Here is a 56,786-nt window from a genome sequence, read left to right as displayed (position 1 = left end):
CCGAAGATGGCGCGCGGGCGCAGGATCACGCACAGCATCTGGCGGTGCTTGTCGGCCGCTTCCTGCACCAGTTTTTCGGCCATCGCCTTGGTGCGGGCGTAGGCGTTGACATAGCGATCGGGGCGGAAGGTTTCCGGCACCTCGTGGCGGTGGCGGTAGTCGAAATACAGGGCCGGCGTGGAAATGTGCACGAAGCGCGCGACATGCGAGGCGGCCGCCGCGCGCAGCAGCTGGCCGGTGGCCGTGACGTTTGCGGCGATAAAGTCGCGTTCCAGTCCCCAGGGCGAAGACAGCGCCGCGCAGTGCCAGACGGCGTCCATGCCGCGCACCAGCTGGTCAGCCTGCTGGGGCGTGGCTTGCGCCAGGTCCAGCGGCACGAACTGGGCGCCCATGCGCTCGAGTTCGCGGCCCACGGCCAGGTTGCGGCCGCTGGCGCGCACGTCCACGCCCTGCGCCAGCAGGAAGTGCACGGCATTGCGCCCCAGGCCGCCTGTCGCCCCCGTGACCAGTATCCGCTTCATCGCACCATCCTCATCAATCGACAATCATAAATCGAGAATCATGCCGCCGATGGTCAGCCCGGCGGCCGTGCCCATCATCAGCAGGCGCTGGCCGGGAACGGCCCGGCCCGTGATCACCGCTTCGTGCAGCGCACTGGGCAGCGATGCCGCCACCTGGTTGCCATGGGTCTCGAAGATCTTGATGATTTTAGCATCGGGCACGTCGAGGATGCGCGCGGCATGCGCGAGCCCCAGCGGGCTGGCCTGGTGCGGCACCACCACGTCGATCCGATCAAGGCCGGCGCCGGATTCGGCCATCAGCTGGTCCAGAAAAGCCGGCATGACCTTGACGGCCAGCCGGAACACGGCCTTGCCGTCCATATGGAACAGGTAATCGCCGGGTTCGCTGCCATTGCGCGGATTGCGCTCGGTGCCGCCGCCACGGATTTCGCAGTAGCGCCGCCCTTCCGGATACGTGGCCATCTTGCAGGCGACAATGCCGGCCTTGCCGTCGCCACGCTCGACGATGACGGCGGCGGCGCCGTCGCCGAAGATCATCGACGACTCCGGCTCGCTCCAGTCGACGCCGCGCGAGGCGAGATCGGCCGAGACGATGGCGATGCGCCGGTAGCCGCCATCAGCCAGCATGGAGGCGGCCACGCGCAGCGCCGCCATAAAGCTCAGGCAACTGGCGTTGATGTCGAAGGCGGGCGTGCCGGGCGGCAGGCCCGCGTGCAGGGCGATAAAACAGGCCGTGTTCGGCAAGGCCTGCTCGGGCACGCCGCAGGCGCCGATCAAGAGATCGACGTCGGACGGCTGCAGGCCGGCGTTCTTCAGCGCGTCAAGCAGGGCGGCCGCGCCCAGCTGGCTTTGCGACTCGCCCGGCGCGGCGACAAAGCGCGACACGACGCCGCTTTTGCGCAGGGTATAGCCGGGCGGATGGCCCAGCTGACGGTCCAGGCTGTCGGACGTCACGCTTTGCGAGGGCACGGCCTTGCCGGTCGCGATCAGGCGTACTGGAATCATAGATGCCTTTGTTGTTATGTTGGTGAGGCGTCGTGCTTCATGGTAGCGGCAGGGAGTCGCCGCAGTGCTTGCAGAAATTGGCGTCGTCATCGATGTCGCGCTCGCCGCAGCCGGGGCAGCGGCGGCCCACCTGCTGGCGGCCACCGCGCTGCACCGTCATTTCCGCGCTGATGATGCCGGTCGGCACGGCCAGGATGCCCCAGCCCAGCAGCATCATCATCGAAGCGATGGTGCGCCCGATATCGGTCTTCGGCGTGATATCGCCAAAGCCCACCGTGGTCATGGTGCTGATGGCCCAGTAGATCGAGGTGGGGATGCTGGTAAAACCGTTTTGCGACCCTTCCACCACATACATCACGGTGCCCAGCAAAAACACGATCATCATCACGACCGACAAAAAAATCAGGATCTTGCGCCGGCTGGCCAGCAGCGCCCGGCCCAGCATCGTGTATTCGTGCACATACGACGTCAGCTTGAGGATGCGGAACATGCGCAGCAGGCGCAAAATACGCACATCGATCAGCACATGGGCGCCCGGCAGCAGCAGGCCGATATAGGTCGGCACGATGGCCAGCAAGTCGATAATGCCGAAAAAACTGCGCGCGTAGCGCACGGGATGCTGCAGGCACGACAGGCGCGCCAGGTATTCGACCGTGAACAGGAAGGTAAAAAACCATTCCAGCGCCACCAGCCATTGGCCATAACGGGCCGCCACCGAAGCGACGCTGCTGAGCACCACCACCGTCACGCTGATCAGGATGGCGGCGATCAGCACCAGGTCGAAGGCGCGCCCGGCCCGCGTTTCGGCTTCAAAAATGACGCCATACATGCGCGCGCGCCAGCCCGCCTCGGGCTTGCCGTATCGCTTCTGCGCCTCCTGGGCGGAGCGCTGCTGTGGTGTCAAAGGTGCGGTTTTCATGCTGGTCGTATGTTCATATGCCAAATATTGTATAGATAATTTAGCCAGTATGGCGACACCTCAGGGATGCTGCTGCGCCAGCAGCACGGCGTTGCGGCGGTCCCGTTCGGCCTGCACGATATCGAAGGCGCGCGCTTCGCTCACGCCGGCCGTCTGCAGCACGGTGGCCGTCAGCTGCAGCGCCGCTTCCAGCGCCTCGGGCACGACCAGGGTGGCGCCGGCCTGCACCAGCGCCAGCGCGTGCGCTTCGTCGCGGGCGCGCGCATATACGGGCAGCTGCGGATAGGCGCGCCGGATCGAGCGCACCGCATGCAGCACCGAGGCCGGATGGTCCATCGTCAGCACCACGGCGCTGGCGCGGTCGGCATGGACTTTCTGCAGCAGCTCGGCGCGCGAGGCGTCGCCGAAATACACGGCAAAGCCGCGCGGGTGCAAGGTCGTGACCAGGCGCGCGTCGTTTTCGATCGCCACATAGCTGATGTCCTGCTGCGTCAGTACCTTGGCCAGCAGCTGGCCCACGCGGCCGAAGCCGGCGATGATGACGCCGCCCGCCGGCGGCGCGGCGCCGGCATCGAGATCGGCCAGCTGATGCCGGTGGCGGCGGTCCCACCAGGCACCCAGGCCGCGCGCCGCTTTCGCCAGCGCCGGCGTGGCGAACAGGCTCAGGCCCACCACCAGCATCACGAATTGCGCCACCTCGGGTGCGATCAGGCGCGTGCCCAGCGCGTAGGCGACCACGATAAAGGCAAACTCGCCGCCCTGCCCCAGCAGCACGCCCGAGGCCACCGAGCGGCCCCAGGGAAAGCCGCCGAGGCGAAAAATTGACGCGGTCACCAGAGTCTTGATCGCAAACAGGCTCAGGACGGCCAGCGTGATCCAGACCGGCGACTTGACGATTTCACGCACATCGATCTGCATGCCGACCGACATGAAGAACAGCCCCATCAGCAGGCCCTTGAACGGCTCGATGATCACTTCGACTTCATGGCGAAATTCCGTCTCCGCCAGCAGCAGCCCGGCCAGCAAGGCGCCCAGCGCCATCGACAGGCCGGCCAGGTAGGTCAGCCCGGCGATGCCCAGCGTGCTGAGCAGGGTCAAGGCCATGAACACATCGGGCTGGCGCTTGCCGACAAAAAACTGGAACAGCGGACGGATCACGCGCCGCCCCAGCACATAAATGAGCAAGATGGCGCCAGCCGACTTGAGGGCGGCAAAACCGAGCAGATAGGCCAGGTCGTCGCTGCGCCCGCTGGCAAACACGTCGATCAGGATAAACAGCGGCACCACCATCAGGTCCTGGAACATCAGGATGGAAAAGCCGGCCTGGCCGCTCGGCGTCTGCAGCGCGCGCTGCTCGGCCAGCAGCTGCATCACCACTGCGGTCGACGACAGCGACAGCACCAGTCCCAGCACGATGGACGCTTCCAGCGACAGGCCAACATAATACGCCACCGCGCCGACCAGGCAGGCGCTCACAATCACCTGCCCCACGCCGGCGCCGAAGACCCAGCGCCGCAGCGCCCACAGCCGCTCGGTCGACAGTTCCAAACCGATCATGAACATCAAAAACATCACGCCCAGCTCGGCCAGGCCGCTGACCTGCTCGGCGCGCACGAACGAAAAATACCTGAGCCAGGTGAACTCAGCGGCCCACAGGCCGAAGCCGAAAGGCCCGAACAGCGCGCCGACGGCCAGAAAGCCGAGCACCTGGTTCACTTTCAGGCGCTGCAGCAGGGGAATGAATATGCCGGCCAGCGCAAGAAACAGCAGCGTTTCGCGCAAATACGGCAGGGCGTGCTGCTCTTCCACGATGGTTCCTAAGGTTGTGTATGCACTGGCAGTCCCAGCATGTCGGCGCGCGGCCGCTCCCAGCCCGGCACATAGCGTGGACAAGGCTTGCCGCTGAATTGTTCCAGCTGCACCGTGGTGAAGTTGTCCTGCATGTCCGGGTTGAAGCGCACATCGGTCAAGTTGCTCCCGCTCAGTTTGGGCATGCGGCCAAAGCGCAGCCAGGCGTCCGCATGGCAATTATTCGATTGCAGCGCGCGCAAGGCGGCCAGGCTGCCGGTCGCCTGCGCCGAGACGGCGATGCCGGGCGCCAGCTGGCCACCGCCATCGCCAGGCTCGGCCAGGCCGGCCGGACAGGCGGCCGGCGCCAGGCTGGCCGGCAGCAAGCTCATGGTGCCGCGCCGCAGGGTGTAGGCATCGGTCTTGCTGTCGAGCGAGACATAGGTCCAGCACAGCGGATGGCTGGGAAAGGCGGTCATGGCCACGTCCCATACGCGGGTGCCGGGATCGATGCGCTGCAAGGCCGCCTCGACCCTGGCGCGGCCCAGCGTGGACGCCGTGCCCTGCACACCGATAAAAGTGGCCGACAGTGCAAAGCCCAGCAGCAAGGCGCCGCGTCCGCGCAGGCCGGCGCGCGCTTGCACGGCCGTCATCAGCGCGCCCAGCGCCAGCAGCACGGCCAGCGCCACCGGCGACAGATAATTTTTATAGGCAAAGAAACACAGGGCCGCCGCCAGGGCGGCCAACAGCAGGCCTTTGAGCAGACCGGAGCGCAACGCGACGATCACCGGCACGCCCAGCAGCACCCAGAACATCGGTTCGACGATAAACACCATGTCGCCGAACAGCCAGCGGTTGTCGAACGGGTAAAACGGATGCAGGCCATAGGAGTTCAGGAAATCCATGCCCATATGCAGGCCCAAGCCCAACAGCAGGCACAGCGCCAGGCCAAGGCGGGCCGGCTGGCTGGTTTTCAGCAGCTTGCGCGCGCCGGGCCAAAGCAGCCACAGCAGGGCCAGCACCAGCAAGGCTTGCGGTAGCGCCAGCAATAAAGTGTGGGTATGGCCGCGGTGCTGCAGCATATAGCCGAAGGGGCGCGGCATCAGCCGGGTCAGGAACAGATCCAGGTCCGGCGCATTGCTGGCAAACCAGGCCGAAAACAGAAACAGGGCGCGCCGCGTGCGCTGGGGAGCTTCCTGCGGCTCGGGCGGCAGGCTGCGGTGCAGCAGCTCGCCCACGCCCAGGCCGATCACCGAATGTGTAATATTATCCATCGGGCAATTTTACAGTACGGCAGAGCCTTGACGTGCGCCTTTTGCTACAGCGGCACCAGGTTTTCGTCGCGCATGCCGACCAGCAAAGCGCGCCCGTCGGGCATCACGCGGAACTCGCCGAAGCGCGCTTTTTCCCAGCGCTGCGCTTCGCCTTCCTTGAAGAACCAGGCGTCCGTGACCAGCACCCAGCGGCCATCCTTGGGCGTCAGTTCCATGCGCAGGGCGCCGGGCGCCAGCGGCTTGCCATCGTCGCGGCCTTGCACCGTGGCCACCCCGCGCGCGTCGCGCAGCAGCAGCACATGGGGCCGCGCCGTGCGGCGGTCCATGCTGTCGAGATCCTCGAAGGCCCCAAAGCCGAGGAAGTTCAGGCGCATGAAGTCGCCCTGCATCAGCGAACGCGGGTCGGCCGGCGCCAGCGCAATAAAGACCGGCTCGCCCTTGGCGATCAATTGCTCCTTCTGCCAGATGCCGCCATTGGCCACCAGCAGCACCAGCAGCAATCCCGCCAGCAGGCCGGCCCTGGCCGCGCGCGGATGGCTGGCCTGTGCGCTGGCGGGCTTGTCCGCCAGGTTCAGCAAGGCGCCGCGCGTGGCCAGCCACGACAGCACACCCAGGACCACGCCGGCTGTAGCCAGCACCAGCGCCTTGGTGGCCAGTGGCCAGGCCAGCAGATAATAAAAACTGCCGATCACCCAGGCCGCAGCCACGCCGGCCGCCACCGCCACGCGCAGGCGTGCGCTGGTCACGCAGAACGCCAGCACCAGCAGTACCGGCCCCAGCGCGGGCAAATACCACGCCAGCACCGCCAGCACCAGCGCCACGCCGGCGGCGGGCAGCTGGCGCAAGGACGGCCAGCGGCGCTGCATCCAGAAAGCGCCGGCGACCACCATGGCCACCGACAGCACCGGCAGCCATTGCGCATACCAGCTGCCGCCATAGCGGGTAGTGAGGTCATTGGCCAGGTCGGTCATCAGGCCGTCACCGACGGTGGCGCTCATCATGAAGGTCTTGCCGGACCAGCTGACCAGGCCCAGCAGGATGGCCAGCACCCAGCCGGTCGAGACCGATTCGATATACGCCGCCACCGGTGCGCCACGGCCGTCGTCATAGCTGTTTTTTTGCAGCCAGTGCGCACCAAGCCAGATGCCCAGCGCCAGCATCCACGCCAGGTACAGGGTGGCCGAATCGTTGCCGTACGACCAGCTGTAGTGCGAGCCGATGCTGCCCAGCGCCAGCAGGCCGCAGGCCACCACGCCCAGCAGCACGCGCAGCCAGTCGCGCTGCAGGATGGCGGCGTATGCCAGGCTGACCAGGCTCAGCACCAGCGCCGCAATCTGGTCATCGAGGTCGCGAAACAGCGCATAGCCGAGCAGGCCGCCGCCCACCAGCACGCAGGGCACGCCTAGCTGCTCGACAAACAGCGACACGCCGCGCGGACGGATCAGCATCACGGCCACGCCCAGCGCCAGGATCGCCACGATATAGGTGCCGCCGCCTTTTTCCAGGAAACTGCCCAGCATGAAACCGAGCGCCAGCACCAGCGGCAGCGCCGCCAGCCAGGCGCCCAGCGCCGTCATCAGCACGACCGGCCAGGGCCGCACGTCCTGCACCGGCAGGGTGACGTTGGCCGGCAGCACGCCGGCACGGGTGGCGTCCTGTATCAGTTCGCCGAGTGGATGCACTTTCACGGTACTCATGGCGCCTCCCGGCGCGTGCGCCACAAAATGCCCTGCACGGTCAGCGCCAGCAGCACGGCGGCGGCCAGGCCCAGCATCAGCATGCCGGCGATTTCATCGTGGCCGCGGTCGAACAGGCGCGACGCCAGTCCGCACACCAGCAAGGTGTTGATGCCGAGCGCGACGGCGGAAAGGCCAAACACGTCAAACAACTGGCGCGTCAGCAGCAGGCCGGCGGCCATCGCCAGCACGCCCAGGGCAGCCCAGTACGGCGACGCCATATCGCTGCTGAACAGCGCGCTCAGGCCGGAACCGGTGATCATGATGACAGCGAGCATCAGCCCCAGGCGCAAGGGCCACGGCCCGGTGCCGGTCCAGCGCGCCAGCAGCGGCGACACCAGCGCACAGGCGAGCAGCAGCGCCGCCCAGCCTGTCAGCAGAATATCGATATCCTCGGCGCGTATCAGCCAGCTATGACGGGAATGGGCCTGCATCCACAAGGTGATGCCGGTGGCCAGCACCAGCATCCACGGCGTCCACAGCACATCGCTGCGCGCCACCAGGCACAGCGGCAGCGCCAGCACGGCCCAGACGGCAAACAGCTGCCACGGATCGGCGCCGGTCTGGTAGGTCTGGCCAAAATACGCGAACAGGCCGCCGATGGCCAGCATGGCGATCAGCAGCAGCGGCGCGCGCGCGGCGGAAAACACAAAAGCGCCCAGGCAGGCGACGACGAACACCGCCTGGATCAGCGCGAAACGGCCGCTGCGGCCCAGGTCCTCCCAGTTGGCGGCGACCCAGAAAATCAGGCCCATGCCCAGCAGCGCCGCAGCCAGCACGGCCACGCCACGCGGCAGCCACCAGGACAGGCCTTTGGGCTCGCGCCCGAAGCCGGCCAGTTCCTGCAATTGCCGGGTTTGCGCGGCGTCAAGCTGATTGCTGGCGGCGAGTTGATACACGGCGAGGCGTAGATCCATCGTCTGCTTTCAAAAGTAAAAAGAGGAACTGCCGGTCAGCGCTCGACCACCACGCCGCGCCAGAAGGCGACATGGCCGGCAATCTGCCGCGCTTCCGCCTTGGGTTCGGGGTAATACCAGGCGGCGTTCTCGTTGACCTTGCCATCGACGACCAGGTCGTAATAGCTGGCGCTGCCCTTCCACGGGCAGCTCGTCTGGTGGCCGCTGGGGCGCAGGTGATCCTGGCTGACGGCGGAGAGCGGGAAATACACATTGTTTTCAACGATCTGTACCTGATCGCTGTGCGCTTGCGCAATGACGGCGCCATTCCAGCTTGCTGTAGGCATTCGGCTATCCTCCGGTGAAAGGCAAGTGTAGCCTGAATATCAAGAAACGGCGCGCGCCATTGGTGCGCTGGTGCAACTTACTCTTGCGTAATGATCTGGCGCAAAGCCTGTTCGAACACTTCCGGCGGCTGGCCGCCGGAGATCAAATGGCGTTCGTTGATGATGATGGCCGGCACCGAGCTGATGCCGTTTTGCTGGTAGAACTGTTCACGCGCGCGCACTTCGTCGGCATATTTGCCCGACGTCAGTATGTCCAGCGCCGTCTCCGGATCGAGCCCCGCATCGTCGGCGGCCTTGACCAGCACCTCGTGCGAGGACGGGTCCTGGCCCTGCGTGAAATAGGCCTCGAACAGGGCCATCTTCAGTTCGCGCTGGCGCCCGGCCAGTTCGGCCCAGTGCAGCAGGCGGTGCGCATCAAAGGTGTTGTAGATGCGGCCGCGCTTGTCCATCGAGAACGTAAAACCGAGCGACTCGCCACGCGCGCGTATCGCTTCGCGCGACTGCGCCATCTGTTCCGGGGTCGAGCCATATTTCTCGGCGATATGTTCGCCGATATCCTGGCCTTCCGGTGGCATGTTGACGTTCAGCTCGAATGGCTGGAAATGGATCTCGGCGGCCACCGTGTCTTGCAGGGTGGACAAGGCCTGCTCCAGGGATTTCAGGCCGATCACGCACCAGGGGCAGGAAACGTCGGAGACGAAATCGATACGGACGGGGGTGCGAGTGGTAGCGGGAGTGGTCATGAGGCAGCCTTTGCGCGAGTCGGTGGCGGCCGCACCGCGCGGCGCCGCAAGCCATCCATATGCGTGCGGGCCGGCCAATATCAAGCAGTTACTTTTTCTTCGCGCCGATCTTGCTCTCTTTACCAGCGAGCAGGTTGGCAATATTCTGGCTATGGCGGTAGGCCAGCAGCACGCTCATGACCACCACCGACAGCAGGATCGCGTCGACGCCGAACAGCAGGCCGTAGTAGAAAGGGGCGAACAGGGCCGCCACCAGCGCCGCCAGCGAGGAATAGCGAAACGCGTAGGCGATGATCAGCCAGGTGGCCAAGGTCGCCAGGCCCAGCCATGGGTTAATGCCCAGCAGCACGCCCAGCGCCGTGGCAACCCCCTTGCCGCCGACAAAGCGGAAGAATACGGGCCACAGGTGGCCCAGGAACACGGCGATGGCGACCAGCGCCACGGCCGTCTCGTCCACACCCAGATCAAAAGCGAAGCGGTCGGCCAGGAATACGGCCAGCCAGCCCTTGGCGCCGTCGCCCAGCAGGGTCATGATGGCGGCGCCCTTGTTGCCGCTGCGCAGCACATTGGTCGCGCCCGGATTCTTCGAGCCATAGGTGCGCGGATCGGCGATGCCGTACACCTTGCTCATCACCACGGCGAACGAGATCGAGCCGAGCAAGTAAGCGGCCACTGTCATCGCCAAGGTTGTGATTACTGGATTCATTTCTTCCCTTTGTTATGTGATTGCTACCGGCGTCGAGGCTGGCGCAGCAGAATATACACCAGCGCCCGGCCCAAAGACAGGGCGCCAGTCGATTTCCTTAATCCTGCAGGGCGCAATGCACGGCCTTGGCCTTGAGCACATCGAGCAGCACCTGCGGCGCCAGCGCGACGAGAAAGCCGCGCCGTCCGCCATTGATATAGATGCGCGGCAAGGCCAAAATGCTTTCTTCCACGTAGACCGGCATCGCCTTTTTGGTGCCGAACGGCGAGGTGCCGCCTATCATGTAGCCGGAATGGCGCTGCGCCACTTCGGGCTTGCAAGGCTCGACCGACTTGCAGCCGATGGCGCGCGCCAGGTTTTTGGTCGACACCTTGCAGTCGCCGTGCATCAGCACGATCAAGGGCTTGGCCGCCTCGTCCTGCATCACCAGGGTCTTGATCACCTCGTGTTCGGGCACGCCAAGTTCGCGCGCCGAGACGCTGGTGCCGCCGTGTTCCTCGTAGGGATACGGACATTCGTCAAAGGCGACCTGATGCTTGCGCAGCAGCTGCGTCGCCTGCGTTTCTGAAATATGCTCTTTTTTAGCCATGCGTGATACGCTGATCGTTCAGTGAGGAGTGCTAATTATGCAGCAAGAAATACGCTTTGCCACCTTCAATGTCTGCAATCTTGCCCCGCCGGGCGCCAAGCTGTATGACAACCTGGCGCCCTTGAGCCAGGAACAGTACGACGCCAAGGCGGAATGGACGGCGCACCAGATCGATTTGCTCGACGCCGACGTGATCGGTTTTCAGGAAGTCTTCTCGCAGGCCGCCCTGCGCGACGTGCTGTCGCGCACGCGCCATTACCGCGACGCGGTGCAGGCCGGCTACGACGCGCCCGACGGCCCGGAGCGCCTGCTGCCGACCGTGGCGCTGGTGTCGCGCCTGCCACTGGCCGGCCCCAGCGTGGCCTACGCCGAGTTTCCCGCCGGCGTGGCGATGCCGGCCGACGGCCATCCGGAAGACGCCACCCTGTCGCGCTTCGCCCGCCCGCCGCTGCATGCGCAGGTAATCCTGCCCGGCGGCCAGATCACCGACGTGCTGGTGGTGCATCTGAAATCGCGCCGGCCCGACTACCGCCATGGCGACGGCGCCGATGCGCGCAGCTATGCGCTGGCCAACCTGCGATCGTTGCAGCGGCGTGGCGCCGAAGCGGTGGCGCTGCGCGTGCTGGTGAGCGACCTGGGTCGTAGTGGCCGGCCCTGCATCGTGCTGGGCGACTTCAACGACATCGCCAGCGCCGTCACCACCTCGATCGTGATGGGCGCCGGCGCGCCGTGCGAGCCCGGCAGCGACCTGCCGGAAATGCGCGAACGCCTGTACGACTGCAACGCCATCCAGCTGCGCCAGGACTATCTGCGCCATGTGGGCTATACCAATGTGCACGACAGCACCTACATGACGATCGACCATATCCTCGTCTCCGAGCACTTCCACCCCGCCTCGCCGCGCGCCATCGGTGCGGTGCAGGACGTGCTGTATGTGAATGACCACCTGCTGCAGGCGCTGCCGCAGGCGTCGGACCATGGGCAGGTGGTGGCGCGCATCAGGCTATTCAATCTCAGCTGACCAGCAGCCTTCCCAGCGCGCTCCCCTCCACCTGCGCGCTCGCATGCCGGCCCTGGTACTGGTCGCAGCCCTGCTCGCGCAGGCAGGCCAGCTGCTGCGCCGTTTCCACGCCTTCGGCGATCACCGTCAAGTGCAGCTGGCGCGCCATGGCGATGATGGTGGCGGCCACCGTCAGGTCGTCGCCTTGCAGGAACGAGGGGTCGATTTTCAGCTTGTCGACCGGGTACTGGCGCAGCGTGCCCAGGCGTGAATAGCCGGTGCCGAAGTCGTCGATGCTGATGCTCACGCCCAGCGCGCGCAGCTGCGCCAGCATCTCCATCAGGCGCGTGCCGCCTTTCATGAGGATGCTTTCAGTCACCTCCAGTTCCAGATACGCGGGCGGCAGGCCGGCGCCGTGCAGCGCTTCTTCCACGTCATGCGGCAGCTGGTTCTGCATGCACTGCGCGGCCGACAGGTTGACGCTGACGGCCAGCAGGTGGCCGGCGTCATGCCAGGCGCGGGCCTGTACGCAGGCCTGGCGCAGGACCCAGCCGCCGATCGGCACCATCAGGCCGCATTCTTCGGCCACGCCCATAAAGCGCTCGGGCAGCAGCAGGCCCAGCTGCGGGTGGCGCCAGCGCAGCAGCGCTTCGCAGGCGACCACCATGCCGCTGGCGATGGCGATCACGGGCTGGCAGTCGAGCACGAATTCGCCCTTGCCAAGCGCCGCGCGCAAATCGTGTTCCAGGCTGGCGCGCTCGACGATATGGGCGTTCATGTCGGCGTTGAAGAACTGGACATTGTCGCGGCCGCGGCTCTTGGCGTGGTACATGGCGACGTCGGCGTTATGCATCAGCGCGTCGATGTCGTCGCCGTCGCCGGGAAACACGGAGACGCCGATCGAGACCGACACATGCAGCTCGTACTGGCCCAGCTGATAGACCTGGGTCACGGCCTGCAGCACGCTGGCCGCCACGTGGGCCGCCTGGTCGGCGCCGCCCACTTCGGCCAGCAGGATGACGAATTCGTCGCCGCCGTGGCGGCTGACCGTATCGACGCCGCGCACGCAGCGCACCAGGCGCCGCGCCACCTCCTTGAGCAGCAGGTCGCCCACATGGTGGCCCATGCTGTCGTTGATCTGCTTGAAGTGGTCGAGATCCAGGTACAGCACGGCCAGCATGTGCAGCTTGCGCCGCGCGGCGGCCAGCGCCAGCGACAGCCGGTCGCGCAGCAGCACGCGGTTCGGCAGATCGGTCAGAAAGTCATGCTCGGCCAGGTGGCGGGTCTGCTCTTCGTCTTTCTTGCGCTCGCTGATATCGAGCAGGATGGCCATGTAGTTGCTGGGCTGGCCCGCATGGTCGACGATGGCGGTGAGCGACAGCCAGGCAGGATACGGCGCGCCCGCCTTGCGCGGCGCCAGCAACTCGCCCTGCCAGTGGCCGTCGCGCCGCACCGCGTCCCACGCCTGCGCCAGCACCGCCTGCTGTTCGGCGCTGGCCACATCAATGAAGCGCCGGCCCAGCAGGTCTTGCAGGCGATAGCCGCTGGTCTCGCTGTAGGCCGGGTTGATGCTCACCACCTGCTGCTGTTCATCCATCACCACGATGGCCTCGCGCGCATGCTCGACCACCTGCGCGGCCAGGTGCAGCGAACGCTCGGCCAGCTTGCGCGCGGAGATGTCGCGCACCACGGCGTAGAACAGGTAGCTGTGGTCGACCGTGACGGAGGTGAGCAGCACTTCGCCCCAGAACAGCTCGCCCAGGCAGGTCAGGTAGCGCCACTCGTAGCGGCGGTTGCCGTGCGCATGCGCCTGGGCCGCCATCTGCGCGCCCAGCACGGCCGACACTTCGCCACCGGGCTGGCGCAGCGGCGAAAAATCGCTGAGGCGCCGCCCCAGCAGGCGCTGCCGGTCCTCGCACTGGAACAGCGCCACCGCGGCCGGATTGGCTTCGGCGATATGCTCGTCGCGCAGCAGCACGATGGCGTCCGATGATTTGTCGTACAGCTGGCGGAAATGGTCGGCCATCAGCAGCAGCGCGCCGGCCGGCATGCCGTCGTGGCTGCCGGCCGTGATGTCGACGTCGATGCACACCACGTGGCGTACCCTGCCCTCGTGCAGCAGCGGGAACAGGGTGGAACAGAAGCAGCGCGGGCCGGCGCCGTCCAGCCCCGTCTGCCACAGTCGCGCCGGCCTGGCCTTGCCGCCGGCCAGCACCAGCGCCAGTTCCGGCCCGAAACCGTCGGCCAGTTCGCCGGCCAGTTCGGGCACGGCGGCGTGCGCCACCCAGGTCCAGGGCTGGCCGACGGCCTGCTCGGTGCGCACGCCATACAGGCGCGCGGCGCCCGGACTCCAGTAGCGCACGATGCCGTCGCGGTCGATGCCGCGCACGGCCATGCCCGGCGCCTGCTCGACGGCGGCGGCGATAATGGCCAGGAAGTCGAGCGCCTGGGCGGCCAGCCCCGCGTCCGCGGGCGCGCAGGCCAGCAAACGGCCCGGCGAGGCGGCGGGCCTGGCAATCGGGTCAACCATGCGCTTCCCCTTCGTTCGCTTGACAGCCCGCCCGGTGGCGCAACCATCGCTCCCATTCTTGCCTGCCAGCGTATCGGCTTATTGAGACTGCACAAGCATCGCGTCCCGTTCCCATCGCCCCAGCGTGCATTCCAGCCCCGTTTTTGTGCAATCTGTCGCATGGGGCTGGCAAATAATCGGCAATCTTCATAAAGTGGCAACATGCGCATCGCCGTGAGCCGGTGCCGTGGCAGGCGTGCCATGGCGGCCCGCCACGGCGCTGCGCTACCCGAATGCCCCTACTCTAAAAGTATCCTATGAAAAACGAGACCACGTCCCCGCTGCCGCCGCTCCCTTTCGCCGCGACCCGCCGCCCGCGCCGCTGGCGCGCGCCCGTGCTGATCCTGCTGGTGCTGGGCCTGGCCGGCGGCGGCTGGACGGTGCTGCAGTCAAAACAACAAGCCGCCAAGGCGGCCCAAGCGCAGGCGGCCAAGAAAAAGGAACAGGAAAAAGCGCCCGTGCATGAACTGGCGCAGGGCGACGTGGCCGCCATCACTGCACGCGCACTGAGTGTCAGCCTGCCCCTGTCCGGATCGCTGGCGCCCTTGAACCAGGCCACCATCAAGGCCAAGGTGTCTGGCGAAATCCGCGAAACGACGGTGCAGGAAGGCCAGCAGGTGTCGGGCGGCCAGGTGCTGCTGCGCCTGGATGCGGCCGACCAGCGCGCGCGCCTGACGCAGCAGCAGGCCATGCTCGACGAAGCGCAGGCGCGCCTGTCGATGGCCAGCAAGAACGAAGCGAACAGCCAGGCGCTGCTCAAGCAGAAATACATCTCGCAGACCGCCTACGACACGACGCTAAACTCGGTCGACCTGGCGCGCGCCAGCGTCAAGTCCGCCGCCGCCATGGTGGAGATTGCCCGCATCGCGCTGGCCGACACCGTGATCCGCGCGCCGATGGCCGGCATCGTCAGCAAGCGCCATGTGCAGGCCGGCGAAAAGGTCGCGCCCGACATGCCGGTCTACACCATCGTCAACCTGGCGCAACTGACCCTGGAAGCGCCCGTGCCGAGTGCGGAAATCCCGCGCATCAGAATCGGCCAGGACGTGCGCTTCAAGGTCGACGGCTTTGGCGCGCGCGACTTTGGCGGCAAGGTGGCGCGCATCAACCCCACCACCGAAAGCGGCTCGCGCGCCATGCTGGTGTATATCGCCGTCGACAATGGCGATGGCGCCCTGCGCGGCGGCATGTTCGCCAAGGGCAGCATCGTCACCGAACGCTCGATCGTCGCGCCGATGGTGCCCTTGACGGCCGTGCGCACGGAAAAGCAGGGCACGGTGGTGTACGCCGTGGTCGACAACAAGGTGGTCGCGCAGGCGATCACCCTGGGCCTGCGCAATGAAGACGAAGGCTATGCGGAGGTCAAGGAAGGCCTGGCGCCCGGCGCCAGAGTGATCGTCGCCAAACTCGATGGCGTCAAACCCGGCCATGGCGTGACCTTTGGCGCAACGCCCGCCGCTGCCACGGCAGTGGCGACACCACCGGCCGCGCCGGCACCGAAAGGCTGAACCATGTGGATGACCAAAGTCAGTATCCAGAATCCCGTGTTCGCCACCATGGTGATGGTGGCGCTGGTGGTGCTGGGCGTGTTTTCATACCGGGGCCTGGGCGTGGAAAGCATGCCCAGCGTGCAGTTTCCGTTTGCCGCGATTGAAGTCAATTACCCGGGCGCCTCGCCCGAAGCGGTGGAAAACGACATCACGCGCCCGATCGAAGACGCCGTCAACACCGTCAGCGGCATCAAGACCATCCGCGCCAACTCGTGGGAAGGACGCGCCGGCGTCTACCTGGAATTCGAGCTGTCGACCAATATGGACAAGGCCATGCAGGACCTGCGCGACAAGGTGGCCCTGGTGCGCCCGCGCTTTCCCAAGGAAGCCAAGGACCCGTTCATCGCGCGCGCCGAAGGCGACAACGAGCGCCCGATCGCCACCATCGTGCTGACCTCGACCGGGCATGGCCTGCGCGAGCTGTCGACCATGACGGAGCAGGTGATCAGCAAGCGCTTCCAGAGCGTGGCCGGGGTCGGCCAGGTCAAGCTGCGCGGCCTGCGTGCGCGCCAGATCCTGATCAGCATGAAGCCGGTCGAACTCAATGCCCAGGGCATCGGCGTCGACGAAGTGATCCGCGCCATCCAGGCCACCAATACCAACCTGCCGGCCGGCTCGATCAGCCACGGCGCGGCCGAACAACTGGTGCGCGTGGAAGGCAAGATCAAGGATGCGCGCGAATTCGGCAAGATCATCGTCGCGCGCCGCGCCGTCGGCCCGGTCTACCTGGACCAGGTGGCCACCGTCGTCGATGGCGAGCAGGAAGAGCTGTCGATCTCGCGCATGAACGGCCAGCAGGCCGTGACCATGGAGATCACCAAGGTGCAGGACGCCAATGTGGTCGAAGTGGGCACCGGCATACTGAAAGTGGCGGCCGACCTGCAAAAGACGCTGCCGGCCGATATCAGCCTGCGCGTGCTCGACGACGAATCGGAGCGCGTGCAAAGCCAGCTCAATAACGTCAAGCGCACCATCATCGAAGGCGCGATATTGACCATGGTGATCGTGTTCCTGTTCCTGCACTCGTGGCGCAGCACCATCATCACCGGCTTGACCTTGCCGATTTCGGTGCTGGCCAGCTTTATCGCCATGAAGGCCTTCGGCTTTACGCTCAATTTCCTGACCCTGATGGCGCTCTCCTTGTGCATCGGTCTGCTGATCGACGACGCCATCGTGGTGCGCGAAAACATCGTGCGCCACCTGGGCATGGGCAAGAACCACTACAAGGCGGCCAACGACGGCACCAATGAAATCGGCCTGGCCGTGATGGCCACCACCTTTGCCATCGTCGCCGTGTTCGTGCCGGTCGCCTTCATGGACGGCATTATCGGCCGCTTCTTTCTGCAGTTCGGCATTACCGTGGCGGTGGCGGTGCTGGTGTCGCTGTTCGTCAGCTTCACGCTCGACCCGATGCTGTCGTCGGTGTGGCGCGACCCGGTCAAGGACCGCTTCAAGTACGCGCCGTGGCTGGGCCGCTTCATGGCCTGGCTGGAAACCGGCATCGACCGCCTGCACGTCTGGTACGGCAAGGTGCTGGCGGTGGCCCTGCGCTGGCGCAAGACCACCCTGGCCACCGCCGTCGCCCTGTTCGCCGGCAGCCTGATGCTAGTGCCCATGATCGGCGGCGAGATGTTCCCGGAAACCGACCAGGGCTGGGTCAACCTGCGCTTCAAGACGCCGGTCGGCTCCAGCCTGGAATACACCGACAGCAAAGTGCGCCAGATCGAGCAGGCCTTGAAACAGTTCCCCGAAATCGACAGCCTGGTGGCCAACGTCGGCACCCCCGATGGCCGCAACGCCGCCGAAGTGAACCTGAAACTGACGGACGTGAAAACCCACCAGCGCCGCTCGCAGCAGGAACTGGAAAAACTGATCCGCGAGCGCCTGGCGCCGATCGCCGGCATCACCCTGTCGGTGGGCCAGCGGCCGATCTTTATCGCCATTCTCGGCACCGATGAAGGCAAGCTCGATGCGGTGGCCCACACCTTGATGGACAAGATGCGCGCCATCAAGGGCCTGGCCGACATGGAATACAGCCAGGAAGGCGCCAACCCGTCGACCACCATCAAGATCAACAACGAACTGGCCAGCGACCTGGGCCTGTCGGTGCAGCAGATCGGCAATGCGCTGCGCCCGTTTGTGGCCGGCGACACGGTCAGCCACTGGCTGGCGTCCGACGGCCAGAACTACGACGTCAACGTGCAGCTGCCCAAGTCGGGCCGCCAGAAGGTGGCCGACCTGGCCGACCTGTCGCTGGCGTCCAGCAAACTCGACGCCAGCGGCAAGCCGATCATGATCCCGCTGCGCCAGGTGGTCGACTTCGTGCCCTCGTCCAGTCCGCAGGTATTGAAACGCCAGGCACTGCAGCGCCGGGTCGCCATCTATGCCGGCGTGCAGGGGCGCCCGGCCGGCGACGTCGACGCCGATGTGCAAAAGGCCATCAAGTCGATCGCGCTGCCACCGGGCGTGCGCTTCGACGTGGCCGGCAATGCGCAGCAGATGGCCGAAACCATGGGCGGCGCGATGATGGCGCTGGGGATCGCCGTGATCTTCATCTACCTGGTGCTCGCCTCGCAGTTCGGCAGCTTTTTGCAGCCAATCGCCATCATGGTGTCGCTGCCGCTCTCCCTGATCGGCGTGCTGCTGGCCCTGTTAATCACCGGCAGCACCCTGAATATCTTCTCGGTGATCGGCTTTATCATGCTGATGGGGCTGGTGACGAAAAACGCCATCCTGCTGGTCGACTTTACCAACCAGCGCCAGCGCGAAGGCCTGGGGCAGTTCGCAGCGCTGATGGAAGCGGGCCAGGTGCGCCTGCGGCCGATTTTGATGACCACCCTGGCGATGGTGTTCGGCATGCTGCCGATGGCGATTGGCATGGGCGACGGCGGCGAATCGCAGGCGCCGATGGGGCGCGCCGTGATCGGCGGCGTGCTCACCTCGACCCTGCTGACCCTGGTGGTGGTGCCGGTGGCCTACACCTACCTCGACAGCCTGGGCAAGCGCGCGGCGCGCTTCTTTGGCGGCGGCGAGCACGAGCCCGAAGACGACGGCAAGCTCGCGGTCGTCGGCAAGGCACATTAAGCACACTAAGCAGTCCAAGATCGCCTTCACCGTCCCCGCACTGGCGGGGACGACGCGGCGGCTGCCCGAGAGGGCTTCAGCCTGAAGCGGGCAGGCGCATGGTAAACAGCGCACCGCCGCCAGGCCGGTTGCTCGCTTCGATGCGCCCGCCGTAGGCATGCACGATGGCCTGCGACAGCGCCAGGCCCAGGCCGAAGCCGGGCGCTTCGCCCGCGCGCGCCTGGGCGCCGCGGTAAAAGCGTTCGAACAGGTGCGGCAGGTCTTCCACGCCGATGCCGGCGCCGGCGTCGGCCACGCCGACCAGCGCATCGGCACCGTCGCGCGTCACGTGCACGGTGATCAGGCTGTCGGGTGGCGAAAACTTCACGGCGTTGTCGAGCAGGTTGGCCAGCACCAGGTCGGCGGGGCCGGCCGCCACGCGCGCATGCACGGGCGCGCCTTCATCGAACACGATGCGGATGCCGCGCTGCGCCGCCACGTTGTCCAGGCGACGTGCGGCGGCGCGCGCCAGCGGCGCCAGATCCACGGTTTCGAGCGCATTGCGCTCCTGGCCCGCATCGAGCCGCGTGAGCATCAGCAGCTCTTCGACCAGGGTGGTCAGGCGCTGCACCTCGTCGAGGCAGGACGCCAGCGCAGCGACATAGTCGGGCGTGTCGCGCGGGCGGCGCAGGGTGATTTCGATTTCCGTGCGCAGGCGCGACAGCGGCGAGCGCAATTCGTGCGAGGCGTCGGCCGTGAAGCGGCGCTGCGCCTCATAGCCGTTTTCCAGCCGGTCGAGCATGGCGTTCAGGGTGTCGACCAGGCGGCCGATTTCATCCTGGGTGCCGGCATGGGCCAGGCGCTGGTCCAGGCTGGCCTCGCCGATCGAGCGCGCCTGGCGCACCACGTCGTCGATGGCGCCCAGCACGCGGCGCGCCAGCATTTCGCCGGCCAGGCCAACCGCCGCCAGCAGCGCCAGCGCCAGCGCGCCGAACAGCAAGGTGGCCGCTCCCAGCACGCGGTTGACGTCGTCGAGCGATCCGGCCACCTGCACCGCCAGACGCTCGTTGGAACCGCGCACGGGAATCGACACCATGCGCACCGGCTCCTCGCCGAAGCGGGGCAGGGTCTCGAACACGGTCTGGCCGGCGGCCAGGCGCGCCAGCAGGGCGGCGTCGGCCGGCAGCTGCGCCGCTTCCAGGTTGCGGCTGCGCGCCAGCACGCGGCCCTGGCCGTCGATGATCTGCACCAGGCGGTCGAGCCGTACCAGCGACGGCGGCGACGCGCCAGACAACACCTCGTGCACCTTGACCGGCTGGCGCGGCGCGGCCGGCAGCATCGCCATCTCCGTCTCGCCCAGCGCCAGCAGGGCCGCATCGAGCTGGCCATGCACGGCGCGCGACAGGCCCCAGTAGCCGGCCAGCGCGGTGCAGGCGACGATCGCCGAAATCACCGCCAGGTGCACCAGCAGCAAGCGCTTGCGAAAGCTAACCACCGCTGTTTTCCGCCAGGCGGAAGCCGCGCCCGCGCACCGTATGAATCAGCTGCGCCATGCCCGGCGCATCGACCTTGCCGCGCAAATTGCGCACATGGACGTCGATCAGGTTGTCGATGCCGATCAGGTCCGCCTGCCAGATCTGCTCGGCCAGGCGGGCGCGGCTGACCACCTCGCCCGCCTGGCGCAGCAATATCAGCAGAATCGCGTATTCCTTGGGCGTGAGCACCAGCGGCGCGCCGGCGCGCGTGACCTGGTGGCTGACCGGATCGAGCGTCAGGTCGGCCAGCGCCAGCACCAGCGGGCGGCTGATGTCGGAGCGGCGCAGCAGCGCGCGGATGCGCGCCAGCAGTTCCTCGAATTCGAAAGGCTTGGTCAGGTAGTCGTCGGCGCCCGTGTTCAGGCCCGCGACGCGGTCGGCGGTGGCGTCGCGCGCGGTCAGCATCAGCACCGGCGTCTGGATCGCACGCGCACGCAGGTCGCGGCAAAAGTCGATGCCCTGCTTGCCCGGCAACATCCAGTCGAGCACGATCAGGTCGTAGTCGACGGCGTAGCTTTCGTCCTCGCCCTCTTCGGCGCTGTGCGCCACATCGACCACAAACCCTTCTTCCTGCAAGCCGCGCGCCAGCAGCCGCGCCGCCTTGCGGTCGTCTTCCACCAAGAGGATTCTCATGCCTGCCTTTCGTGTTGCGCCGCCGTTGTACCGACGGCCATTTTACCGCGCCGCATCCTGTGCCAACCAAACCTGAAGAAGGATTCAGGCTTTCTTGGGAGCATCTTCAGGACCACCTTGCTATGCTTTCCGGGCGCTGTTTTGACCACCGCATTCTACTGCCCGCCTGGGCACGGCATCCCCGCATGCCCCCATCACGACCAACAACAAGGAAACACGGGATGAACACGACCACCCCCAACGCCATGGCCATGGGCGCATGCGCCCTGGCCGCCGCACTCGCCTGCACCGGCCTGGCCGGCTGCGGCAAGGCCACCGAGGCGGCCCAGCCGCAGGCGCAACTGCGCCATCTGGACGATGGCAGCATCGAAGTGAACAAGATGGCGCCGCTGCGCCAGCGCCTGCAGGTCGAACCGGTGCTCGAACGCGAGATCGCCACCGAGACCGAGGCGCCGGGCAGCATTGAGGCGATGCCGGAAAAACTGGTGCGCATCACGCCGCCCGTGGCCGGGCGCATCACGCATCTGCAGCGCAGCCTCGGCGACAGCGTCAAGGCTGGCGACGCGCTGTTTACGCTCGACTCGGCCGAACTGAGCGCGGCCTACGCGGAGCACGGCAAGGCCGGTTCGGCGCTGCTGCAGGCGCGCCAGGAACTGCAGCGCCAGAAGACCCTGTTCGAGGCGGAAATCGCCGCGCGCAAGGACTATGAAGCGGCGCAGGCAAGCTACGACCAGGCCAGTAGCGACGCCCAGGCCAGCGCCGACAAGCTGGCCCAATATGGCGCCGGCGCCGGCGCACGCGGTTCGCGCCGCGACTACGTGCTGCGCTCGCCGATTGCCGGCACCGTGATCGCCATGGACGGCGCCCAGGGCGGCTACTGGAACGATATCAACGCCCCCGTGATGACGGTGGCCGACCTGTCGACGGTCTGGCTGTCGGCCAATGTGGCCGAAAAAGACCTGGCGCAGGTGGCCGTCGGCCAGGCCGCGCGCATCAAGGTCGATGCCTGGCCCGGCAAGTCGTTCGACGGCAAGGTCGCCTATGTGGGCGCGGTGCTCGACGCCGAGACGCGCACGGTCAAGGTGCGCGTTGCCATCGACAACCGCGCTGGCGCCTTCAAGCCGGGCATGTTCGCGCGCGCCGCTTTTACCGGCGCGAGCCGGCGCGCCATCGTGGTGCCGGCGTCGGCCCTGCTGCAAGGCGGGCTGGACACGCGCGTGATGGTCGAACGCACGGCGCTGCATTTTGTGCCAAAGGTGGTGCAGGTGGGCGCCAGCCACGACGGCCAGGTGGAGATCGTCTCGGGCCTGCGGCCGGGCGAGCGCATCGTGGTCAAGGAAGGAGTGCTGCTCAATGATTGATCGCCTGATCGCCACCTGCTGCCAGCGGCGCGGCATCGTCTGGCTGGTGCTGCTGTTTGTCGCCATCTACGGCGTCTACAGCTGGCGGCAGCTGCCCATCGAAGCCTATCCCGATATCGCCGACGTCACCTCGCAGATCGTCACGCAAGTGCCGGGCCTGGGCGCCGAGGAAATCGAACAGCAGATCACGATTCCGCTCGAACGCGCGCTGCTGGGCACGCCCGGCATGCATGTGCTGCGCACGCGCAGCCTGTTCGCGCTGTCGCTGGTGACCGTGGTGTTCGAGGACGGCAGCGACGGCTACTTCACGCGCCAGCGGCTGCAGGAGCGCATGGCCACCGTCAACCTGCCCTATGGCGCCAAGCCGGCGCTCGACCCGTACACCTCGCCCACCGGCGAGATCTACCGCTATACGCTGGAATCGAAAACGCGCAGCCTGCGCGAATTGTCCGAACTGCAGTTCTGGACCGTGATCCCGCGCCTGCAGCAGGTGCGCGGCGTGGCCGACGTCAGCAATTTTGGCGGCCTGACAACGCAATTCATGCTGGAGCTCGACCCGGCAAAATTGTCGAGCTACGGCCTGTCGCTGGCCCAGGTCAAGGATGCCATCAACGCCAACAATCTCAGCGGCGGCGGCAGCGTGATCGACCGTGGCCAGCAGTCCTATGTGGTGCGCGGCGTGGGCCTGCTGCATACACTCGACGACATGGGCAATGTGGTGGTGAGCTCGAAAAATGGCGTGCCGGTGCTGTTGAAAGACCTGGGCAAGCTCGCCTACGGCAACGTCGAGCGGCGCGGCATCCTCGGCAAGGACAGCAATCCCGACACCATCGAGGGCATCACCCTGCTGCTGAAGGACTTCAATCCGTCCGAGGCGCTGGCCGGCATCCATGCGGCCGTTGACGAGCTCAATATGCGGGTGCTGCCGAAAGACGTCAAAATCGTGCCGTACCTGGACCGCAGCTCGCTGATCGACGCCACCTTGCACACGGTCGGCGCGACCCTGGGCGAAGGCATGCTGCTGGTCGCCCTGGTGCTGCTGCTGTTCCTGGGCAGCCCGCGCGCGGCCGCCATCGTCGCGCTGACGATACCGCTGGCGCTGCTGATCGCCTTTATCTTCATGCATCACTTCAAAATTCCCGCCAACCTGCTGTCACTGGGGGCGATCGACTTCGGCATCCTGGTCGACGGCTCGGTGGTGGTGCTGGAAAACCTGCTGCGCCGCCGCGAGCGCGAGCAGCAGCGGGCCTTGACCATCAACGATGCGATCGAGGCGACCTTGCAGGTGGCGCGCCCGATCATGTTCGGCATGGCCGTCATCATCGCCGCGTATTTGCCGCTGTTCGCCTTCCAGCGCATCGAATACAAGCTGTTTTCGCCGATGGCCTATGCGGTCGGCGCGGCGCTGGTCGGCGCGCTGGTGGTGGCGCTGGTGCTGATCCCGGGACTGGCCTGGATCGCGCTGCGCAAGCCGCGCCCCATGTTCCATAACCGCGCGCTGGAAAAACTGGGCACGCTGTACGGCCGCTTTCTCGACCGTGCGGTGGGCGGCAAACGCTGGGTGGTGATGGTGTGCGCCGCCTCGCTGGCGGGCCTGGCGCTGCTGGGCGCGACCATCGGCCGCGACTTCCTGCCCTATCTCGACGAAGGCTCCCTGTGGCTGCAGGTGCAGATGCCGCCCGGGATCACGCTGGAGAAAGCGGCCCTCATGGCCAGCGAACTGCGGCGCGCCGCGCTGGAGTTTCCGCAGGTGTCGACCATCGTCACCCAGACCGGGCGCAACGACGACGGCACCGATTACTGGACGCCGTCGCATATCGAAGCGAGCGTCGGCCTGCAGCCGTATAAAAGCTGGCCATCGGGCATGAGCAAGCAGGATCTGATCGCCAAAATGAACGAGCGCTTTGCGCGCATGCCCGGCTACACGGTGGCCTTCATGCAGCCGATGATCGACGGCGTGCAGGACAAGCTGTCGGGCGCGCACAGCGACCTGACGGTCAAGATCTTCGGCAATGACTTGGGTGAAGTACGCACCCTGGCCGGCCAGGTGGCCAAGGTGCTGCGCACCGTACCGGGCGCCTCCGACGTGGCGGTCGACGTCGAGCCGCCGCTGCCCAACCTGAAGGTAGAACTCGACCGCGCCGCCGCCGCCCGCTACGGCATCAACGCGGCCGACGTGGCCGACCTGATCTCGACCGGCATCGGCGGCGCGCCCATCGGCCAGCTGTACGTGGGCGAGAAAAGCTACGACATCGCCGTGCGCTTCCCGCCAGCCATGCGCTCGAGCCCCGACGCCATCGCCGCCCTGATGCTGACGGCCGCCAATGGCGCGCGCATCCCGCTGGCGCAGGTGGCCAAAATCAGCACCACCTCGGGCGAGAGCGTGATCGTGCGCGAAATGGGCCGGCGCCACATCATCGTGCGCCTGAACGCGCGTGGCCGCGACCTGGCCAGCTTCCTGGCCGAGGCGCGCCCGCTGCTGGAACAGGCCGTGCCCTACGACCATCAGCGCATCAGCATGGCATGGGGCGGCCAGTTCGAGAATCTGCAGCGCGCGCAAAGCCGCCTGGCCATCATCCTGCCGATGACCCTGGGCGCCATGTTCCTGCTGCTGTTCTGCCAGTTCCACAACCTGCGCCAGCCGGCGCTGGTGCTGCTGGCCGTGCCGCTGGCCATGCTGGGCGGCCTGGCCGCGCTGCACCTGCGCGGCATGACCCTGAACGTATCGAGCGCGGTCGGCTTTATCGCCCTGTTCGGCGTGGCCGTATTGAACGCCGTGCTGATGCTGGCCCAGCTCAACCGGCTGCGCAGCCAGGAACACAAGAGCCTGCGCGAGGCCGTGCTCGAAGGCGCGCGCGACCGCATGCGCCCGGTGCTGATGACGGCCACCGTGGCCGCCCTGGGGCTGACGCCGGCCATGCTGGCCACGGGCTTGGGCAGCGACGTGCAGCGCCCGCTGGCCACGGTGGTGGTGGGCGGCCTGGTGACGGCCACCGCACTGACGCTGCTGCTGTTGCCGGCCTTGTATTACCTGATCGAGGCCCATGTCGCCCAAAAAACCGCGCGCCAGACCCATACCGAAGGAGTTACGCATGACACGCTTTAACTGGCTACTGGCGGCCTGGCTGGCCGCCCCCGGCGCCATGGCCGCGCCACTGAGTTTTGATACCTATCTGTCGGCCGTCGAGCACAACAGCCTGGAACTGCAGGCGCAGCAGCAAAGCATCACCTCGGCCAAGGCCGGCATCGGCATCGCCGGCCTGCGCCCCGACCCGCAATTTTCGCTGGGCGCGGGGCGCGAGGCGGTGCGCTCGCTGCCGCGCCACCCCCTTACCTGGACGCCGGCGCTGTCGATGACGATCGAGACGGGCGGCAAGCGCGACGCGCGCATCAAGGCCGCGCACAGCAATGTGGCGCTGGCCGAGGAAACCGTGGCCGGCTTCAAAAGCGCGCTGTATGCGAGCAGCGCGGCGGCCTTTACGGAGGCCTGCCGCACGCGCGACGTGGCCGCGCGCAAGGAGCAAACCTTGGCGGCGCTGTCGAAAGTGGTGGCCGCCAACGAGGTGCGGCGCAAGGCGGGCGACGTGGGCGGCATCGAACTGCTGCAGTCGCGCGTCGAACGCGACCAGTTCCGGGCCGAGCTGCTGCAGGCGCGCAGCGATGCGCAAGGCGCGCAGCTGGCCTTGTCGCCGCTGCTGGGCAAGCCACTGGAGGAGGTATTCCCGCAGGCGCAACTGGCCTGCGAGGTGGCCAGCTTTGACGGCGGCGCCACCAGCGCCCTGCTGGCGCAGGCACTCGAGGCGCGCAGCGACGTGCGCATCGCGCGCGCCGCGCTGGACAATCAACGCGACGGCGCGGCCCTGGTGCGCGCCAACCGCTCGGTCGACCCGACCGTCACCCTGGGCCTGTCGGCCGTGCGCGGCTACCATGATGGCGTCGATGGCAATGGCGCGCCGGTCGATGGCGCGGCCCGTTCGCGCGCCGTGACGCTGACGCTGGCGGTGCCGATTGCGCTGTCGCGGCGCGACCATGGCGACGTGGTGCAGGCCGAAGCGGGCGTGACGCAGGCGATGCTGGCGCTGCGCCAGGCCGAACTGCAGGCGCAGATCCAGGTGCGCGCGGCACAGCTGCAACTGCACGCGGCGCAGGACAAGCTGGCGCGCTACCGCGACGGCGTGCTGGCCGACGCGCAAAAGGTGGTCGATGGCCTGCGCCTGTCCTACTTCAGCGGCAACGCCTCGCTGCTGGAGTGGCTGGCGGCGCAGCGCTCGGCCGACGATGCCTGGCAAGGCTATCTGCAGGCGCGCGCCGATGCCGCCTATGCCAGCGCGCAGCTGCAACTGGCCATCGGCCGTCGGCCGGTGCTGTAAGGGAAGAACGACAGCCGGCGCGCTGATGGCGCGCCGGAGAGGAACGGAAAAGTTACTGCGGCTGGGCCGGTGCGTCGTCGCCGGTGGCCTCTTCGGCATCGGCATCGTCAGCGTCTTCGCCGTCTTCGCCTTCGGCGCCATCGGCCGGCTTCGGATTGTTTTTCGCTTCCAGCTTGCGCCTGGCTTTTTCCTCGGCTTTCTTTTTCTTTTCCAGCTCTTTTTGCCGTTTTTCGTATTGGAAATTTGTCTTGGCCATTTACTACCTCTTTAATGTTTTGTTGTGACAGATATGCGCACTAACCACATTATGACGCAGTTGGGCCAAATGCAAAATTTTCAGCCCCGCGGATGATGCGCGGCATGCAGCAGTTTCAGGCGTTCGCGCGCCACGTGCGTATAGATCTGGGTGGTGGAAATATCGGAATGGCCCAATAACAATTGCACCACGCGCAAGTCCGCACCGTGGTTCAGCAAATGGGTGGCAAATGCGTGGCGCAAGGTGTGCGGCGACAAGGGCGCCGTGATGCCGGCGTTCATCGCGTGTTTCTTGATAATCACCCAGAACATCTGCCGCGTCATGGCGCCGCCACGGCGCGTGACGAACAAGGCGTCATCCATCTGGCCGTCGAGGATGATGGCGCGCGCGTCCTTCAGGTAGCGCTCGATCCAGCGCCGCGCCTGCTCGCCGAACGGCACCAGCCGCGTCTTGTCGCCCTTGCCGGTAATGCGCAACACACCGTCGTTCAGGCTCAGTTCCACCGCTTTCAGGTCCACCAGTTCGGACACCCGCAGGCCGCTCGCATACATCAGTTCGAGCATGGTGCGCTCGCGCAGGCCCAGCGGCGTGGACACGTCCGGCGCGGCCAGCAGCGCTTCGACCTGCGCTTCACTCAAGGTATGGACAAAGCGCGTCGGCTGCCGGGCCGACACCAGCTTGAGGCAAGGGTCGGCCTCGATCCGCTTCTGGCGCAGCGCCAGCTGGTAAAAGCGCTTGAGCACCGACAGGCGGCGGTTCGACGAGGTCGCCTTGCTGTCGTCGTGGCGGGCGGCGAAATAGGCTTCGATGTCGCCGGTGGCCACATCGAACAGGCTGTCGCGCCCGGGACGGTTCACCTCCAGCCAGCGCGCGAACAGGCGCATGTCGCGCCGGTAGGCGTCGAGCGAGTTTTTCGACAGGCCGTCTTCCAGCCACAGGCTGTCGCAAAATTCGTCGATCAGGGTGGCGTTGTCGGGCGCAAGCAGGCTGTTCATCATTGGCGCGGTCGCGATCAAAACATTAAATGTGGCAAATATACAACTTGGACTGGCTTGATATGCACCAGAAAGTGGCGCACACACGATTATGCATGCACCAGGGCCGGGCCGGTGGCGGTTTGCGGCGGACGAAAAAAAAGCGCACCAGCTGGTGCGCTTCAAGTATTGCTTCACGTTCCCGGTCGTTTGGGTCCGCCGGTGCAAGCTTGTGGCCGCAGACAGCTATGACTCAACAACTTCTGTGAAACGTGTGTCTCCTCAATATATCCCCGGCATCAATACCGTTTTTATAGCCACTCCCCCACCAACTTTGTGACCAATTCTGTACTGTTTCCTTGCGACCGGCCCGTATAAGCTTATACGTGTTTCCCCGTAAGGCTGCCCATCATAACGTATTTAATCTTCAGGATCGACTTTTTTTGCACCATCAAAGGGAGCCGTGTCCGCCATGCAAAAGGCACTGGCGGGACAGCCACAAACTGTGGTATGTCACGAATTTGTCACAATTGCCGATGGCTTATTTTGCGCTTTCGCGGTTGATGGCCGAAATCCACTCCTTGCCGATCCGCTGTTCCATGGTTTTCTGCACCGGCGCCAGCGCGCGGCGCCATTCGGCCTGTTCCTGCACGCTCAGGGTATAGATCTGTGTCTTGCCGCTCTTGCGTATCAATTCCAGCGCCTTGTCGTTGTCACTCTGGGCGATCGCCTTTTCAAACGTGGTCGCCTCCTTCATCGCCTTTTCCAGCTGGCTGCGAATATCCGACGGCAGGCCGTCCCAGAACTTCTTGTTGACGATGACGGCGTAGCCCAGGTAGCCGTGGTTCGACACCGTCATGTGTTTCTGCACCTCGTGCATCTTTTGCGTATACATATTGGACGGCGGGTTTTCGGTGCCGTCGACCACGCCCGTCTGCAGCGCGCGATACGCTTCCGAAAACGCCAGCGCCTGCGGATTGGCGCCCAGCGCGCGCATCTGCGCGTCGAGCACGTTCGAGGACTGGATGCGCATCTTCAGCCCCTTGAAGTCGGCCGGATGGTGCAGCGGGCGGTTGGCCGACATCACCTTGAAGCCATTGTCCCAGTAGGCCAGGCCGGTGATGCCCTTCGGTTCGAGTTTTTTCAGCAGGCCCTTGCCGATATCGCCTTCGGTGACGTTGTACAGCGCCGTCTTGGTGGGGAAGATATACGGCAGGTCGAACACTTCGAATTCCTTCACGCCCAGCGGGCCGAACTTGGCCAGCGAGGGCGCCAGCATCTGCACCGCCCCCAGCTGCAGCGCTTCGAGTTCTTCCTTGTCTTTATACAGTTGGCTGTTCGGATACAGGTCGACGCGGACCTTGCCGCGCGTGGCTTTTTCGGCCAGCAGCTTGAAGCGTTCGGCGGCCTGGCCCTTGGGCGTATCAGGCGCCACCACGTGGCTGAATTTGATGACGATGGGCGCTTGCGCGCCGGCATGGCTGCCCGCGCCGGTACCGATCGCCAGCCATGACAGGGCCAGCATGGATTTGATGTGCATTGCAGTCTCCGTGGCGAAAACAGATGCCTTATTATGGATCTGCGCCGATAATGTGCGAAATAATGGAATTAAGCCAGTGTGGTTAACCACACTGGCACCACCCCGAGAACGCGCTACCCTGCGAGCCATGAAAAATCCGCCCACCTTCGCGCGCCGTCTGCAGTTTACCAGCCCCGTGCGTTGGCTGCTGCCGGTACTGCTGCTGCTGCTGTTCCTGTCCGTGCTGTTCTGGCTGCCATGGCAGGCGCGCCAGATGGAAAGCAACGAGCGCCAGGAGCAGCTGATCGCCGATACCTTATGGGTCGAGCAGACCATCCGCTTCCAGCTGGCGCGCAACGAGGAAAGCCTGTTCAACCTGGGCACCGATATCGCCAAGGGCACGGTGCCGCCGGCCGGCGTGCACGAGCGGCTGCAGCAGATGCTGCGCAACGGGCGCGAACTGCAGCGCGTGATCTGGCTCGACACGAGCGGCCAGGTGCGCGCCTCGAGCGACCATACCCTGAGCCAGGAAACCCACTTTTCGGCGCTGTCGCTGACGGCCGGCGACAATGCGCGCCGCCTGCACCGGGGCCAGTACGCCCAGCCGGCGCAGCAGAGCGGCTTTCCCGACGCGCCGCCCGGCGCCATGCTGATGGACTACCACCAGCCGCTGTTCGGCGGCCAGCAGTATATCGGCAGCCTGGTGGCGACCTACCAGGTCAGCAGCCTGCTCGATGAAATGGTACCCTGGTGGTTCGCCCAGGACAACCAGATCTCGCTGATCGACCGCGACGACAAGGTGCTGGCGCGGCGCGCCGCCGCCGGCCCCGGCCACGGCGTGTACACCCACAAACGCGCGCTCGACGTGCCGGGCGCGAACATCACCCTGTTTACCGACAGCGTGAAAAGCCAGCCCAAGCTGCTGCCCAATCTGCTGGTCGGCTCGGTGATCGCGCTGTCGCTCGGTTTGCTGTGGAGCTTGCTGGCCCTGTGGCGCCATATCTCGCGCCGCCTGACGGCCGAAGGCGCGCTGCGCCAGCAGATGCTGTTTCGCACGGCGATGGAAAATTCGCTGGTCACCGGCATGCGCGCGCGCGACCTGGAAGGACGCGTGACGTATGTGAATCCGGCGTTCTGCCAGATGGTCGGCTACAGCTCGGAAGAAATCCTCGGCCGCCTGCCGCCGATGCCCTACTGGGCGCCCGAGGCGATGGACGAATACCAGCAGCGCTTTGCCAAGGCGCTGGCCGGCAATGTCACGCCGCAATTTGAAACCCATTTCCAGCGCCCCGACGGCACCCGCGTGCCGGTGCTGATCTTCGAAGCGCCGCTGGTCGACAAGAACGGCAAGCAGACCGGCTGGATGGGTTCCGTGCTCGATATCTCGGACCGCAAGCGGGTGGAAGAACTCAATCGCCAGCAGCAGGAAAAGCTGCAGACCAGCGCGCGCCTGGCCACCATGGGCGAGCTGGCGTCGATGCTGGCGCATGAGCTGAACCAGCCGCTGGCGGCCATTTCCAGCTATACCACCGGCGCGCTGAACCTGATCAACCGGGCCAGCGACAGCGGCCAGCCGGTGCAAACCACTATCCTGAAACCGGCGCTGGAACAGGCCAGCGCGCAGGCGCAGCGGGCCGGCCAGATCATCCGCAGCGTGCACGATTTCGTGCGCAAGAGCGAACCGCAGCGCCAGGACATCGCCATCCGCAGCCTGGTCGACGGCATCCGCGCGCTGATCGACCTGCAGGCGCGCAAATTCTATGTCACCGTCGTCGAAGAGATCGCGCCCGAGCTGCCGCTGCTGCATGCCGATCCGGTGATGATCGAACAGGTGCTGCTGAATCTGACGCGCAACGCCATCGAAGCGATGCAGGACGCGGCGCCCGGACGGCGTATCATGCGCCTGCGCGCCAGTTACGACGCGCAGCAGGAAATGGTGACGGTGGACGTGATCGACCAGGGCCATGGCATACCGAAGGATGTGGCCGAACGGCTGTTTTCGCCGTTTTTCTCGACCAAGGCCGAAGGCATGGGCATGGGCCTCAATATCTGCCGCACCGCCATCGAGTTCCATGGCGGCGCCCTGACCTTTGCGCCCAATCCTGCCGGCGGCACGATTTTCACCTTCAGCGTGCCGGCCGTGCCGCGCACCGTAACGTATCACGCGACCAACGCATAACGACAGCGAGCGCTGTCACCGGAGAGACCATGCTGCATATTATCGACGACGAAGAAGTAGTGCGCGATTCCCTGTCCTGGCTGGCCGCCTCGCGCAGCATCGAGGCACGCAGCTACGCCAGCGCACAGCAGTTCCTCGACAGCCTCGACGGCAGCTTTGACGAACAGGGCGACTGCGTGCTGCTCGATGTGCGCATGCCCGACATGAACGGCATCGCCCTGTTCGACCTGCTGGTCAAGCGCGACCTGGCGGCGCGCCTGCCGGTGATTTTCCTGACCGGCCATGGCGACGTGCCGATGGCGGTCGACAGCCTGAAACGCGGCGCCCTCGATTTCTTTGAAAAGCCGTTCAACGACAACGACCTGATGGACCGGGTGCAGCAGGGCCTGGCCAGCTCGCGCCAGGCCGGCGAACTGGCCGCCGTGCACGCCCGCCTGGCCACCCTGTCGACGCGCGAGCGCGAAGTGCTGGACCTGATTTTGGCCGGCAAGATGAACAAGGTGGTGGCCGACAAACTCGGCATCAGCATGCGCACGGTGGAAGTGCACCGCGCGCATATCTTCGACAAGATGCAGGTCAAGACGGCGGTGGAGCTGGCGGGGTTGTTGAAGTAGAACCTTGGCCGTCAAGTTAGCGTCCCTGCGCCTTGAGTACACCCGCAAAGCGAATTACAACCTTGGTCGCCAGCACGGGCACACCGGGCCAAGCGGGCCTGAAAAATGTCGAGGGCAAGGCGCAGCGACGAAGACAGTACGCATGTACGGCGAGGAGCTGCAACGCCGCCATCGGCATTTTCTCGGGCCCGCGTCTCCGGCCCGCTGTTGATCCTGGCCTTGATTACTCGTCGTGACGTTCATGATGCTCGGCCGCCCCATGCTTCCAGTAACTGGCCACATGCAAATGCTGCCTGGGCACGCCGGCGTCGATGAAATGAGCGCGCAAACCCTTTACCTGCGCATGCTCGCACGCCACCCACACAAAACCGTCGCCGTCCTGCGGCAAGGCGATCCGCTGCAGCGCTTCCAGCAATAGCGCACCCTGGCGGCCATTGCGCCCGACCCAGTGGAAATCGGCCTGCGCCCGAGATTCGAGCGCCAGCTGCTCGCCATCGTCGACGGTTTCAATCACTGCAATCGCGCGCGCGCCGGCCGGCAGCTGCTCCAGGCGGCGGGCGATCGCCGGCAGCGCCGTCTGGTCGCCGACCAGCACATACCAGTCGAAGTCGAGCGGCACCACCATCGAGCCGCGTGGACCACCGACGCCCAGGGTCTGGCCTGGCGCCGCCTGCGCGGCCCAGGTCGACGCCGGCCCGTCGCCATGCAGCACGAAGTCGATCTCGAGTTCGCCCTTGACGGGGTCGTGGCGGCGCGGCGTGTAGTTGCGCGCGACCGGACGCGCGCCTTCGGCGTACTCGATCGGATTGGCGCCCTGGCCCAGCGCCGGCAACACCGGCTGCGTGTCGCCGGGCGCCGGGAAAAACAATTTGACGTGGTCGTCGTGCGAGGGCGACACAAAGCCGTCCAGGTCGGCGCCGGCCAGGATGATGCGGCGCATGTGCGCCGTCAGTTCTTCGGTGCGCACCACCGTCAGTACGCGCAGTTTCAATGCATGGCGCAGGCGTTCGATGGTGTGCGTGCGCTGGGGAGTGCTGGATGCGTCTGTCATGTCCTGTCCTTGGTCGGTGGGGTTCAGTGGCTGTCGACGATGTCGTTGGCGGCTTTTTCCAGGATGGCGGCGACCCGTTCCGTCTGCTCCTCGCTCCAGCTGGTTTTATTGAGCAGCAGCGCGTGCTTGAGCGTGTGCATGGCCTGGTGCAGGCGTTCGGGCAGCGCGCGGCGCGCCTGCATGCGGGCCACCATGTCGAGGCGGGCGAAAATGCCGTCGACCTGCGCGCGGTTGGCATCGAGGTGAGCGCGGCCCGGTTCGGTGATGGTGTAGAGCTTCTTGCCGCTGCCGCTGTCGGACGACGTCACCTGGTCCTGTTCTTCGAGCAAGGTCAAGGTCGGGTAGACGGCGCCCGGGCTCGGGGCATAGGCGCCGGCGCAACGCTCTTCGATGGCCTTGATGATTTCATAGCCATGGCGCGGGCTGATTTCGATCAGCGCCAGCACGATCAAAGGCAGGTCGCCGCGGCCAAACACGCGTTCGGCGCGTTCGCCGCGCCCGCCAGGACCGCCACGGCCCATGCCGTCGCCGCGTTCGCCGCCGTCAAAGCCGCCGCCGCGCGGGCCGCGGCCGTGCAGTTCCATGCGCTCGTGTTGATGATGGTGGTGGTGGTGATGGCGATGCTGGCCGTGTTCTGTGTGCTGTGAGTTTCTCATGTTTTCTCTTCTTTAAAGATATATCGTTAGTAGGTATCGTCATTTTATAACGATATATCGATAAGTCAAGAAAAAGAAATGTAACCGTTTCACTCCACGCCGTGCAGGGCCAGCGCCCACGCCACATGTTCACGCACGATTGCCGACGGATGGTCGCGCCGCGACAGCAGCGCCGCCACGATATCGGGCTGGCCTTTGGCCTTGGCCGCCGCATTGCCCATGCCGACGGCCAGGTTGCGCAGCCAGCGTTCGTGGCCGATGCGGCGGATCGCGCTGCCTTCCATGCGGCGGTTGAATTCCTCTTCGGTCCAGGCGAACAAGTCGACCATGCCGGCGCTGCCCAGGCTATGGCGCTCGTCGAAGTCGGGCACCACGGCGCGCTGGGCGAACTTGTTCCACGGGCAGACGGTCTGGCAATCGTCGCAGCCATACACCTTGTTGCCGATCAGCGGGCGCATCTCGACCGGAATTGCACCCTTCAATTCGATGGTGAGGTAAGAGATGCAGCGGCGCGCATCGAGCCGGTGCGGCCCCAGAATCGCCTGCGTCGGGCAAACGGTAATGCAGGCCGAACACTGGCCGCAGCGCGGCGTTTCGGGCGCATCGACCGGCAGCGGCACGTCGACCAGGATCTCGCCGAGAAAAAAGAAGGAGCCGCCCTGGCGGTTGATCAGCAAGGTGTGCTTGCCGCGCCAGCCCAGCCCCGCCTTGGCCGCCAGTTCGACCTCCATCACGGGCGCCGAATCGCTGAACACGCGGTAGCCGAAGTCGCCGATCTCGCCCCTGATGCGCTCGGCCAGCTGCTGCAGGCGCGAACGCATCACCTTGTGATAATCGCGGCCACGCGCATACACCGAGATCACGGCCGCCGACGGGTCGGCGTCGCGCGCCGCTTCGTGTGCGCGCCAGTCGGGACCCAGCGCCGGCGGCAGGTAGTTCATGCGCGCGCTGATGGCGCGCACCGTGCCCGGCACCAGTTCGGCCGGACGCGCACGCTTCATGCCATGGCCGGCCATGTATTCCATCTCGCCGTGATACCCTGCGTCCAGCCAGGCCTGCAAGGGCGCCTCCATGTGCGCCAGGTCGACATCGGCGATGCGCACCTCGGCAAAACCGAGCTCGCGCCCCCATAGCTTGATGGCGTGCGCTAAAGCGGCGAGATCGGTGACGGTGGCGGACATAGGAAACTTTACGAAGTGCGGCAGGGGCGCTGGCGGTTACAATGACAGATGCGCGCGGGCGCAGGCTGCCTCCATTTTATGCGATACCGAAGACTATGACCGAACACTTCAAAGCCCATCTCCACGACGAAGCCGGCACGGCCGCGCTGGGCGCCGCCCTGGCGCGTGCGCTGGCGCCGGGACTGGCGATCTATCTGCACGGCGACCTGGGCGCCGGCAAGACGGCCCTGACGCGCGCGCTGCTGCACGCGGCCGGCCATGCGGGCCATGTAAAAAGTCCCACGTATACTTTGTCCGAACCGTATTCGGTACAGCTGGGCGGCCAGGCCGTGCAGGTGATCCACTTCGACCTGTACCGCATGGGCAGCGCCGAAGAATTCCTCGACGCCGGTTTTCGCGAGGACTTCGACGGCCATAACATCTGCATCATCGAGTGGCCTGAAAAAGCGTATCCGGTGCTGCCCGCCGCCGACCTCGATATTTACCTGAGCGTGGCGGGACAGGGCCGTGATGTAGAATTGCAAGCGTCTTCTGAATTGGGTCTGTCATGCCTCCACCGTCTCACCTTCGCCCCGAACCTTTGATATCGTCGCCGGTCACACGGCGTACGGTACTGAAGGCCGGCGGCACCCTGCTGTTGTCCGTGTTCGCGCCGATGTCGGCGATGGCGGCGCAAATTCTCGCCGTGCGCGTCTGGCCGGCCGACGACTACACCCGCGTCACGCTGGAAAACGACAGCATCCTGAAAGCCACCCACTTCATCGTGAAAGACCCGGAGCGCCTGGTGGTCGACATCGAGGGACTGGAACTCAATCCCACGCTCAAGGGCCTGGTGGCCAAGATCCAGTCGAACGACCCGTATATCAAGCAGGTGCGCGTGGGCCAGAACCGGCCGCACGTGGTGCGCCTGGTGTTCGACCTGAAGGAGGAAGTGCGCCCGCAGCTGTTTACCTTGCCGCCGGCCGGCTCCTACAACCACCGCCTGATCTTTGACCTGTACCCGGTGCAGGAACCGGACCTGATCGCGCAGATGATCGAAAAGGGCGACTGGTCGAGCGATCCGAACAAGCCTTTGATGACCGACACGCACACGCCGCCACCGGCGCTGCCGCTGCCCGACAGCGGCAAGCCGCCGCTGGTCGTGGTGATACCGGGCGTACCGGCCACGCCGACGCTGCCGGCGGTGCGCCCCGACCCGCGCCCGGAGCAGCGTCCCGAAGCGCGGCCCCAGCCCGGGCAAAAAGTGGTGCGCATGATTACCGTCGCGCTCGACCCTGGCCATGGCGGCGAAGATCCGGGCGCCAGCGGGCGCCGTGGCAGCCGTGAAAAAGACGTGGTGCTGGCCATTGCCAAGCGCCTGAAAGCCAAGCTCGAACTGCTGCCGAACATGCGCGTGATGCTTACGCGCGACGCCGACTTTTTCGTCCCGCTCGGCATGCGGGTGGAAAAGGCACGCAAGGTGCAGGCCGATCTGTTTGTCTCGATCCACGCCGACGCCTTCGTGCAGCCGACCGCGCGCGGCTCGTCGGTGTTTGCACTGTCCGAAAAAGGCGCCTCGTCGAGCGCGGCGCGCTGGCTGGCGGATAAAGAAAACCAGGCCGACCTGATCGGCGGCGTGAATGTGGGCAACCACGACAAGCAGCTGGCCAGCGTGCTGCTCGACCTGTCGACGACGGCGCAGATCAATGACAGCATGAAGCTGGGCGCGGCCGTGCTGCGCGAAATCGGCGGCATCAACCGCCTGCACAAGGGCTCCGTCGAGCAGGCCGGCTTCGCCGTGCTGAAAGCCCCGGACATCCCTTCCATCCTGATCGAGACCGCCTTTATCTCCAATCCGGAAGAAGAAGCCAAGCTGACCGACAACGGCTACCAGGACCAGATGGCCAACGCCATCGTCACCGGCATCAAGAACTACTTTGCGAAAAATCCGCCGCTGGCGAAAAGCCGCATGACCTGACAGGAACACAAGCATGAGCAAGCACACATTTGGCCAGCTGCCGGCCGTGACCATCCGCGCCGCCGATGGCGCGCAGGCGACGGTAACGCTGTATGGCGGCCACCTGGTGTCGTGGCGCAGCGGCGATGGCCGCGAACGCCTGTTCTGCAGCCGGGAGTCAAAACTCGACGGCAGCCGCGCCATCCGTGGCGGCGTGCCGGTGATCTTCCCGCAGTTCGGCGCGCGCGGCGCCGGCATGCGCCACGGCTTTGCCCGCGTGGCGACCTGGCGGCAAGCGGCCAGCGGCACCGACAACGGCGCCGCCTGGGCCGAATTCAGCTTGACCCAGGACGACCTGCCGCCGGCGATCGCCGCCGCCTGGCCGTTCGACTTCGCCCTGCGCCTGCGGGTGGCGGTGCAGGCATCATCGCTGGAGATCAGCCTCGCCGTGCACAACACGGGCAGCCAGCCGTTTCCGTTTTCGGCCGCCCTGCACAGCTATTTTGCCGTCGAACAGCTGGACCAGGCGCGCATTACCGGCCTGCAGCGCGTGCGCTATTCGGAAGAGACGCCGCCGGACGCATTGCAGGCGGAAGAGGTGCTGCAGTTTGCCGGCAAGCTCGATCGCATCTATCACCAGTTGCCCGGCCCCTTGCAGCTCGAATCGGGCGGCGACACCCTGCGCCTGGCGCAGCAGGGCTTTACCGATGCGGTGGTGTGGAATCCGGGCGCCCAGGACGCCAGCGCCCTGCCCGACCTGGCCGACGACGAGTACACGCGTTTTGTCTGCGTCGAAGCGGCCCTGATCCAGCCGGACCTGCTGGCCGCCGGCGCCAAGTGGCACGGCAGCACGCAGCTCGCTTTCATTTAATTCGATTCCTTGATGATGCGGCCGTTGGTCGCTTGTAACGGTCGCGCATTCAAGGGATACAGCCGGCTGAACAGCGCCATCTGCGCCGCCGACGCCTGCACCGGCTGCTTCATCACCAGCCACAGCACGTTCTCGCTGCATGGCGGCTCCGTCATCGATCCCATGTAGGTGTAATAATCGCGCCGCGCCGGCACCATCTCCATCGGGTCGAGCAGTATCGACGGGCTCATGGTGTCGAATTTTTCCAGCGGCAGGTTGTTCCACACGGTCTGGATGGTCGCCTGCGGCGTGCCGCGTTCGAGCATCAGCGCCAGGATCGCCTGCCGGCCTTCGGCGTCGCGGTGCACCAGGTGCACCACCATCTCATAGGTCTTGCCATTGATGCGGTCTTCCGACGGCCGGTGAAAGTGAAACTGCTGCAGTTCGAACATGCGGTTCTGCACCGTGATGTAATTGCCGCTGCCCACGCCCACCTGCACCGTGTGGCCATTGTCGACCACGTTGAACGACGACGGGTGGTAGTCAAAGCTGATCTGCTCCAGTTCGACCTTCATGCCGTCGCGGATATCGATCGGCGACTGGCGGTTGCCGCTGCCGCACTTGCCCCAGTCCACATTGATCTTGCTCCAGTTGGCCGGTCCGCTGTCGCCTTCGTACGACCAGTGCGTGCCGCGCGCTACCGGTGGCGGCGCTGGCGGCACGGCCTTGGTGACGGTGGTGTGCCTGGCGCGGGCGGCCGCGCGCGCCGCTTGCGTCGCGCGCATTTCGGCCAGGCGCGCCGCGATGCGTGCCGACAGATCGACTTCGGCCGCCTCTTCCTTGTCGCGCGCGGTCGGCGCCACAGTGACGGGCGGCTTGCCCTTGACGGACTCGGTCAGGGTTTTCATGGCGGCGGCGCGTTCGGATGCCGACGCGGGAGCGGACGCCGAGGCGGCCGTCTTGCCGGCGGGGACCAGCGGCGTGGGGGCATCTTTGGCGCTTGCCATCGCCGTCATCACGGCCAGGCTGCAAGCTAACAGGGCGCTCAAGTGTCGCATGGAAATCCACAAAGTAAGAGTACTCTCTGGTTTACGGCTGGAAACATCCAAAACTTGAATGCCGGGCGAAGGACAACAGGACAAACAGAGGGGAAAAGCCGGCTCCGGGCGCGATTGCCACGGAGCCGTTTGCTGCGATCAAGCCGACCTGGCCGTCATTTTCTTGTACAGTTTCCAGAGGCCGCCCAGCACCACCGGCACCACGGCCGCGCCCACGCCGATCAGCACGATCAGGGTCAGGTGGTCGCGGATCCACGGAATATTGCCGAAGAAGTAGCCGGCCGTCACCAGGCCCACCACCCACAGCAGGGCGCCGGTGATGTTGTACATCTGGAAGCGCGCATGGGTCATGTCGGAAATGCCGGCCACGAATGGCGCAAAGGTGCGCACCACCGGCACGAAGCGCGCCAGGATAATCGTCTTGCCGCCATGCTTTTCAAAAAAATCATGCGTGCGGCGCATGGCGTCCTTGTTGATCCAGCGGTAATCGTGGGTAAACACCCGTTGCCCGATCGCCTCGCCTATCCAGTAGTTGAGGGTATTGCCGGTAATGGCGGCCGTGACCAGCAGGGCGATCAGCAGTCCCAGGTGCATCTGGCCGGTCGCGCAGAATGCGCCGGCGATAAACAGCAGCGTATCTCCAGGAAAGAAAAACAGCACCACCAGGCCTGTTTCACAAAAAATAATGGCAAATAACACCGCATACACGAGCGTGCCGTACTGTTCAATCAAGATGCCGAGTGTCTTGTCGACATGGACGATCATGTCGAGGAATTGCACAAAATCCATATTTTTTTCCCTAAAGGTAGCGGCGGAATCATACACCACCGGGCTTGTACGACGGCAGTCCCGGGCCCGATATTTTATGATTAGTTTTTCAGCGCCCGGGCGGGTATGGCATGCGGCATCACAATTTAAGGCCAGGTTAAGGAAAGCGGCGCCGGGCGGCCTTGCGGCGCGACAGGCGGGCGCGCTTTTGCAGCATGCTTTTCGTTCCGAAATATTGCCATTCCGGTATACACTTTCCAGCGGGCGCAAGCCGCGCCAGCCAGGAGAGACCATGCGACTGAACCACCTCACGACATTGACCATCGCCGCCGCCATCAGCGCCGCGCTGCCGTCCCTGCACGCCGCCACTATCCGTGCGCCGGCAGAATTGCCCGCCAAACCAACCGTGGCCGACGCCGTCAAGGCCTCCACCCCGGCCGACTGGCGCGCGCTGGACCCGGCCAATACCCTGTACATGGATATTCCGGCCGGGCGCATCGTGATCGAACTGGCACCCGAGTTCGCGCCGCAGCACGTGGCCAATATCAAGGCGCTGGTGGCCGAGCAGTATTACGACGGCCTGGCCATCACGCGCGCGCAGGACAACTGGGTGGCGCAATGGGGCGACCCGGACGAAAAGAACCCGAAAGCCATCCGCCACGCACAGCGCACCCTGCGCGGCGAATTCACCGTGCCCATGACAACCGTCACCAGCTTCACGCGCCTGCCCGACGCCGACGGCTATGCGCCGCAAGTCGGTCACAGCAACGGCTTTCCTTCGGCGCGCGACCCGAAAAGCGGCACGGCCTGGCTGACGCACTGCTACGCCACCGTTGGCGTGGGCCGCGACGTGGGCAGCGACAGCGGCGGCGGCACGGAACTGTACGCCGTCATCGGCCAGTCGCCGCGCCACCTGGACCGCGACATCACCGTGGTCGGGCGGGTGGTCGCCGGCATGCCCCTGCTGTCGACCCTGCCGCGCGGCGCCGGGCCGATGGGCTTTTATGACAGCCCGGACAAAAACGTGCCGATCAGGTCGATCCGCCTGGCGGCCAGCCTGCCTGCGGAGCAGCGCGTGCAAATGGAAGTGATGCGCACCGACAGCGCCGCCTACCAGGCCGTGCTGGAAGCCCAGCGCAACCGCGGCGGACCGTGGAGCAAGGTGCAGGCCGGCCATCTGGACTTGTGCAATGCGCCGATACCGGTACGCGAGGTGGCGAAATAAGCGCCACGCTATAATCACGGCATGAACGCTCCCATCACGCCCCACCGTCCGATCCAGGCCCTGCCTGACCAGCTGATTTCGCAAATCGCCGCCGGCGAGGTGGTCGAGCGGCCGTCGGCGGTGGTCAAGGAGCTGCTGGAAAACGCGCTCGACTCGGGCGCGACGCAGATCACGGTGCGCCTGGAAGAAGGCGGCGTGAAACGCATCGCGATCACCGACAACGGCCGCGGCATCGCCCAGGATCAGCTGCCGCTGGCCCTGGCGCGCCACGCCACCTCAAAAATCGCCTCGCTGCACGACCTGGAAAACGTGGGGACGCTGGGCTTTCGCGGCGAGGCGCTGGCGTCGATCGCCTCGGTGGCGGCCGTGACCGTCACCTCGCGCACGGCGGACGCGGCCCATGCCTGGGAAATCGTCGGCTCGCACAATGGCACGGTCGCGCCCTCGTCGGGCGCGCCAGGCACCACGGTCGACGTGCAGGACCTGTATTTCAACACCCCCGCGCGGCGCAAATTTTTAAAGTCGGAGCAGACCGAATACGGCCACTGCGCCGAAGTCGTGCGCCGCATTGCGCTGGCGCGGCCCGACGTCTCGTTTTCGCTGTCGCACAATGGCCGCACCATCGACCAGTGGAATATCAGCGAGCTGGCCAGGCGCAGCGCGCACATCCTCGGCAATGACTTTGCCGAAGCGCGCCTGGCGCTCGACGAGTCGGCCGGCAGCCTGCGCCTGCACGGCTTTGCCGGCCTGCCGACGGCGTCGAAGGCGCGTGCCGATGGCCAGTTCTTTTATGTCAACGGCCGCTTCGTGCGCGACAAGCTGCTGGTGCACGCGGTGCGCATGGCCTACCAGGACGTGCTGCACGGCGACCGTTTTCCCTCGTATGTGCTGGCGCTCGACCTCGATCCCTCGCTGGTCGACGTCAATGTGCACCCGTCGAAGATCGAAGTGCGCTTCCGCGACAGCCGCTCGGTGCACCAGTTCGTCTTCCACGCGGTGCAGCGCGCGCTGGCGCAAACCTCGGCCACCGCCTTTGGCAGCGTGCCGGCGCCGTTGCCGGCCGCGTCCAGCCTGGGCGGTGATACTGGCGCTGGCTTGGGTGGTACCAGCGGGCCGGGCCTGTGGCGCCGCGAACAGACGCAGACGTCGTTCGGCGCGCAGTTCACCAATACCTATGCGCCCGCGCCCGCTGGCGGCAGCATGCCCTTCTTTGCCGACGCGCCAGGGGTAGCCCAGGACACGGCCGCCTATGGTGCGCTGTTCGCCGGTTCGCCTTCGCCCGTCACGCAAGTACAGCCCTATGTCGCCTCGGCCGAAGCGATGGCGCGCGAAGAGTATCCGCTCGGCTTTGCGCTGGCCCAGCTGCACGGTATTTATATCCTGGCGCAAAACACCAAGGGCCTGGTGCTGGTCGACATGCACGCGGCCCACGAACGCATCCTCTACGAGCAGCTGAAAAACGCGCTGCAGGCGCAGGTGTCGGGCCAGGACATGCAGGTGCAGGCCTTGCTGATCCCCGTGACGTTCTACGCCGACGCGATCGAAGTGTCGACCGCCAATGAAAACCAGGACACGTTAAAGGCGCTGGGTTTCGATATCGCCGCCCTCTCGCCCACCACGCTGGCCGTGCGCAGCGTGCCGACCCTCTTGAAAAACGCCGACGCGCAGACCCTGGCGCGCGACGTGCTGCGCGACGTGCGCGAATACGGCGGCTCGCGCGTGCTGATCGAGCGCCAGAACGAACTCTTGGGCACCCTCGCCTGCCACACGGCCGTGCGCGCCAACCGCATCTTGTCGATCCAGGAAATGAACGCCCTGCTGCGCCAGATGGAAAGCACCGAGCGCGCCGACCAGTGCAACCATGGGCGGCCGACCTGGGTGCAGGTCGAGATCAATGCCTTGGACAAGCTCTTCCTGCGCGGCCAGTAGGTCGGCGCAGGTCGGCGTAGGTCGGCGTAGGTCGGCTTAGCGCAGCGTAAGCCGACATTACACAGCATGCACCAAACAGCCCCGCCTCCGCAGCGTCGGATTACGCTTGCGCTAATCCGACCTACCCTTATACAGATTCAATATGACCAACACTGCCTCCCTGCCCCCCGCCATCGCCATCATGGGCCCCACGGCCAGCGGCAAGACCGCCGCCGCCCTGGCCATCGCGCAGGCCATCCCGGCCGAAATCATCTCGGTCGACTCGGCCCTGGTCTACCGCGGCATGGATATCGGCACGGCCAAGCCGACCGCCGGGGAACTTGCGGCCGTGCCGCATCACCTGATCGATATCATCGACCCGCTCGACGCCTATTCGGTGGCGCAGTTCCGCAACGACACCTTGCGCCTGGTCAGCGAGATCACGGCGCGCGGCAAATTGCCGCTGCTGGTCGGCGGCACCATGTTGTACTTCAAGGGCCTGGCCGATGGCCTCGATGATTTGCCGGGTGCCGACGCGGCACTGCGGGTGCAACTGGAAGCGGACGCCGCCGCCATCGGCTGGCCCGCCATGCATGCACGGCTGGCCCAGCTCGATCCGCCCACGGCCGCGCGCCTGGCGCCGAACGACGCCCAGCGCGTCGGTCGCGCGCTGGAAATCATCGCCCTGTCGGGCCAGCCCATGTCGGCCCTGCTGGCGCGGCGCGAAAAAACCGTGCTGCCGTTCCGGCTGCAGTCCTTTGCGCTGGAGCCGTCCGACCGCGCCGTGCTGCACGCGCGCATCGCCGCGCGGTTTGACGCCATGCTGAAAGACGACGCCCTGCTCGATGAAGTGGACGGGCTGCGCCGGCGCGGCGACCTGCATCCGGGCCTGCCTTCGATGCGCTGCGTCGGCTACCGCCAGGCCTGGGACTACCTCGACGGGCGCATCGACCGCGCCGCCCTGCGCGAAACGGGCATTATCGCCACGCGCCAGCTGGCCAAGCGCCAGCTGACCTGGCTGCGCTCGATGCCCGAGCGCATCGTCATCGATTGCCTGGGCAAGGATACGGCCGGACAGATGCTGGCGCAGATCCAGGCCTTACTGAAATAGCACGGCGCGAAAAACCCACAGATTTTTTCGCGGCCGGCATTGACAAGGAAAACGGAAGACCGGATAATGCTCGGCTGTTGGGTGATATAGCTCAGTTGGTTAGAGCACAGCATTCATAATGCTGGGGTCGGTGGTTCAAGTCCACCTATCACCACCAAAGAACATCGATCAGGTTTTCCCCTGGTCAAAACCAGCATCCGGTCTGACCGGTCTGTTTGGTGATATAGCTCAGTTGGTTAGAGCACAGCATTCATAATGCTGGGGTCGGTGGTTCAAGTCCACCTATCACCACCAAGAATTTGCAGCATTGAATAACCCGCTTTTGCCTTGCGCAACAGCGGGTTTTTTCATGTCACACTGCCCTCTTCGCGCCTTGCTGGCGCAGCAACCCGGACTTGACCATGACTTGTGACCTGCCATCCGACTTTGCCGCGGAACGTGAACGCCTGCTCGATCCCGCCCACGACGAGCACGAGGACATCATCGGCTATCTGCAGGATTACCCGGACCCGGCCAGCGTACCGTATCTCAAACGCGCGATTGCCCTGAAGCCGGCGCTGGCGTATCTCGACTACGACGACTATGGCGCCTATTACAAAAAGTGCCTGTGGGCGCTGCAGGCGATCGGCACGGCCGAGGCCATTGCCGTAATACGGGAATGCGCATCGGCAGACGATGAAGCACTGCGCGCGCAGGCGCTGTACCGGCTTGAGCGGATCGCTCAGTGATTGTCACCGAACTAACTGAGAAAACTGGATTTACAAAAAAAATCTGTTAGAGAGTCACTTCAGCGAATGAAAGCAATTCGCATGTTCGAAGATCGACCTGGCTTTGGAGGCTGGTGGCGTGTGGGACAGTTATATAAAATGGGTTTGATGATGAAATACGTCAGAAGTACATCTAATTCAACAAATTAGGATGACGAGCTGCAGATCCTCTCTTGCCGTTATCATTACTAGCGTGCCGTTCAGCCGGGGCCGAACGGCACGCAACGGCACTTACTCCCAGGCTTCCTTGCCCGGACGCGGTTTGCCCACCAGCAGCAAAGCGCCCAGGGTCAGCAAGGCGGCCAGGGACAGGTAGTAACCCACGTATTGCAAGCCGTAGTTGGTGCCCAGCCAGGTGGCGATATACGGCGCCAGCGAGGCGCCCAGGATGCCGGCCAGGTTGAAGGTCAGCGAGGCGCCCGTGTAGCGCACTTCCGGCGGGAACAGTTCCGACAGCATGGTGCCCAGCGGACCATAGGTCATGCCCATCAGGCCCAGGCCGACGGCCATGAACAGGGTCACCTCCCAGGTCACGCCCGAACCGAACATGGGCGCGAGCACCAGGCCGAAGACGGCGATGGCGACCGAGACCCAGATCAGGGTCGCGCGGCGGCCGCGGCGGTCCGCCAGGATGGCCGAGAACGGGATTGTCAGCGCGAAGAACAGCACGGCGAACAGTTGCACGATCAAAAATTCCTTGCGCGTGAAGCCCAGCTTGGTCGTACCCCAGCTCAGTGCGAACACCGTCATCAGGTAGAACAGCACGAAGGTGGCCAGCGCCACGATGGTGCCCAGGAACAGCATGCGGCCGTGCTGGCGGAACACGGTGGCCACCGGCAGTTTGACGCGCTCGTTCTTGTCGAGCACTTTCTGGAAGTCCGGTGTTTCCGTGATCTTCAGGCGCACATACAGGCCGACGATCACCAGGAGCGCGCTGGCCAGGAAGGGAATGCGCCAGCCGTAGCTGAAGAACTGCTCTTCGGTCAGGGTTTCGCTCAGCAGCAGGAAGATGCCGCCCGACAGGAAAAAGCCGATCGGCGCGCCCAGCTGCGGGAACATGCCGTACCAGGCGCGCTTGCCCGGTGGCGCGTTTTCCGTCGCCAGCAGCACCGCGCCGCCCCATTCGCCACCCAGGCCCAGGCCCTGGCCGAAGCGGCACAGCGCCAGCAGCAGCGGCGCCATGGTGCCGATCGCGGCATAGGTCGGCAGCAGGCCGATAATCACGGTGGAAATACCCATCGTCAGCAGCGCCGCGACCAGGGTCGCCTTGCGGCCGATGCGGTCGCCATAATGGCCGAACACGGCCGAGCCGATCGGACGCGCAAAAAAGGCGATGGCGAAGGTGGCCAGCGATTGCAGCACGGCGGCCGACGGGTCGCCGGCGGGGAAGAACAGTTTCGGGAACACCAGCACGGCGGCGGTGGCGTAGATATAGAAGTCGAAGAACTCGATGGTGGTGCCGATCAGGCTGGCAAACAGCACGGTGCGCGGTGAATTTTTCTTGGGGGTGATGCTGGGCTTACTCATGTACTGCGCTCCTTGGGGAGGGTGTCTAAAGGCCATTCTCTGGATGTTTGTTCAGGCAGCAGCACGGCGCGTTGTCTCGACGCGTCGCTGGCATATCATAGCCGCGCGCGGTCGCGTTTGCTGCGCATTTGCTACTTATTTGCTGCGCAATGTGCAAACAAAAAACAACGGTCGTGCGCAATCCGGGGATCCGGGGCACGGCAGGAAGGGCGTCAGGGGATGAGGACGTGTGTCAGCGCCCGGCGATTGCCAGGCATTTCCGTACCAGACCTGCGCGTGGCATCGCGGCATCGGTCATTTGTGGTGAATCCTTGCCTGCGGCCGCCCGCGGTGGGGCCGGCCGTGATGATCGCGCCTGCATCTTTCGAGGGATGCGGTTGATCTTGCTGTATGGATTCATGATACGCGTAGTGGTGCACTGCGGCAAGAAAGTTGTTTGGGGTCAGACCCTCAATGCCGCTAACTCGGCGGCTTGCGCCAGCGCTCGCGCGGGGCCGCCCCCAGATTTCGCTTGCTTACACATCAATCAGCGACAAGGCCTGCCCGATCTCGCGGCTGTCGAGCGGGCGCACCAGGCGCGCCACTTCCTGGCCGTCCTGCAAAAAAATCAGGGTCGGCCACAGCTTGACCCGGAACGAGCGGCCCAGCGCGCGGCCGCTGCCGTCTTCCACGCGCAAGTGCGCAACGTCGGGGTGCTGCTCAAAGGCGGCCGCCAGCGGTGCGTCGGTGGCGCGGCAATGGCCACACCAGCCGGTGCCGAACTCCAGCAAGGCCGCACCCGGCAAGGCGTCGATCTCGGCGCGCGTGGGCTGGGCCACGGCATAGGTTTTGCTCATCATTGCTGTCTCCTTGAAAAAAGCCCGCCTGACGACGATGCATCAAGCGCTCCGGCTACGCTGTGCGGCAGACCGCTTTACACCACTTTCAGGCGCAGTTCGCCCAGACCGGTGATGGCGCCGACCAGTTCGTCGCCGCGCCGCACCGCCGCCACGCCGGCCGGCGTGCCCGTGTAGATCAGATCGCCCGGCTGCAAGGTAAAGTAAGTGGACAGGTCGGCGATGGTTTCGGCCACGTTCCAGATCAGCTTGTCGATGGTGCTGCTTTGCCGTACGGCGCCATTGACCTGCAGCGTGATGGCCGCATTGCCGATCTCGCCGGCCTGGTCGGCCGGGGTGATCGGGCCGATCGGCGCCGAGTGTTCAAACGCCTTGCCGGTATCCCAGGGCCGGCCCAGCTTCTTGGCCGCGCCCTGCACGTCGCGCCGCGTCATGTCCAGGCCAATCGCATAACCCCACACATGCGCCATTGCCTGCTCGACGGCAATGTCCTTGCCGCCCTTGCCGATCGCCACCACCAGTTCCATCTCGTGCTGGAAGTCTTCGGTCTGCGCCGGATACGGCAGTTCGCCGGTGGCGCCAGCCGCCACCGGCAGCACGGCGTCGGCCGGCTTCATGAAAAAGAACGGCGCCTCGCGGCCGGTATGGCCCATTTCCTGGGCGTGGTCGACGTAATTGCGGCCCACGCAATAGATGCGGTGGACGGGAAACAGGGCCTCTTGGCCGGCGACGGGAACGGCGGCCTGCAGCGGTGCGGCGAAAACATACGACATGGTCTCTCCTGGATAATCGGGTAAAAAAAATGGCAGCCATTACGCTGCCATTTTCTGAATGCTTATTCTACGACCTTTACGCGCTTATTTCAGCAGGCCCGAACGGCTCGGGTCCGGCATGCGGATGGCGACGATAAACGAAATCAGACACATGATGGTCACGTACCAGTAGAAATACTCTTCCACGTGCCAGGCCTTGAACTGCAGCGCCACGTATTCGGCCGAACCGCCGAACATGGCGTTGGCGACCGCGTACGACAGGCCCACGCCCAGCGCGCGCACTTCGACCGGGAACATCTCGGCCTTGATCAGGCCGCTGATCGAGGTATAAAAGCTGATGATGGCCAGCGCGATGATGATCAGGCCGAACGCCGCATACGGGCTGGAAATATCTTTCAGAGCATGCATGATCGGCAGCACGCACAGGGTGGCCAGGCCGCCGAAGAACAGCATCGAGGTGCGGCGGCCGATACGGTCCGACAGGGCGCCGAACACCGGCTGCAGGATCATGTAGACCAGCAGGGCGCAGGTCATGACGGCGCTGGCCGTCTTGGTGTCCATGCCGGCCGTGTTGACCAGGTATTTCTGCATATAGGTGGTGAAGGTGTAGAACACCAGCGAGCCGCCAGCCGTAAAGCCCAGCACGGTGATAAAGGCGCGCTTGTGCTTGAGCAAACCGCGCAGGCTGCCCGCGTCCTTGTCCTTGCGCTCGCTGGCGGTGGTGGTTTCCGTCAGCGACTTGCGCAGGTTCAGCGACACCAGCGCGGCCAGGGCACCGAACACGAACGGGATGCGCCAGCCCCAGGCACGCAGCTCTTCCAGGGTCAACAGTTGCTGCAGCACCACCAGCACCAGCAAGGCCAGCAACTGGCCGCCGATCAGGGTGACGTACTGGAACGAGGCAAAAAAGCCGCGCTTGCCCGATTCCGACACTTCGCTCATGTAGGTGGCGCTGGTGCCGTATTCGCCGCCGACCGACAGGCCCTGGAACAGGCGCGCCACCAGCAGCAGGAACGGCGCGAACGCGCCGATGGTGTCATAGGTGGGCATGACGGCGATCATCAGGGAGCCGCCGCACATCATCAGCACGGAAATCATCATCGACTGGCGGCGGCCGTATTTGTCGGCGATGCGGCCGAACAGCCAGCCGCCAACCGGGCGCATCAGGAAACCGGCGGCAAAGATGCCGGCCGTTTGCAGCAGCTGCGTGGTCGGGTTACCGGATGGGAAAAAGGCGTGCGAGAAATACAGGGCGCAGAAGGAGTAAATATAGAAATCGAACCATTCCACCAGGTTGCCGGATGAGGCGCCGATAATGGCCTTGATGCGTTGCTGGGATGTCAGCTGCGCAACGTCGTGCGGTGTGTCATGTGTCATATGCGTCTTCTTGTCCATGTAAAAAAACCAATACCAGCTCGGGTTTGCGGAGCTGGCTTGTCATCATACGCGCTGAAAACGCGATACGCAGGCGCCGTGCATACGCATAAATACGTATCACAGGCCAGCTGATCAGACTCTTTCCAGCACCAGCGCGATGCCCTGGCCGACGCCGATGCACATGGTGCACAGCGCGTAGCGGCCACCCGTGCGGTGCAGCTGGTTGACGGCCGTCATGGCCAGCCGCGCGCCCGAAGCGCCCAGCGGATGGCCGAGCGCAATCGCGCCGCCGTTCGGGTTGACGCGCGGGTCGTCGTCGCGCACGCCCAGCTGGCGCAGCACGGCCAGGCCTTGCGCGGCAAACGCTTCATTCAGTTCGATCACGTCGAAGTCCGCCATCGTCAGGCCCGTCATGGCCAGCACTTTCAGGGTCGCCGGCGCCGGGCCGATGCCCATGATGCGCGGCGCCACGCCGGCGGTGGCCATCGCCACCACGCGCGCGCGCGGCGTCAAACCGTGGCGGGCGGCGCTCGCTTCGTCGGCCAGCAGCAAGGCCACGGCGCCGTCGTTGACGCCGGAAGCATTGCCGGCTGTGACGGTGCCGTCAGGGCGCACCACCGGTTTCAATTTCGCCAGCGTTTCCAGGGTGGTGGCGCGCGGATGCTCGTCGCGCGTGACGATGACGGGGTCGCCCTTTTTTTGCGCGATGGTGACGGGGCAGATTTCGCTGTCGAACACGCCGGCGTCTTGCGCCGCCAGCGCCTTGGTCTGGCTGGCCAGCGCCATCAGGTCCTGATCAAGCCTGCTGATGCCAAAATCGCTGGCCACGTTTTCCGCCGTCTCCGGCATCGAATCGACGCCATATTGGGCCTTCATCAGCGGGTTGACAAAGCGCCAGCCGATGGTGGTGTCTTCCATTTTCATGCCACGCGAAAAGGCGCTGTCGGCCTTGCCCATCACAAACGGCGCGCGGCTCATGCTTTCCACGCCACCGGCGATCATCAGGCCCGCTTCGCCGCTCTTGATAAAGCGCGCGGCGCTGCCGACGGCATCCAGGCCCGAGCCGCACAGGCGGTTCAGCGTGGCGCCCGGCACCGTGACGGGCAGGCCGGCCAGCAAGGCCACCATGCGCGCCACGTTGCGATTGTCTTCGCCGGCCTGGTTGGCGCTGCCGTACAGCACGTCGGTCACGGCTTCCCAGTCGACGTTCGGGTTGCGCGCCATCAGGGCGCGGATCGGCACGGCGCCGAGATCGTCGGCGCGCACGCCGGACAGGGCGCCGCCGTAGCGGCCGAAGGCGGTACGCTGGGCGTCACAGATAAAGGCTGCGGTCATGCTACTTTCCTCCAAGAAAGGTTCAGGATTAACGGGCGTCGCTCAGCGTCACCGGCGTCAAGGCCTGCAATTGTTCAAAGCTCAGGCCGTCGACCAGCTCGATCACGGCCGCACCCTGCGGCCCCAGGTCGATCACGGCCAGGTCGCTGTAGATGCGGCTGACGCAGCCGACACCGGTCAGCGGATAGGTGCAATGCTGCACCAGCTTGCTGTCGCCGGTCTTGGTCAGCAGTTCCATCATGACCCAGGTTTTTTTCGCGCCGATGGCCAGGTCCATCGCGCCGCCGACGGCCGGAATCGCGTCCGGCGCGCCGGTGTGCCAGTTGGCCAGGTCGCCGCTGGCGGACACCTGGAAGGCGCCCAGCACGCAAATGTCGAGGTGGCCACCGCGCATCATGGCAAAGCTGTCGGCATGGTGGAAATAGCTGCCGCCGGGCAGCAAGGTGACGGGCTGCTTGCCCGCATTGATCAGGTCGTAGTCTTCTTCGCCGGGCGCCGGCGCCGGACCCATGCCGATCACGCCGTTTTCGCTGTGCAAGATGATTTCGGCGCCGGCCGGCAGGTGGTTGGCCACCAGGGTCGGCAAGCCGATGCCCAGGTTCACCACGGATCCTTCATGGATGTCGGCCGCCACGCGGGCCGCCATCTGGTCTCGATTCCATTTGTTCATGTTGATTTCCCTTCAGGAAGCTTTGAAGCCGGCCGGGCCGGTGGCGGTGCGCGGCACTTGCACGATGCGCTGCACGAACAGGCCGGGCGTGATCACGTGTTCGGGATCGATGGCGCCCAGCTCGGCCACCTCGTGCACGGAAGCGATGCTCACTTTCGCGGCCATCGCCATGATGGGGCCGAAGTTGCGCGCCGTCTTGCGATAGGTAAGGTTGCCCCAGCGGTCGCCCTGCTCGGCCTTGATCAGTGCGAAGTCGGCGTGGATCGGCGACTCGAACACATACATGCGGCCGTCGATCTCGCGCGTTTCCTTGCCCTTGGCAAGTTCGGTGCCATAGCCGGTGGGGGTGAAAAAGCCGCCGATGCCGGCCCCGGCGGCGCGGATGCGTTCGGCCAGGTTGCCCTGCGGCACCAGTTCCAGTTCCAGCTTGGCGGCGCGGTACAAAGCGTCGAACACGTGCGAGTCGGCCTGGCGCGGGAACGAGCAGATGATTTTGCGCACTTGCCCGTTTTTCAGCAAGGCGGCCAGGCCCGTGTCGCCATTGCCGGCATTGTTGTTGACGATCACCAGGTCGCGCGCGCCATGGGCGATCAGGCCGTCGATCAGCTCGGCCGGCTGGCCGGCGCCGCCGAAGCCGCCAATCATGATGGTGGCGCCATCGTGGATATCGGCCAGCGCCTCGCTGACGCTGGTACGGAGTTTATCGATCATGCGCTGTCTCCTGGTTGGAATCCGTTAATTTGTTCTTTATACGAACAAATATTCGTATTTAGAACATAATCATGAGAATATGCCTGTTCGGCGTGCTTGTCAATTTGCCGTTCGCCCACGCCGCCTGGCTATAATTGCCACCTTGATCGACTGGAATGCTTATGAACGAGCACAGCACTACCCTCCTCGCCGCCGAAGACACCCCGCGTCCCGGCGACAGCTATGTGCAGTCGTTTGCGCGCGGACTGGCCGTGCTGCGCAGCTTTGGCGCGCAGGCGCCGCAGCAAACCCTGAGCGAAGTGGCCGAGCGGGCGCAGCTGACGCGGGCCGGCGCGCGACGCATCCTGCTGACCTTGCTGCAACTCGGTTATGTGGAAGCGGACGGCCGCCTGTTCCGGCTGACGCCCAAGGTGCTGGACCTCGGCTACGCCTATCTGTCGTCCTTGCCGATCTGGACCCAGGCCCAGCCGTTGCTGGAGGAGCTGATGCAGGCGTTGCGCCAGTCGTGTTCGGCCACCGTGCTCGACGGCGACGATATCGTGTATGTGGTGCGGCTGTCGGCGCACCGCACCATGTCGATCAACCTCGGCATCGGCAGCCGCCTGCCGTCCTACTGCACCTCGATGGGCAGAGTCTTGCTTTCAAACCTGGCGCCGGATGCGCTGCGCGCGCGGCTATCCAATATGGCCTTGTTGAAAGTCACGCCGGCCACCAAGGTCGATATCGAGGCGCTGATGGAAGAGATCGCGCAAGTGCGGCGCCAGGGCTGGTGCCTGGTGCAGGAGGAGCTGGAACAGGGACTGGTCGCGCTGGCCGCGCCGGTGTTCGACCGCAGCGGCAAGATCGTCGCGGCGATCAATGTCAGCGGCCAGGCGGCCGGGCCGTCGGTGGCCCAGCTGATGGAACAGAGCTTGCCGAAACTGCTGGAGACGGCAAGCCGGGTCAGTGCGCTGATCAAGGTCCAGCAATAAATACTATTTCTTGAATTTTGCGCACGGGTCGGGCCGTGGCTGCGCCGGCATGCTCTGCGTCAGGTCGAAGGCGCCCGGATAGCTGTTGCCCGGTTCCAGGTAGCCGATCGCGCGCACATTGAGCTGCGGGTCGGCGATTTTCAGCCAGCGCGGCACCCCGATATCCTTGCGCACATGGCCATTGCCGGCGAACAGCACCACATCGCGCGGCGCCTGGTCGCGGATCAGCTTGGCCATCCAGATATCGCGCGCCACCTGGGCGTTGACCATGCCGTCGATCATCATGTCGGGCAACATGCCGCAATGGCCGTCCTGGATTTCCTTCTTCTGCGCCCCGACGATGTCGGCCGGTATCGGCGCGGCCAGATAGGTGCTCACCATGGCCGGCGTCATCGACCATTTCACGCCATCGCGCACGACGCGCGAAGCATCGGAGCGCGACAGGTTGGCGGCGATCAGCGGCAACTGGTAGCTGATGGCCAGGTCGAGCACGGGGCGGTACAAGCTCCAGTCCCAGCGCGGCTGTTCCATCACGCGGATGATGCACTCGGGGTCGGCGCAATCGCGCGCCGCGCGCGTCAGCAAAGGCTGGGTTTCGCGGTCGAACTGTTCCATGGCGATGGCCGGACGCCAGCCGGCGGCCACGCGGCGGCGCAATTCGTCGAAGCGCAAACGGTGGCCCTGGGCATTGTCGTGTACTTCCCCCAGCAGCAGCACTTGCGGGTTGGGCAGGCTGTCGGCCACCGGCACGGGTGCGGGCGGCGGCGAGTTTTTCAGCAGGCCGCCGCAGGCGGCCAGCGCCAGCACGCCGCACAATACAGTCACACGTGCGCCGGTGCGCAAGATCAGGGTGTTCATGATAGGGAGTTCCTGGAATGGCGATGCGCCAGATTGTACCGTCTCAGGCCGTAGCGCGAGCAGCTTTGCGGCGTTCCAGCGCTTCAAAGACCAGCATGCCCGCCAGCATGGCGCCGACAAAGATCCACGCCTGCGGCCGCCAGGTCAGCAAGGACGCCAGCGCCGGCCCCGGACAAAAGCCGGCGATGCCCCAGCCGGCGCCAAAGGCCAGGCTGCCCAGCAGCAAGCGGCGGTCGATGGCGTGCGCGGTGGGCAGTTGCATGGCCTCGCCCAGCAAGGCGGTGCGGCGGCGCCGCGCCAGCCAGAAAGCCGGCATGGCCACCACGATGGCGCCAAGCATGACCAGCGCCAGCGACGGGTCCCAGCTGCCCGCCAGGTCCAGGAAGCCGAGTACTTTCGCCGGATTGCTCATGCCGGAAATCAACAGGCCGATGCCAAACACCAGGCCGCTCAACAGGGAAAACAGCAGTCTCATGTGTTATACCAGCGCATGGCGCAACAGATACACTGTGACAAAGCCGGCCGCCATAAAGGCGATGGTGGCGGCCAGCGAGCGCGGCGACCAGCGCGACAGGCCGCACACGCCATGGCCGCTGGTGCAGCCGGCGCCATAGCGCACGCCGACGCCCACCAGCAGGCCGGCAACGATCAATGCCGGCGTACCCGCTTCGATGGTCGCCGCGGGCAAGGCCTGGAACAGCAAGTAGGCCAACGGGCTGGCCAAGAGGCCGGCCACGAAAGCGACGCGCCAGGCCAGGTCGCCGTGGCGCGGGCGCAGCAGGCCGCCGACGATGCCGCTGATGCCGGCGATGCGGCCATTGAACAGGATCAGCACGGCCGCGGCCAGGCCGATCAGCATGCCGCCGGCCAATGAAGTCCATGGAGTGAAGTGCTGCCAGGCGATCTGCATTGATCAGTCCGCCTCGTCGTTGAACACGGGGCGCGGCGCGCAAAATTGCGCGTACAACACCTGCAGCACGGCCAGCACGGCGGGGCTGGCGACACGGTAATAGATTTGCTTGCCGTCGCGGCGGGTGGCCACCAGCATGTCTTCGCGCAGCACGCCCAGCTGCTGCGACAGGGTCGGCTGGCCGATGCCGGTGCGCTGCTCCAGGTCGCTGACGCAATGCTCGCCATGCGTGAGCTGGCACAGCAGCATCAAGCGGTCGGCATTGCCCATGGCTTTCAGCAGCGCACTGGCTTTATAGGCGGACGCGCGCATGGCGTCGAGATTCAACGGCGCAGGCAGTTCCTGCGCTTGCAAGGTGTCCATCATGCCCTCCCACAGGCGTGGTCTTCATCACGGCAGCCGCCAGGACGGTGGCGCCTGAACAATATACTAATCGATATATTGTTTGCGTGCCGCTGCCGCGCCAAAAAAACAACGCGGCCTGTATGAGTATGATGAACACCGCCGGGTGCGGCAAAACGCGGGAGGCCAGCCCGGATGTGAAATAGTCAGCTTGCCGCTGCCGGGCCATTGAGCACGGCAGCGAGTTTTTGCATGGTGGCCCAGTTGCGCGAGGTGACGCCATCGCCGAGCAGCACGCCCAGCGCGGCCACTACCTTGCTGGCCAGCACGCCATCGGGACACCAGGCATAGGCGGCCCAATCGCCCACCGCCAGTGCTTCCGGCTGCCAGGACTGGCCCAGCAGCGGCGCCAGGCGCGCGCCATCGGCCGGCTTGTTGAGCACCAGCGCCAGCAGGCGCGCCGGGTCATCGGCCGGCGCCAGCGCGTTTTGCGCCATCAGTTCGCCAAACTGGCCGGCCGACAACACGGTCACGCGCGCGGCCACGCCCAGTTTCAGCACCAGCGCTTCCTCGATGCGCGTGGCCGAGGTGGCCGGTGGCACGCCGCCGGCGGCAAACACCGCATTACCGCTGTTGAGCACGGTACGTACCTCGCCATAGCCGAGGTCGCCTAGCAGTTTGCGCAAGTCGGCCATGGCCACACGCTTGGCGCGGCCCACATTAATACCGCGCAGCAATGCTACCTGCCGCTCACTGTGTTCGATCGCCATGTCCGTCTCCTTTGCTGTGCGCCAACGGCGTCACGCGGGGCAGGCGCAACAAAAAGGTGGCGCCCTGGCCCAGCGTGCTGCTGACCGTGATGGTGCCGCCAAATTGCTTCGCAATCAAGTTGAACACGATATTCAGACCGAGGCCGGTGCCACCCTGGCCGCGCCGCGTGGTGACAAACGGATCGAACACACGGTCAAGCATGTCGGGCGCGATGCCGCGGCCATTGTCGCGCACCTGCATGATGATCCACTCCGCCTTGGCGTTCGCCTTGGCGTTCGCCTCGCAGCGTACGCCGATATGGATGGTGCCGGCGGTATCGGCATCGAACGCGTGTTCGACGCAATTGAGCACCAGGTTGGTCAGCACCTGCGCCAGCGCGCCCGGATAGCTGTCGAATTCGATGCCGGCCGGGCAATCGATCACGACTTCGCTGCGCGTCTTTTTCAGGGTCGGCTGCAGGCTGTCCATCACTTCGGCGATGTAGGAGCGCAGTTCGAACGCGCGCCGCGCCTCGCTGACCTGGTCGACGGCGATCTGCTTGAAGCTGTGGATCAACTGCGCGGCGCGGTAGGCGTTGTTCATGATCAGGCGGGAACTTTCGTTGGCCGTTTCCAGGTAGCGCACGATATCGGTCTTCCTGATATTGCCGGCAGCCACCGCGGTGCTGATGTCGTCGGTGGCCTCCTTCAGCACCGAGGCGCTGGTCAGGGCGATGCCGACCGGGGTATTGATTTCATGGGCCACGCCGGCCACCAGGCTGCCCAGCGAAGCGAGCCGTTCGGACTGCAACAAGGACTCCTGGGTACGGCGCAAATCCATCATGGCCTGCGCCGTTTCCTGCTGCGAGCGGCGCGCCGCGTCTTCCGCATGGCGGATGCGTTCGATAATCGATTTCAACTTGCGCTGCACCGCATTGAAGCCGCGGATCACGTCGCCCAGCTCGTCGCGCCGGCTTTCCGGCAATTCCTCGACCTCGTCGCTGCCGCGCGTGGCCAGGTCGAACAGGCCGTCGCGCAACTGGCGCAGCGGCCCGAAGATGATGCGCAA

The 56,786-nt window shown here is 65.4% G+C and carries 51 protein-coding genes and 2 tRNA genes (2 of these 53 running past the window's edge); 18 read left to right on the top strand and 35 right to left on the bottom strand.

Features of this window, described 5'->3' with window-relative positions; genetic code table 11:
• The 11 genes from ASR47_RS21450 to ybaK all read right to left on the bottom strand — a co-directional run.
• Positions 1-521 carry the 5' portion of an NAD-dependent epimerase/dehydratase family protein gene (locus tag ASR47_RS21450; RefSeq protein WP_065309819.1) on the bottom strand. It extends 517 nt beyond the left edge of the window, so the window shows 521 of its 1,038 coding nt (coding positions 1-521); it begins with the start codon at positions 519-521; the stop codon falls past the left edge of the window.
• 24 nt (positions 522-545) lie between these two features.
• Positions 546-1,526 carry a 3-oxoacyl-[acyl-carrier-protein] synthase III C-terminal domain-containing protein gene (locus ASR47_RS21445; protein WP_065309818.1) on the bottom strand — a complete coding sequence of 327 codons (981 nt, stop codon included), beginning with the start codon at positions 1,524-1,526 and terminating at the stop codon, positions 546-548.
• Positions 1,527-1,563: 37 nt separating this feature from the next.
• A complete protein-coding gene (locus ASR47_RS21440; RefSeq protein ID WP_065309817.1) occupies positions 1,564-2,445 on the bottom strand; it encodes an ion transporter in 882 nt (293 codons plus the stop codon).
• Between the two features lie 60 nt (positions 2,446-2,505).
• The gene (locus ASR47_RS21435) at positions 2,506-4,254 is read right to left on the bottom strand and encodes a cation:proton antiporter domain-containing protein (protein ID WP_065309816.1); all 1,749 of its coding nucleotides are present in this window, start codon (positions 4,252-4,254) and stop codon (positions 2,506-2,508) included.
• A gap of 8 nt (positions 4,255-4,262) precedes the next feature.
• Entirely contained in the window at positions 4,263-5,507 is a 1,245-nt protein-coding gene (locus tag ASR47_RS21430) for a metal-dependent hydrolase (RefSeq protein WP_065309815.1), read from the bottom strand.
• A 44-nt stretch (positions 5,508-5,551) separates the two neighbouring features.
• Entirely contained in the window at positions 5,552-7,204 is a 1,653-nt protein-coding gene (locus ASR47_RS21425; protein WP_065309966.1) for a GDYXXLXY domain-containing protein, read from the bottom strand.
• On the bottom strand, positions 7,201-8,160 hold the full coding sequence (locus tag ASR47_RS21420) for a DUF2157 domain-containing protein (RefSeq protein ID WP_065309814.1): 960 nt from the start codon (positions 8,158-8,160) through the stop codon (positions 7,201-7,203). The genes ASR47_RS21425 and ASR47_RS21420 overlap by 4 nt, the downstream gene beginning before the upstream one ends.
• 35 nt (positions 8,161-8,195) lie before the next feature.
• On the bottom strand, positions 8,196-8,486 hold the full coding sequence (locus ASR47_RS21415) for a DUF427 domain-containing protein (protein ID WP_065309813.1): 291 nt from the start codon (positions 8,484-8,486) through the stop codon (positions 8,196-8,198).
• 77 nt (positions 8,487-8,563) lie between these two features.
• Positions 8,564-9,229 (bottom strand): DsbA family oxidoreductase, encoded by a 666-nt coding sequence (locus ASR47_RS21410; RefSeq protein ID WP_065309965.1) that lies wholly within the window; start codon positions 9,227-9,229, stop codon positions 8,564-8,566.
• 88 nt (positions 9,230-9,317) lie between these two features.
• Positions 9,318-9,935: a glycerol-3-phosphate 1-O-acyltransferase PlsY gene (plsY, locus tag ASR47_RS21405; protein WP_245714438.1), complete on the bottom strand. Its 618-nt coding sequence runs from the start codon at positions 9,933-9,935 to the stop codon at positions 9,318-9,320.
• A 97-nt stretch (positions 9,936-10,032) separates the two neighbouring features.
• Complete coding sequence (ybaK, locus tag ASR47_RS21400; RefSeq protein WP_065309811.1) at positions 10,033-10,524, bottom strand: Cys-tRNA(Pro) deacylase; 492 nt, start codon at positions 10,522-10,524, stop codon at positions 10,033-10,035.
• A gap of 37 nt (positions 10,525-10,561) precedes the next feature.
• Here ybaK and ASR47_RS21395 point away from each other — a divergent pair, with 37 nt between their 5' ends.
• The gene (locus tag ASR47_RS21395; protein ID WP_065309810.1) at positions 10,562-11,545 is read left to right on the top strand and encodes an endonuclease/exonuclease/phosphatase family protein; all 984 of its coding nucleotides are present in this window, start codon (positions 10,562-10,564) and stop codon (positions 11,543-11,545) included.
• Here ASR47_RS21395 and ASR47_RS21390 read toward each other — a convergent pair.
• Positions 11,538-14,054, bottom strand: coding sequence for a sensor domain-containing protein (locus ASR47_RS21390; RefSeq protein ID WP_082989078.1), 2,517 nt, complete (start codon positions 14,052-14,054; stop codon positions 11,538-11,540). The two genes, ASR47_RS21395 and ASR47_RS21390, sit on opposite strands and share 8 nt — an antisense overlap.
• Before the next feature lie 296 nt (positions 14,055-14,350).
• Between ASR47_RS21390 and ASR47_RS21385 the strand changes: the two genes are divergently transcribed.
• Together ASR47_RS21385 and ASR47_RS21380 are read left to right on the top strand one after the other, a co-directional pair.
• Positions 14,351-15,601: an efflux RND transporter periplasmic adaptor subunit gene (locus ASR47_RS21385; RefSeq protein ID WP_065309809.1), complete on the top strand. Its 1,251-nt coding sequence runs from the start codon at positions 14,351-14,353 to the stop codon at positions 15,599-15,601.
• A 3-nt stretch (positions 15,602-15,604) separates the two neighbouring features.
• Positions 15,605-18,727, top strand: a complete 3,123-nt coding sequence (locus ASR47_RS21380) for an efflux RND transporter permease subunit (protein WP_065309808.1) — start codon at positions 15,605-15,607, stop codon at positions 18,725-18,727.
• 76 nt (positions 18,728-18,803) lie between these two features.
• On the opposite strand, the gene ASR47_RS21375 is transcribed toward ASR47_RS21380, so the two are convergent.
• On the bottom strand, positions 18,804-20,201 hold the full coding sequence (locus ASR47_RS21375) for a sensor histidine kinase (protein ID WP_065309807.1): 1,398 nt from the start codon (positions 20,199-20,201) through the stop codon (positions 18,804-18,806).
• Entirely contained in the window at positions 20,194-20,874 is a 681-nt protein-coding gene (locus ASR47_RS21370) for a response regulator transcription factor (protein WP_065309806.1), read from the bottom strand. Before ASR47_RS21370 ends, ASR47_RS21375 begins: the two co-directional genes overlap by 8 nt.
• A gap of 221 nt (positions 20,875-21,095) precedes the next feature.
• Between ASR47_RS21370 and ASR47_RS21365 the strand changes: the two genes are divergently transcribed.
• The 3 genes from ASR47_RS21365 to ASR47_RS21355 are packed head-to-tail and all read left to right on the top strand — an operon-like array spanning position 21,096 to position 26,605.
• On the top strand, positions 21,096-22,235 hold the full coding sequence (locus tag ASR47_RS21365) for an efflux RND transporter periplasmic adaptor subunit (protein ID WP_065309805.1): 1,140 nt from the start codon (positions 21,096-21,098) through the stop codon (positions 22,233-22,235).
• The gene (locus ASR47_RS21360; protein ID WP_065309804.1) at positions 22,228-25,341 is read left to right on the top strand and encodes an efflux RND transporter permease subunit; all 3,114 of its coding nucleotides are present in this window, start codon (positions 22,228-22,230) and stop codon (positions 25,339-25,341) included. The genes ASR47_RS21365 and ASR47_RS21360 overlap by 8 nt, the downstream gene beginning before the upstream one ends.
• Entirely contained in the window at positions 25,328-26,605 is a 1,278-nt protein-coding gene (locus ASR47_RS21355) for a TolC family protein (RefSeq protein ID WP_065309803.1), read from the top strand. Before ASR47_RS21360 ends, ASR47_RS21355 begins: the two co-directional genes overlap by 14 nt.
• A gap of 52 nt (positions 26,606-26,657) precedes the next feature.
• Here the strand turns inward: ASR47_RS21355 and ASR47_RS21350 are convergent, their stop codons facing one another.
• From ASR47_RS21350 to ASR47_RS21340, 3 genes are all read right to left on the bottom strand, one after another.
• Positions 26,658-26,861 carry a hypothetical protein gene (locus ASR47_RS21350; RefSeq protein ID WP_065309802.1) on the bottom strand — a complete coding sequence of 68 codons (204 nt, stop codon included), beginning with the start codon at positions 26,859-26,861 and terminating at the stop codon, positions 26,658-26,660.
• Between the two features lie 80 nt (positions 26,862-26,941).
• A complete protein-coding gene (gene xerD, locus ASR47_RS21345) occupies positions 26,942-27,859 on the bottom strand; it encodes a site-specific tyrosine recombinase XerD (RefSeq protein WP_065309963.1) in 918 nt (305 codons plus the stop codon).
• A 517-nt stretch (positions 27,860-28,376) separates the two neighbouring features.
• Complete coding sequence (locus ASR47_RS21340) at positions 28,377-29,360, bottom strand: TRAP transporter substrate-binding protein (protein WP_425402759.1); 984 nt, start codon at positions 29,358-29,360, stop codon at positions 28,377-28,379.
• 142 nt (positions 29,361-29,502) lie between these two features.
• Between ASR47_RS21340 and ASR47_RS21335 the strand changes: the two genes are divergently transcribed.
• Complete coding sequence (locus ASR47_RS21335) at positions 29,503-31,533, top strand: PAS domain S-box protein (protein ID WP_065309800.1); 2,031 nt, start codon at positions 29,503-29,505, stop codon at positions 31,531-31,533.
• Between the two features lie 29 nt (positions 31,534-31,562).
• Positions 31,563-32,147 (top strand): response regulator transcription factor, encoded by a 585-nt coding sequence (locus ASR47_RS21330; protein ID WP_065309799.1) that lies wholly within the window; start codon positions 31,563-31,565, stop codon positions 32,145-32,147.
• A 223-nt stretch (positions 32,148-32,370) separates the two neighbouring features.
• Here the strand turns inward: ASR47_RS21330 and ASR47_RS21325 are convergent, their stop codons facing one another.
• From ASR47_RS21325 to queG, 3 genes are all read right to left on the bottom strand, one after another.
• On the bottom strand, positions 32,371-33,198 hold the full coding sequence (locus ASR47_RS21325; protein WP_065309798.1) for a siderophore-interacting protein: 828 nt from the start codon (positions 33,196-33,198) through the stop codon (positions 32,371-32,373).
• 23 nt (positions 33,199-33,221) lie between these two features.
• Positions 33,222-33,854, bottom strand: coding sequence for a PadR family transcriptional regulator (locus tag ASR47_RS21320; RefSeq protein ID WP_082989077.1), 633 nt, complete (start codon positions 33,852-33,854; stop codon positions 33,222-33,224).
• A gap of 89 nt (positions 33,855-33,943) precedes the next feature.
• Complete coding sequence (gene queG / locus ASR47_RS21315; RefSeq protein WP_065309796.1) at positions 33,944-35,035, bottom strand: tRNA epoxyqueuosine(34) reductase QueG; 1,092 nt, start codon at positions 35,033-35,035, stop codon at positions 33,944-33,946.
• Positions 35,036-35,130: 95 nt separating this feature from the next.
• Between queG and tsaE the strand changes: the two genes are divergently transcribed.
• From tsaE to ASR47_RS21300, 3 genes are read left to right on the top strand one after another with little or no spacing between them, the layout of a single operon-like run.
• The gene (tsaE, locus tag ASR47_RS21310; RefSeq protein ID WP_065309795.1) at positions 35,131-35,619 is read left to right on the top strand and encodes a tRNA (adenosine(37)-N6)-threonylcarbamoyltransferase complex ATPase subunit type 1 TsaE; all 489 of its coding nucleotides are present in this window, start codon (positions 35,131-35,133) and stop codon (positions 35,617-35,619) included.
• Positions 35,583-36,992: an N-acetylmuramoyl-L-alanine amidase gene (locus ASR47_RS21305; RefSeq protein WP_065309794.1), complete on the top strand. Its 1,410-nt coding sequence runs from the start codon at positions 35,583-35,585 to the stop codon at positions 36,990-36,992. The genes tsaE and ASR47_RS21305 overlap by 37 nt, the downstream gene beginning before the upstream one ends.
• A 13-nt stretch (positions 36,993-37,005) precedes the next feature.
• Positions 37,006-37,842, top strand: coding sequence for a D-hexose-6-phosphate mutarotase (locus ASR47_RS21300; RefSeq protein WP_065309793.1), 837 nt, complete (start codon positions 37,006-37,008; stop codon positions 37,840-37,842).
• On the opposite strand, the gene ASR47_RS21295 is transcribed toward ASR47_RS21300, so the two are convergent.
• Positions 37,839-38,879 (bottom strand): carbonic anhydrase, encoded by a 1,041-nt coding sequence (locus tag ASR47_RS21295; protein WP_065309792.1) that lies wholly within the window; start codon positions 38,877-38,879, stop codon positions 37,839-37,841. The genes ASR47_RS21300 and ASR47_RS21295 overlap by 4 nt on opposite strands.
• Before the next feature lie 138 nt (positions 38,880-39,017).
• Complete coding sequence (locus ASR47_RS21290) at positions 39,018-39,668, bottom strand: VTT domain-containing protein (RefSeq protein WP_065309791.1); 651 nt, start codon at positions 39,666-39,668, stop codon at positions 39,018-39,020.
• A gap of 271 nt (positions 39,669-39,939) precedes the next feature.
• On the opposite strand from ASR47_RS21290, the gene ASR47_RS21285 reads away from it, so the two are divergent.
• The 6 genes from ASR47_RS21285 (at position 39,940) to ASR47_RS21260 (ending at position 44,619) form a co-directional block, all read left to right on the top strand.
• The gene (locus tag ASR47_RS21285) at positions 39,940-40,872 is read left to right on the top strand and encodes a peptidylprolyl isomerase (protein WP_065309790.1); all 933 of its coding nucleotides are present in this window, start codon (positions 39,940-39,942) and stop codon (positions 40,870-40,872) included.
• A gap of 21 nt (positions 40,873-40,893) precedes the next feature.
• Entirely contained in the window at positions 40,894-42,801 is a 1,908-nt protein-coding gene (gene mutL, locus ASR47_RS21280) for a DNA mismatch repair endonuclease MutL (protein WP_065309789.1), read from the top strand.
• A 142-nt stretch (positions 42,802-42,943) separates the two neighbouring features.
• On the top strand, positions 42,944-43,891 hold the full coding sequence (gene miaA / locus ASR47_RS21275) for a tRNA (adenosine(37)-N6)-dimethylallyltransferase MiaA (RefSeq protein ID WP_065309788.1): 948 nt from the start codon (positions 42,944-42,946) through the stop codon (positions 43,889-43,891).
• Between the two features lie 80 nt (positions 43,892-43,971).
• Positions 43,972-44,048: transfer RNA gene (locus tag ASR47_RS21270), tRNA-Met, on the top strand.
• Positions 44,049-44,108: 60 nt separating this feature from the next.
• Positions 44,109-44,185: transfer RNA gene (locus tag ASR47_RS21265), tRNA-Met, on the top strand.
• Between the two features lie 107 nt (positions 44,186-44,292).
• Positions 44,293-44,619, top strand: coding sequence for a hypothetical protein (locus tag ASR47_RS21260; protein WP_150127910.1), 327 nt, complete (start codon positions 44,293-44,295; stop codon positions 44,617-44,619).
• A gap of 270 nt (positions 44,620-44,889) precedes the next feature.
• On the opposite strand, the gene ASR47_RS21255 is transcribed toward ASR47_RS21260, so the two are convergent.
• The 7 genes from ASR47_RS21255 to ASR47_RS21225 all read right to left on the bottom strand — a co-directional run bounded on the left by ASR47_RS21255 (position 44,890) and on the right by ASR47_RS21225 (position 51,887).
• Positions 44,890-46,185 carry an MFS transporter gene (locus ASR47_RS21255; RefSeq protein WP_065309786.1) on the bottom strand — a complete coding sequence of 432 codons (1,296 nt, stop codon included), beginning with the start codon at positions 46,183-46,185 and terminating at the stop codon, positions 44,890-44,892.
• Positions 46,186-46,700: 515 nt separating this feature from the next.
• Complete coding sequence (locus ASR47_RS21250; protein ID WP_065309962.1) at positions 46,701-47,021, bottom strand: thioredoxin family protein; 321 nt, start codon at positions 47,019-47,021, stop codon at positions 46,701-46,703.
• 77 nt (positions 47,022-47,098) lie between these two features.
• On the bottom strand, positions 47,099-47,794 hold the full coding sequence (locus ASR47_RS21245; protein WP_065309785.1) for a fumarylacetoacetate hydrolase family protein: 696 nt from the start codon (positions 47,792-47,794) through the stop codon (positions 47,099-47,101).
• Positions 47,795-47,878: 84 nt separating this feature from the next.
• Positions 47,879-49,171, bottom strand: coding sequence for an MFS family transporter (locus tag ASR47_RS21240; RefSeq protein ID WP_150127909.1), 1,293 nt, complete (start codon positions 49,169-49,171; stop codon positions 47,879-47,881).
• Between the two features lie 132 nt (positions 49,172-49,303).
• The gene (gene pcaF, locus ASR47_RS21235; protein ID WP_065309783.1) at positions 49,304-50,506 is read right to left on the bottom strand and encodes a 3-oxoadipyl-CoA thiolase; all 1,203 of its coding nucleotides are present in this window, start codon (positions 50,504-50,506) and stop codon (positions 49,304-49,306) included.
• A gap of 28 nt (positions 50,507-50,534) precedes the next feature.
• Positions 50,535-51,176: a 3-oxoacid CoA-transferase subunit B gene (locus tag ASR47_RS21230; RefSeq protein WP_065309782.1), complete on the bottom strand. Its 642-nt coding sequence runs from the start codon at positions 51,174-51,176 to the stop codon at positions 50,535-50,537.
• A gap of 12 nt (positions 51,177-51,188) precedes the next feature.
• Positions 51,189-51,887 carry a 3-oxoacid CoA-transferase subunit A gene (locus ASR47_RS21225; RefSeq protein ID WP_065309781.1) on the bottom strand — a complete coding sequence of 233 codons (699 nt, stop codon included), beginning with the start codon at positions 51,885-51,887 and terminating at the stop codon, positions 51,189-51,191.
• Between the two features lie 161 nt (positions 51,888-52,048).
• Between ASR47_RS21225 and ASR47_RS21220 the strand changes: the two genes are divergently transcribed.
• Complete coding sequence (locus ASR47_RS21220; protein WP_065309780.1) at positions 52,049-52,858, top strand: IclR family transcriptional regulator domain-containing protein; 810 nt, start codon at positions 52,049-52,051, stop codon at positions 52,856-52,858.
• Positions 52,859-52,861: 3 nt separating this feature from the next.
• On the opposite strand, the gene ASR47_RS21215 is transcribed toward ASR47_RS21220, so the two are convergent.
• From ASR47_RS21215 to ASR47_RS21190, 6 genes are all read right to left on the bottom strand, one after another.
• Positions 52,862-53,716 carry a ChaN family lipoprotein gene (locus ASR47_RS21215; protein WP_065309779.1) on the bottom strand — a complete coding sequence of 285 codons (855 nt, stop codon included), beginning with the start codon at positions 53,714-53,716 and terminating at the stop codon, positions 52,862-52,864.
• A gap of 43 nt (positions 53,717-53,759) precedes the next feature.
• Entirely contained in the window at positions 53,760-54,191 is a 432-nt protein-coding gene (locus ASR47_RS21210) for a DUF6691 family protein (RefSeq protein WP_065309778.1), read from the bottom strand.
• A 3-nt stretch (positions 54,192-54,194) separates the two neighbouring features.
• On the bottom strand, positions 54,195-54,626 hold the full coding sequence (locus ASR47_RS21205) for a YeeE/YedE family protein (RefSeq protein ID WP_065309777.1): 432 nt from the start codon (positions 54,624-54,626) through the stop codon (positions 54,195-54,197).
• 3 nt (positions 54,627-54,629) lie between these two features.
• Positions 54,630-54,989 carry an ArsR/SmtB family transcription factor gene (locus tag ASR47_RS21200; RefSeq protein WP_065309961.1) on the bottom strand — a complete coding sequence of 120 codons (360 nt, stop codon included), beginning with the start codon at positions 54,987-54,989 and terminating at the stop codon, positions 54,630-54,632.
• Between the two features lie 185 nt (positions 54,990-55,174).
• On the bottom strand, positions 55,175-55,738 hold the full coding sequence (locus tag ASR47_RS21195) for a DUF1697 domain-containing protein (protein WP_065309776.1): 564 nt from the start codon (positions 55,736-55,738) through the stop codon (positions 55,175-55,177).
• A protein-coding gene (locus ASR47_RS21190) for a sensor histidine kinase (protein WP_065309775.1) crosses the window boundary here: on the bottom strand, positions 55,719-56,786 show its 3' portion. It continues 537 nt past the right edge of the window; only the last 1,068 of its 1,605 coding nucleotides appear in the window; the start codon falls outside the window, past its right edge; it ends in the stop codon at positions 55,719-55,721. Before ASR47_RS21190 ends, ASR47_RS21195 begins: the two co-directional genes overlap by 20 nt.

It is taken from the genome of Janthinobacterium psychrotolerans, from assembly GCF_001677885.1.
Lineage (GTDB): Bacteria > Pseudomonadota > Gammaproteobacteria > Burkholderiales > Burkholderiaceae_D > Janthinobacterium > Janthinobacterium psychrotolerans.
This window is presented reverse-complemented; position numbering and strand designations above follow the sequence as displayed.

Bases quoted from the DNA above. Each gene is read 5' to 3' on its own strand.
- pcaF (WP_065309783.1), bottom strand. From the start codon at position 50,506: ATGACCGCAGCCTTTATCTGTGACGCCCAGCGTACCGCCTTCGGCCGC.
- ASR47_RS21395 (WP_065309810.1), top strand. From the start codon at position 10,562: ATGCAGCAAGAAATACGCTTTGCCACCTTCAATGTCTGCAATCTTGCC.
- ASR47_RS21305 (WP_065309794.1), top strand. From the start codon at position 35,583: ATGCCTCCACCGTCTCACCTTCGCCCCGAACCTTTGATATCGTCGCCG.
- ASR47_RS21385 (WP_065309809.1), top strand. From the start codon at position 14,351: ATGAAAAACGAGACCACGTCCCCGCTGCCGCCGCTCCCTTTCGCCGCG.
- ASR47_RS21320 (WP_082989077.1), bottom strand. From the start codon at position 33,854: ATGAGAAACTCACAGCACACAGAACACGGCCAGCATCGCCATCACCAC.
- mutL (WP_065309789.1), top strand. From the start codon at position 40,894: ATGAACGCTCCCATCACGCCCCACCGTCCGATCCAGGCCCTGCCTGAC.
- plsY (WP_245714438.1), bottom strand. From the start codon at position 9,935: ATGAATCCAGTAATCACAACCTTGGCGATGACAGTGGCCGCTTACTTG.
- ASR47_RS21200 (WP_065309961.1), bottom strand. From the start codon at position 54,989: ATGGACACCTTGCAAGCGCAGGAACTGCCTGCGCCGTTGAATCTCGAC.
- ASR47_RS21215 (WP_065309779.1), bottom strand. From the start codon at position 53,716: ATGAACACCCTGATCTTGCGCACCGGCGCACGTGTGACTGTATTGTGC.
- ASR47_RS21390 (WP_082989078.1), bottom strand. From the start codon at position 14,054: ATGGTTGACCCGATTGCCAGGCCCGCCGCCTCGCCGGGCCGTTTGCTG.
- ASR47_RS21195 (WP_065309776.1), bottom strand. From the start codon at position 55,738: ATGGCGATCGAACACAGTGAGCGGCAGGTAGCATTGCTGCGCGGTATT.
- ASR47_RS21425 (WP_065309966.1), bottom strand. From the start codon at position 7,204: ATGAGTACCGTGAAAGTGCATCCACTCGGCGAACTGATACAGGACGCC.
- ASR47_RS21445 (WP_065309818.1), bottom strand. From the start codon at position 1,526: ATGATTCCAGTACGCCTGATCGCGACCGGCAAGGCCGTGCCCTCGCAA.
- ASR47_RS21285 (WP_065309790.1), top strand. From the start codon at position 39,940: ATGCGACTGAACCACCTCACGACATTGACCATCGCCGCCGCCATCAGC.
- ASR47_RS21225 (WP_065309781.1), bottom strand. From the start codon at position 51,887: ATGATCGATAAACTCCGTACCAGCGTCAGCGAGGCGCTGGCCGATATC.
- ASR47_RS21230 (WP_065309782.1), bottom strand. From the start codon at position 51,176: ATGAACAAATGGAATCGAGACCAGATGGCGGCCCGCGTGGCGGCCGAC.
- ybaK (WP_065309811.1), bottom strand. From the start codon at position 10,524: ATGGCTAAAAAAGAGCATATTTCAGAAACGCAGGCGACGCAGCTGCTG.
- ASR47_RS21300 (WP_065309793.1), top strand. From the start codon at position 37,006: ATGAGCAAGCACACATTTGGCCAGCTGCCGGCCGTGACCATCCGCGCC.
- ASR47_RS21350 (WP_065309802.1), bottom strand. From the start codon at position 26,861: ATGGCCAAGACAAATTTCCAATACGAAAAACGGCAAAAAGAGCTGGAA.
- ASR47_RS21210 (WP_065309778.1), bottom strand. From the start codon at position 54,191: ATGAGACTGCTGTTTTCCCTGTTGAGCGGCCTGGTGTTTGGCATCGGC.
- ASR47_RS21205 (WP_065309777.1), bottom strand. From the start codon at position 54,626: ATGCAGATCGCCTGGCAGCACTTCACTCCATGGACTTCATTGGCCGGC.
- ASR47_RS21440 (WP_065309817.1), bottom strand. From the start codon at position 2,445: ATGAAAACCGCACCTTTGACACCACAGCAGCGCTCCGCCCAGGAGGCG.
- ASR47_RS21330 (WP_065309799.1), top strand. From the start codon at position 31,563: ATGCTGCATATTATCGACGACGAAGAAGTAGTGCGCGATTCCCTGTCC.
- ASR47_RS21420 (WP_065309814.1), bottom strand. From the start codon at position 8,160: ATGGATCTACGCCTCGCCGTGTATCAACTCGCCGCCAGCAATCAGCTT.
- ASR47_RS21295 (WP_065309792.1), bottom strand. From the start codon at position 38,879: ATGCGACACTTGAGCGCCCTGTTAGCTTGCAGCCTGGCCGTGATGACG.
- ASR47_RS21255 (WP_065309786.1), bottom strand. From the start codon at position 46,185: ATGAGTAAGCCCAGCATCACCCCCAAGAAAAATTCACCGCGCACCGTG.
- ASR47_RS21335 (WP_065309800.1), top strand. From the start codon at position 29,503: ATGAAAAATCCGCCCACCTTCGCGCGCCGTCTGCAGTTTACCAGCCCC.
- ASR47_RS21245 (WP_065309785.1), bottom strand. From the start codon at position 47,794: ATGTCGTATGTTTTCGCCGCACCGCTGCAGGCCGCCGTTCCCGTCGCC.
- tsaE (WP_065309795.1), top strand. From the start codon at position 35,131: ATGACCGAACACTTCAAAGCCCATCTCCACGACGAAGCCGGCACGGCC.
- ASR47_RS21410 (WP_065309965.1), bottom strand. From the start codon at position 9,229: ATGACCACTCCCGCTACCACTCGCACCCCCGTCCGTATCGATTTCGTC.
- ASR47_RS21290 (WP_065309791.1), bottom strand. From the start codon at position 39,668: ATGGATTTTGTGCAATTCCTCGACATGATCGTCCATGTCGACAAGACA.
- ASR47_RS21240 (WP_150127909.1), bottom strand. From the start codon at position 49,171: ATGACACATGACACACCGCACGACGTTGCGCAGCTGACATCCCAGCAA.
- ASR47_RS21325 (WP_065309798.1), bottom strand. From the start codon at position 33,198: ATGACAGACGCATCCAGCACTCCCCAGCGCACGCACACCATCGAACGC.
- ASR47_RS21260 (WP_150127910.1), top strand. From the start codon at position 44,293: ATGACTTGTGACCTGCCATCCGACTTTGCCGCGGAACGTGAACGCCTG.
- ASR47_RS21340 (WP_425402759.1), bottom strand. From the start codon at position 29,360: ATGCTGGCCCTGTCATGGCTGGCGATCGGTACCGGCGCGGGCAGCCAT.
- ASR47_RS21360 (WP_065309804.1), top strand. From the start codon at position 22,228: ATGATTGATCGCCTGATCGCCACCTGCTGCCAGCGGCGCGGCATCGTC.
- ASR47_RS21380 (WP_065309808.1), top strand. From the start codon at position 15,605: ATGTGGATGACCAAAGTCAGTATCCAGAATCCCGTGTTCGCCACCATG.
- ASR47_RS21355 (WP_065309803.1), top strand. From the start codon at position 25,328: ATGACACGCTTTAACTGGCTACTGGCGGCCTGGCTGGCCGCCCCCGGC.
- ASR47_RS21250 (WP_065309962.1), bottom strand. From the start codon at position 47,021: ATGAGCAAAACCTATGCCGTGGCCCAGCCCACGCGCGCCGAGATCGAC.
- queG (WP_065309796.1), bottom strand. From the start codon at position 35,035: ATGTCCGCCACCGTCACCGATCTCGCCGCTTTAGCGCACGCCATCAAG.
- ASR47_RS21365 (WP_065309805.1), top strand. From the start codon at position 21,096: ATGAACACGACCACCCCCAACGCCATGGCCATGGGCGCATGCGCCCTG.
- ASR47_RS21430 (WP_065309815.1), bottom strand. From the start codon at position 5,507: ATGGATAATATTACACATTCGGTGATCGGCCTGGGCGTGGGCGAGCTG.
- ASR47_RS21415 (WP_065309813.1), bottom strand. From the start codon at position 8,486: ATGCCTACAGCAAGCTGGAATGGCGCCGTCATTGCGCAAGCGCACAGC.
- ASR47_RS21370 (WP_065309806.1), bottom strand. From the start codon at position 20,874: ATGAGAATCCTCTTGGTGGAAGACGACCGCAAGGCGGCGCGGCTGCTG.
- ASR47_RS21220 (WP_065309780.1), top strand. From the start codon at position 52,049: ATGAACGAGCACAGCACTACCCTCCTCGCCGCCGAAGACACCCCGCGT.
- miaA (WP_065309788.1), top strand. From the start codon at position 42,944: ATGACCAACACTGCCTCCCTGCCCCCCGCCATCGCCATCATGGGCCCC.
- xerD (WP_065309963.1), bottom strand. From the start codon at position 27,859: ATGATGAACAGCCTGCTTGCGCCCGACAACGCCACCCTGATCGACGAA.